This is a genomic window from Microvirga sp. 2YAF29 (genome assembly GCF_052114605.1).
Taxonomy (GTDB): Bacteria; Pseudomonadota; Alphaproteobacteria; order Rhizobiales; family Beijerinckiaceae; genus Microvirga.
On the sequence record NZ_JBFRFB010000002.1, the window covers coordinates 446,440 to 503,724 of the forward strand.

General features: G+C 57.6%; 49 protein-coding genes, 1 pseudogene and 2 riboswitches (2 of these 52 cut by a window edge). Of the genes and pseudogenes, 20 read left to right on the forward strand and 30 right to left on the reverse strand.

The window, feature by feature from the left end; genetic code table 11:
• Both AB4Y85_RS04475 and AB4Y85_RS04480 read right to left on the reverse strand, forming a co-directional pair.
• Window positions 1-338 carry the 5' end (the start) of a UvrD-helicase domain-containing protein gene (locus AB4Y85_RS04475; RefSeq protein ID WP_441983643.1) on the reverse strand. It extends 1,087 nt beyond the left edge of the window, so only the first 338 of its 1,425 coding nucleotides appear in the window; it begins with the start codon at window positions 336-338; the stop codon falls past the left edge of the window.
• Window positions 331-2,049 (reverse strand): ATP-dependent nuclease, encoded by a 1,719-nt coding sequence (locus tag AB4Y85_RS04480; RefSeq protein WP_441983644.1) that lies wholly within the window; start codon window positions 2,047-2,049, stop codon window positions 331-333. The genes AB4Y85_RS04475 and AB4Y85_RS04480 overlap by 8 nt, the downstream gene beginning before the upstream one ends.
• Window positions 2,050-2,599: 550 nt before the next feature.
• Between AB4Y85_RS04480 and AB4Y85_RS04485 the strand changes: the two genes are divergently transcribed.
• From AB4Y85_RS04485 to AB4Y85_RS04510, 6 genes are read left to right on the forward strand one after another with little or no spacing between them, the layout of a single operon-like run.
• The gene (locus AB4Y85_RS04485; RefSeq protein WP_441983645.1) at window positions 2,600-3,175 is read left to right on the forward strand and encodes a hypothetical protein; all 576 of its coding nucleotides are present in this window, start codon (window positions 2,600-2,602) and stop codon (window positions 3,173-3,175) included.
• Window positions 3,172-4,557, forward strand: coding sequence for a 7-cyano-7-deazaguanine synthase (locus AB4Y85_RS04490; protein WP_441983646.1), 1,386 nt, complete (start codon window positions 3,172-3,174; stop codon window positions 4,555-4,557). The genes AB4Y85_RS04485 and AB4Y85_RS04490 overlap by 4 nt, the downstream gene beginning before the upstream one ends.
• Complete coding sequence (locus tag AB4Y85_RS04495) at window positions 4,541-5,731, forward strand: ImmA/IrrE family metallo-endopeptidase (RefSeq protein ID WP_441983647.1); 1,191 nt, start codon at window positions 4,541-4,543, stop codon at window positions 5,729-5,731. The genes AB4Y85_RS04490 and AB4Y85_RS04495 overlap by 17 nt, the downstream gene beginning before the upstream one ends.
• The gene (locus tag AB4Y85_RS04500) at window positions 5,706-6,356 is read left to right on the forward strand and encodes a DNA-binding protein (protein WP_441983648.1); all 651 of its coding nucleotides are present in this window, start codon (window positions 5,706-5,708) and stop codon (window positions 6,354-6,356) included. Before AB4Y85_RS04495 ends, AB4Y85_RS04500 begins: the two co-directional genes overlap by 26 nt.
• 23 nt (window positions 6,357-6,379) lie before the next feature.
• On the forward strand, window positions 6,380-7,285 hold the full coding sequence (locus AB4Y85_RS04505) for a hypothetical protein (RefSeq protein ID WP_441983649.1): 906 nt from the start codon (window positions 6,380-6,382) through the stop codon (window positions 7,283-7,285).
• Window positions 7,286-7,292: 7 nt separating this feature from the next.
• Window positions 7,293-8,114: a DUF2971 domain-containing protein gene (locus AB4Y85_RS04510; protein WP_441983650.1), complete on the forward strand. Its 822-nt coding sequence runs from the start codon at window positions 7,293-7,295 to the stop codon at window positions 8,112-8,114.
• Window positions 8,115-8,206: 92 nt separating this feature from the next.
• Here the strand turns inward: AB4Y85_RS04510 and AB4Y85_RS04515 are convergent, their stop codons facing one another.
• Together AB4Y85_RS04515 and AB4Y85_RS04520 are read right to left on the reverse strand one after the other, a co-directional pair.
• The gene (locus AB4Y85_RS04515) at window positions 8,207-8,788 is read right to left on the reverse strand and encodes a DUF3489 domain-containing protein (RefSeq protein WP_441983651.1); all 582 of its coding nucleotides are present in this window, start codon (window positions 8,786-8,788) and stop codon (window positions 8,207-8,209) included.
• Between the two features lie 459 nt (window positions 8,789-9,247).
• On the reverse strand, window positions 9,248-9,493 hold the full coding sequence (locus AB4Y85_RS04520) for a helix-turn-helix domain-containing protein (RefSeq protein ID WP_441983711.1): 246 nt from the start codon (window positions 9,491-9,493) through the stop codon (window positions 9,248-9,250).
• Window positions 9,494-9,646: 153 nt separating this feature from the next.
• On the opposite strand from AB4Y85_RS04520, the gene AB4Y85_RS04525 reads away from it, so the two are divergent.
• The 6 genes from AB4Y85_RS04525 to AB4Y85_RS04550 all read left to right on the forward strand — a co-directional run bounded on the left by AB4Y85_RS04525 (window position 9,647) and on the right by AB4Y85_RS04550 (window position 15,016).
• A complete protein-coding gene (locus AB4Y85_RS04525) occupies window positions 9,647-10,585 on the forward strand; it encodes a restriction endonuclease (protein WP_441983652.1) in 939 nt (312 codons plus the stop codon).
• A gap of 76 nt (window positions 10,586-10,661) precedes the next feature.
• The gene (locus AB4Y85_RS04530) at window positions 10,662-11,345 is read left to right on the forward strand and encodes a hypothetical protein (protein WP_441983653.1); all 684 of its coding nucleotides are present in this window, start codon (window positions 10,662-10,664) and stop codon (window positions 11,343-11,345) included.
• A 20-nt stretch (window positions 11,346-11,365) separates the two neighbouring features.
• Entirely contained in the window at window positions 11,366-12,760 is a 1,395-nt protein-coding gene (locus AB4Y85_RS04535; RefSeq protein WP_441983654.1) for a site-specific DNA-methyltransferase, read from the forward strand.
• Window positions 12,750-13,154, forward strand: coding sequence for a DUF5681 domain-containing protein (locus AB4Y85_RS04540; protein WP_441983655.1), 405 nt, complete (start codon window positions 12,750-12,752; stop codon window positions 13,152-13,154). Before AB4Y85_RS04535 ends, AB4Y85_RS04540 begins: the two co-directional genes overlap by 11 nt.
• A complete protein-coding gene (gene terL / locus AB4Y85_RS04545; protein ID WP_441983656.1) occupies window positions 13,151-14,560 on the forward strand; it encodes a phage terminase large subunit in 1,410 nt (469 codons plus the stop codon). Before AB4Y85_RS04540 ends, terL (AB4Y85_RS04545) begins: the two co-directional genes overlap by 4 nt.
• A 375-nt stretch (window positions 14,561-14,935) precedes the next feature.
• A complete protein-coding gene (locus tag AB4Y85_RS04550) occupies window positions 14,936-15,016 on the forward strand; it encodes a DUF3768 domain-containing protein (RefSeq protein WP_441983712.1) in 81 nt (26 codons plus the stop codon).
• 99 nt (window positions 15,017-15,115) lie between these two features.
• Here AB4Y85_RS04550 and AB4Y85_RS04555 read toward each other — a convergent pair whose 3' ends face one another.
• From AB4Y85_RS04555 to AB4Y85_RS04580, 6 genes are all read right to left on the reverse strand, one after another.
• Window positions 15,116-16,228: a ribonucleotide-diphosphate reductase subunit beta gene (locus AB4Y85_RS04555; RefSeq protein ID WP_441983657.1), complete on the reverse strand. Its 1,113-nt coding sequence runs from the start codon at window positions 16,226-16,228 to the stop codon at window positions 15,116-15,118.
• A gap of 87 nt (window positions 16,229-16,315) precedes the next feature.
• The gene (locus AB4Y85_RS04560) at window positions 16,316-19,183 is read right to left on the reverse strand and encodes a ribonucleoside-diphosphate reductase subunit alpha (protein WP_441983658.1); all 2,868 of its coding nucleotides are present in this window, start codon (window positions 19,181-19,183) and stop codon (window positions 16,316-16,318) included.
• A gap of 114 nt (window positions 19,184-19,297) precedes the next feature.
• A riboswitch (cobalamin riboswitch) is annotated at window positions 19,298-19,495 on the reverse strand.
• Between the two features lie 235 nt (window positions 19,496-19,730).
• A complete protein-coding gene (locus AB4Y85_RS04565) occupies window positions 19,731-20,099 on the reverse strand; it encodes an acyl-CoA thioesterase (RefSeq protein WP_441983659.1) in 369 nt (122 codons plus the stop codon).
• 7 nt (window positions 20,100-20,106) lie between these two features.
• A complete protein-coding gene (locus AB4Y85_RS04570) occupies window positions 20,107-20,388 on the reverse strand; it encodes an acyl-CoA thioesterase (RefSeq protein WP_441983660.1) in 282 nt (93 codons plus the stop codon).
• Window positions 20,385-22,742, reverse strand: coding sequence for a 5-methyltetrahydropteroyltriglutamate--homocysteine S-methyltransferase (gene metE / locus AB4Y85_RS04575; RefSeq protein WP_441983661.1), 2,358 nt, complete (start codon window positions 22,740-22,742; stop codon window positions 20,385-20,387). The genes AB4Y85_RS04570 and metE overlap by 4 nt, the downstream gene beginning before the upstream one ends.
• A gap of 110 nt (window positions 22,743-22,852) precedes the next feature.
• Window positions 22,853-23,064, reverse strand: a riboswitch (cobalamin riboswitch).
• Between the two features lie 246 nt (window positions 23,065-23,310).
• Window positions 23,311-24,681, reverse strand: coding sequence for a PepSY-associated TM helix domain-containing protein (locus tag AB4Y85_RS04580; protein WP_441983662.1), 1,371 nt, complete (start codon window positions 24,679-24,681; stop codon window positions 23,311-23,313).
• A gap of 729 nt (window positions 24,682-25,410) precedes the next feature.
• On the opposite strand from AB4Y85_RS04580, the gene kdpF reads away from it, so the two are divergent.
• From kdpF to AB4Y85_RS04610, 6 genes are read left to right on the forward strand one after another with little or no spacing between them, the layout of a single operon-like run.
• On the forward strand, window positions 25,411-25,500 hold the full coding sequence (kdpF, locus tag AB4Y85_RS04585; RefSeq protein ID WP_441983663.1) for a K(+)-transporting ATPase subunit F: 90 nt from the start codon (window positions 25,411-25,413) through the stop codon (window positions 25,498-25,500).
• Window positions 25,501-25,512: 12 nt separating this feature from the next.
• The gene (kdpA, locus tag AB4Y85_RS04590; protein WP_441983664.1) at window positions 25,513-27,222 is read left to right on the forward strand and encodes a potassium-transporting ATPase subunit KdpA; all 1,710 of its coding nucleotides are present in this window, start codon (window positions 25,513-25,515) and stop codon (window positions 27,220-27,222) included.
• A 40-nt stretch (window positions 27,223-27,262) separates the two neighbouring features.
• A complete protein-coding gene (gene kdpB, locus AB4Y85_RS04595; protein ID WP_441983713.1) occupies window positions 27,263-29,290 on the forward strand; it encodes a potassium-transporting ATPase subunit KdpB in 2,028 nt (675 codons plus the stop codon).
• 11 nt (window positions 29,291-29,301) lie between these two features.
• Entirely contained in the window at window positions 29,302-29,901 is a 600-nt protein-coding gene (gene kdpC, locus AB4Y85_RS04600; protein WP_441983665.1) for a potassium-transporting ATPase subunit KdpC, read from the forward strand.
• Window positions 29,902-29,949: 48 nt separating this feature from the next.
• Window positions 29,950-32,649 carry an ATP-binding protein gene (locus tag AB4Y85_RS04605; RefSeq protein WP_441983666.1) on the forward strand — a complete coding sequence of 900 codons (2,700 nt, stop codon included), beginning with the start codon at window positions 29,950-29,952 and terminating at the stop codon, window positions 32,647-32,649.
• Window positions 32,646-33,338 carry a winged helix-turn-helix domain-containing protein gene (locus AB4Y85_RS04610; protein WP_441983667.1) on the forward strand — a complete coding sequence of 231 codons (693 nt, stop codon included), beginning with the start codon at window positions 32,646-32,648 and terminating at the stop codon, window positions 33,336-33,338. The genes AB4Y85_RS04605 and AB4Y85_RS04610 overlap by 4 nt, the downstream gene beginning before the upstream one ends.
• A 1,056-nt stretch (window positions 33,339-34,394) precedes the next feature.
• Here AB4Y85_RS04610 and AB4Y85_RS04615 read toward each other — a convergent pair.
• From AB4Y85_RS04615 to AB4Y85_RS04670, 12 genes are all read right to left on the reverse strand, one after another.
• Window positions 34,395-35,171 carry an ABC transporter ATP-binding protein gene (locus tag AB4Y85_RS04615; protein WP_441983668.1) on the reverse strand — a complete coding sequence of 259 codons (777 nt, stop codon included), beginning with the start codon at window positions 35,169-35,171 and terminating at the stop codon, window positions 34,395-34,397.
• On the reverse strand, window positions 35,168-36,229 hold the full coding sequence (locus AB4Y85_RS04620) for a FecCD family ABC transporter permease (RefSeq protein WP_441983669.1): 1,062 nt from the start codon (window positions 36,227-36,229) through the stop codon (window positions 35,168-35,170). The genes AB4Y85_RS04615 and AB4Y85_RS04620 overlap by 4 nt, the downstream gene beginning before the upstream one ends.
• A 57-nt stretch (window positions 36,230-36,286) precedes the next feature.
• Window positions 36,287-37,447 carry an ABC transporter substrate-binding protein gene (locus AB4Y85_RS04625; protein ID WP_441983670.1) on the reverse strand — a complete coding sequence of 387 codons (1,161 nt, stop codon included), beginning with the start codon at window positions 37,445-37,447 and terminating at the stop codon, window positions 36,287-36,289.
• Between the two features lie 68 nt (window positions 37,448-37,515).
• A complete protein-coding gene (locus tag AB4Y85_RS04630) occupies window positions 37,516-38,304 on the reverse strand; it encodes a class I SAM-dependent methyltransferase (protein ID WP_441983671.1) in 789 nt (262 codons plus the stop codon).
• 990 nt (window positions 38,305-39,294) lie between these two features.
• The gene (locus AB4Y85_RS04635; protein ID WP_441983672.1) at window positions 39,295-40,236 is read right to left on the reverse strand and encodes a DUF3800 domain-containing protein; all 942 of its coding nucleotides are present in this window, start codon (window positions 40,234-40,236) and stop codon (window positions 39,295-39,297) included.
• A gap of 2 nt (window positions 40,237-40,238) precedes the next feature.
• Complete coding sequence (locus tag AB4Y85_RS04640; RefSeq protein ID WP_441983673.1) at window positions 40,239-44,567, reverse strand: NACHT domain-containing protein; 4,329 nt, start codon at window positions 44,565-44,567, stop codon at window positions 40,239-40,241.
• A gap of 801 nt (window positions 44,568-45,368) precedes the next feature.
• Window positions 45,369-45,902: a hypothetical protein gene (locus AB4Y85_RS04645; RefSeq protein WP_441983674.1), complete on the reverse strand. Its 534-nt coding sequence runs from the start codon at window positions 45,900-45,902 to the stop codon at window positions 45,369-45,371.
• Between the two features lie 138 nt (window positions 45,903-46,040).
• Window positions 46,041-47,036, reverse strand: a complete 996-nt coding sequence (locus AB4Y85_RS04650) for a recombinase family protein (protein ID WP_441983675.1) — start codon at window positions 47,034-47,036, stop codon at window positions 46,041-46,043.
• Window positions 47,029-47,559: a DUF2924 domain-containing protein gene (locus tag AB4Y85_RS04655; protein WP_441983676.1), complete on the reverse strand. Its 531-nt coding sequence runs from the start codon at window positions 47,557-47,559 to the stop codon at window positions 47,029-47,031. The genes AB4Y85_RS04650 and AB4Y85_RS04655 overlap by 8 nt, the downstream gene beginning before the upstream one ends.
• 2 nt (window positions 47,560-47,561) lie before the next feature.
• Window positions 47,562-48,155, reverse strand: coding sequence for a DUF3489 domain-containing protein (locus AB4Y85_RS04660; RefSeq protein WP_441983677.1), 594 nt, complete (start codon window positions 48,153-48,155; stop codon window positions 47,562-47,564).
• A 105-nt stretch (window positions 48,156-48,260) separates the two neighbouring features.
• Window positions 48,261-48,506: a hypothetical protein gene (locus AB4Y85_RS04665; RefSeq protein ID WP_441983678.1), complete on the reverse strand. Its 246-nt coding sequence runs from the start codon at window positions 48,504-48,506 to the stop codon at window positions 48,261-48,263.
• 129 nt (window positions 48,507-48,635) lie between these two features.
• Window positions 48,636-48,881 (reverse strand): helix-turn-helix domain-containing protein, encoded by a 246-nt coding sequence (locus AB4Y85_RS04670; RefSeq protein WP_441983679.1) that lies wholly within the window; start codon window positions 48,879-48,881, stop codon window positions 48,636-48,638.
• A gap of 123 nt (window positions 48,882-49,004) precedes the next feature.
• On the opposite strand from AB4Y85_RS04670, the gene AB4Y85_RS04675 reads away from it, so the two are divergent.
• Window positions 49,005-49,502 (forward strand): hypothetical protein, encoded by a 498-nt coding sequence (locus AB4Y85_RS04675; protein ID WP_441983680.1) that lies wholly within the window; start codon window positions 49,005-49,007, stop codon window positions 49,500-49,502.
• 30 nt (window positions 49,503-49,532) lie between these two features.
• Here the strand turns inward: AB4Y85_RS04675 and terL (AB4Y85_RS04680) are convergent, their stop codons facing one another.
• From terL (AB4Y85_RS04680) to AB4Y85_RS04710, 7 genes and pseudogenes are all read right to left on the reverse strand, one after another.
• Window positions 49,533-50,966: a phage terminase large subunit gene (gene terL / locus AB4Y85_RS04680; protein ID WP_441983681.1), complete on the reverse strand. Its 1,434-nt coding sequence runs from the start codon at window positions 50,964-50,966 to the stop codon at window positions 49,533-49,535.
• A 3-nt stretch (window positions 50,967-50,969) separates the two neighbouring features.
• Window positions 50,970-51,410, reverse strand: coding sequence for a DUF5681 domain-containing protein (locus AB4Y85_RS04685; RefSeq protein WP_441983682.1), 441 nt, complete (start codon window positions 51,408-51,410; stop codon window positions 50,970-50,972).
• Complete coding sequence (locus tag AB4Y85_RS04690; protein ID WP_441983683.1) at window positions 51,407-52,843, reverse strand: site-specific DNA-methyltransferase; 1,437 nt, start codon at window positions 52,841-52,843, stop codon at window positions 51,407-51,409. Before AB4Y85_RS04690 ends, AB4Y85_RS04685 begins: the two co-directional genes overlap by 4 nt.
• Before the next feature lie 42 nt (window positions 52,844-52,885).
• Window positions 52,886-53,542 carry a hypothetical protein gene (locus AB4Y85_RS04695; protein ID WP_441983684.1) on the reverse strand — a complete coding sequence of 219 codons (657 nt, stop codon included), beginning with the start codon at window positions 53,540-53,542 and terminating at the stop codon, window positions 52,886-52,888.
• A gap of 254 nt (window positions 53,543-53,796) precedes the next feature.
• Window positions 53,797-53,925: pseudogene (locus AB4Y85_RS04700) on the reverse strand (IS5/IS1182 family transposase); the annotation flags it as partial.
• A gap of 25 nt (window positions 53,926-53,950) precedes the next feature.
• Window positions 53,951-54,121, reverse strand: a complete 171-nt coding sequence (locus tag AB4Y85_RS04705) for a hypothetical protein (RefSeq protein ID WP_441983685.1) — start codon at window positions 54,119-54,121, stop codon at window positions 53,951-53,953.
• A gap of 790 nt (window positions 54,122-54,911) precedes the next feature.
• Window positions 54,912-55,541: an FMN-dependent NADH-azoreductase gene (locus AB4Y85_RS04710; RefSeq protein WP_441983686.1), complete on the reverse strand. Its 630-nt coding sequence runs from the start codon at window positions 55,539-55,541 to the stop codon at window positions 54,912-54,914.
• 121 nt (window positions 55,542-55,662) lie between these two features.
• On the opposite strand from AB4Y85_RS04710, the gene AB4Y85_RS04715 reads away from it, so the two are divergent.
• Window positions 55,663-56,838 (forward strand): thiolase C-terminal domain-containing protein, encoded by a 1,176-nt coding sequence (locus tag AB4Y85_RS04715; protein WP_441983687.1) that lies wholly within the window; start codon window positions 55,663-55,665, stop codon window positions 56,836-56,838.
• On the opposite strand, the gene AB4Y85_RS04720 is transcribed toward AB4Y85_RS04715, so the two are convergent.
• Window positions 56,816-57,285 carry the 3' portion of a MarR family winged helix-turn-helix transcriptional regulator gene (locus AB4Y85_RS04720; protein ID WP_441983688.1) on the reverse strand. 91 nt of this gene lie beyond the right edge of the window, so only the last 470 of its 561 coding nucleotides appear in the window; its start codon lies beyond the right edge, outside the window; its stop codon occupies window positions 56,816-56,818. The genes AB4Y85_RS04715 and AB4Y85_RS04720 overlap by 23 nt on opposite strands.

Below are 57,285 nucleotides of genomic sequence, written 5' to 3' on the forward strand. Positions count from 1 at the left end.
AGAAGCCTATAGGCAGCAGTCCTTACACCACGGTAATTTGGTTTATCATCTAATATTATCGCGGGGTCATGCCCTGATCTTTCAGGGAACGCAGAGATCAGTCTGACGGCCCAACCATCGATTGTACTAATTCGATATCCCGTGGGCCTAATTCCTGCTCTATCGAGTCGGATCCTCAACGCAGCGACGCCAGCATTCGTATGAGTAAGCACAAGAATGGGTTTGCGCATATCATGCTTTTGAAGAGCATCAGCAATAAGTTGTGTCTTGCCGCAACCAGCTGGAGCTACAATAAGGCCCTTACTGATACTCAATAGATCAATATCATTCTTAGACATTGGCTGCCCACATAAACACAAGGTCAATCTTAGTCTGGAAGCCCTCATCCGCTTCATCGAGATCAGGTCCTACAATCTCGCAGCCAATTTCCTCCATGGCACTCACAGACTTGAACCAGCTCTTATTTTTTCGCCCCGCAGCCTTTCCGAGGATTAATCTAATTTGATCTGAAACACCTTCGATTAAAATCATTTCCTCAATAGCCTCAAGGTTCATAGTTCCGTTGGAGGCAGACTTGATGTTCTCATCAACGGGTCCACGCTCCTTGAGTTTGATGGCCTCCGATAGCAGCTTCTGGACGCCATCCTCACTGAGACTCGCGAACAGTTCCATTTCCAGAGAACGGCCCTCCTCCCATGAAATTATGGTTCCCCCTGTTGCAATAAATCTAGCCTCGCCGACAACATCGGCCAGAACATCACTATCTCGCAGGATTGCGACGCGATAACCTAGAGACTGAAATGCAAGCGCCCTTTGTAGAAATCCGGTTCCACCTCCATCCACCAGCGCGACACCACAAGCTCCGATAGGAGGATGACCTAGTTTTAGGCGGTAGTAATCGATGCCGCGCAGTAGGCCGACCTCGCTCGCCCCTTCGCATACTACGACAGATGGCGCTAGCAACGCCTCGGGATATCGACGGGTCGTACCTTGTACATCGTCTCCGGTTCCCACGGGCAGCGCGCAGTGATTATCGCCATCGCTTCTGACAACATACAGTTGATTACCCGACAATTCTCGAACAGCGATAGGTGAGTGAGTGGTCATGAAAACCTGAAGAGGTGGTTGCTTTTCCCTAGCACCAAGGGCATCGAGAAGGCGCATAATTCTGTGCGGCTCAAGCCCATGCTCAAGTTCATCGATCAATACTATGGGAGCTTGGCTTGCGGCCTGCCTTTGCAGTCCAGCAATTAAAAGCCTTGTAGACCCCAGACCTAAACCTCCAAGAGGGATGCCCTCGCTATTATGGAGAGAAATAGTACCGCCGGTGAAAGAAACTGGGTTAGCATCGAGCATTGCTCTTGCCTCAGTTCCTATAGGAACACCCAAATTCTTAGCTAGCTCAGTGACAATTTTGAGAGATTCTTCTAGTTGCTCTTTGCCCAGATCTGCAAATGTAGCTCGCGCATCGCGAGCGGCTTTCACAAGTGCAATGGTTGCATCCATACGTTCCTCAGACATCTTGTTGAGGATTGAGCCACGGCGCCAACTCAAGTGATGTTGTGAAGAAGCACCTAACCGAGTCGGGGCGAGACGTAATCTGTCAGCCCAGTTCAGGTTTCGGCTAAGATGTTGCTCAACTGCACGCTCTGAGACGAGCTGCCATTGGGGTTCTAGGTCGCCGTCGATGCGTAGCTCAATAGTGATGACTGTTTCAGCTGCTGCTTCTGGTTCGCTCAGGACTTCGCCGGTCTCTGCTTTAAAGCCTCTTAGGTACAAACCATAGCTATCAATAGCCTTGAGGGCATCATCAAGCTCTCCAAGCGTAATACTTATGACGATCGGATTATCTATATCCAAGCAGTTGAAATCCGCATCGGAAATTTGGAGATTGCGGCGTGCGCCTAAGCATAAATCTATTGCATCCAAGATACTCGACTTGCCGCTATCACCTGGTCCAATGAAGCTATTGACTCCGGGATTTGGATGGAATGTGAAGCTCTTGATGCTCCTAAAATTTTCAATCTCAATTTTTCTGATTACTGACATTTTGTAGGCAGCCCCCCTGAGTCTCCTTATTATAGAGGCTGAGCAGCATCAGAAGTGCTTGGCCGGAAGGTTGTCCACTCAATTAACAGTTGTTTTTGATCGGAGGACGATGTCATAAATATCGACATAAGCTGGAGTACCAATAAAGCTGCTTGTCCCTGTGCCCTATATACGGTGGCATGCGCGAAGAAGTGGTCGAGGGCCTAATACTCCTCAGCCAGCATCAAAATCATGCCGCTGCGCGTAACGCTTGGGTCTGTCGAATCGGGCGAGAGTCGATCTTGAACATGACCAGGTACCCTTACAACCTGCACCGGCCGAAATCATACTCGCCATAAGCATCGTTGTCTCGCGTAAGAGAATTGAAGACCTACCCGGCTTTGGTGGTCTATCCGAAGCGCTATATCACTGCGTTACTCGCGACCAATGCCATCGTAGAACCGAGATGTGGTCTGCGAGATATCGTTCCGCGCCCCTAAGGTCAGAATTAATCCAAAAAATATTGACTTTGTCAGATTTCGCACCCATATTGCCGACATGGGAGGCGATCATGACTGATGGACCGTTCAGAAATGCGGCACTGCCAAGCCGCTGGAAGCGCTACGGTCAGGAACTGGTCAGTGATGCCGCGAGTCCAGAAGAGCGCACGATGCATGCGTGCCACAGCATGATTGGTAGCGTGGACATGAAGGCATTCAATCCTCTTTTCGATGAACTCAAAGCTCACGCCGGGCGTGCCCAAATGGACCTGGACCCTGGCACGATGGTCGAAACGATTTTCGACAATCATGCGCCGTCGCCTTTGGCGGACGCCCTACAACGGCATTTGATCGCCAACCTCCGGGATCAAATGTCTCCCGACAAGGCCCTCGGTGAGGCACTCGAACGCACGGCAAAAGAGTGGATCGGCATCACCAAGAACCGCCTCGACGAAGAATGCATTCGTGCCCGCGAACTCGGCGACATGAGCCGAGAAGAGTACCGAAAGGGAATAGAGCGGAACCGCGAAACGTTTGCTGCCATCAAGCCCAACGAGCTCTGCAATGCCTTAGCCACTGGCAACAAGCGCGCTTTCAAACAGGCAGTTCAGAAGAAAGGCGGCGTAGATGAGGGGCCCGAAGAATGAGCGGCCGTCTGAACAACTCAGCGATACCAGACAAGCGCCTGTTCGTTATCGAGAAGGGACAGAAGCCGGGCCGCACCGTGCCGAAGGACGCGGCGACAGCAGAAGTCGGCCAGCACATTCGCTTCGACGCTGCGGTTCTGGATACTTTCGACGTGAAGGGATGCGAACCGCTGCACTACGATTTACTGGTCCTGTGTGCCGCGGTTGAGTTTGCTGATCGTCGTTGGAAGCGTCCACTGGGCTGGCGCCGAACCCTGGCTGTCACCCTTCCAGTCATTGACCTCAAAAGTTGGCAGAAGCCGGATGTTCTGAAGAGCCTTCATGGCGTCTTGAATCATCTGACCGGCGACTCGTGGCAATTTACCTTCGTTCAAGCGAAAAACCTGTCGCCTATCGGCTCGCGGCAGATGCCGCTGGACTTTGGCAAGACCAAAACCTTCGCCGTCGCCTATAGCGATGGTTTGGATTCCCGTGCCGTCTCGGCTCTCAGCGGGAACAAGGAACAGGCGCTTTGTATTCGCGTCGCCAGCAATCGCCAGCGCCGGAAAAATGGTGACAGCTATTTCACGCGAATTCCGTTCAAGGTTAAGGGGTACCGCGGCAACGAAAGCAGCTTCCGCTCGCGCGGATTCCAGTTTGCGGCGGTGACGGCGATTGCCGCGCAGCTCTCAAGCGTGCCGCGTATCGTAGTTCCGGAGAGCGGCCAGGGTGCACTTGGCCCCGTGCTGCTTCCACTGCACAACATCTATGCCGACTATCGTAACCATCCGACGTTCTTCCGGAAGATGGAGCGGTTCATCAAGGCATTACAGGGCTACCAGGTCCAGTTTGAGCAGCCGCGTCTGTGGTCTACGAAAGGCCAGACGCTATGCGCATTTTTGAGCATAGCCGGAAAGTCCGAAGGGCACCTGACGAGTACCCATTCCTGTTGGCAGACCCGCCGGGTCGTCAATGTAGGTGGCAGGAAGCAGTGTGGCCTGTGCGCTGCCTGCTTGCTGAGACGCCTCAGCATGCGCGCCGCTGGCGTCAACGAGGAACCTCGAACATATGTCGTGTCCGACCTTGCCGCGTCTGACGCTGGCGATGCTCTGTCGATCATACCCCAGAAGGCTGATCGGGACATCATGGTTGAGTACGGAAGCGTCGGTGTGCGCCACCTGCAGCATCTCGCTGACATGAGCGGCTTGCCTGACGACGACCTTCGCGTTCACGCCTGGCAAATCGCGGCTGCACTAGGGGAAAGCTACGAGGAAACTCTGAAGAAACTGAGGACGATGTTGGTAACACATGCCGAGGAATGGCGGGCATTTCTATCCGCACAAGGAGAACAAAGCTTCTTAAAGAGCTGGATGGATGGAGGGCGCTATGGCCGATCTGAATGAGCTGAGTGCACAGGAAATTGGACGTCGGCTACGAATAGCACGGGAGAACGCAGACATCCGGCAGGATGACGCCGCTCAGGTCATCGGCATGTCCCGTCCCACTCTGGTATCCATTGAGAAGGGTGTGCGCCGAGTGCGCATTCAGGAAATCCAGACGCTCGCCCGCCACTACGGCGTATCGGTTAACTCGCTCCTCCGCCGAGAAGCTGTACATACCGATCTGATGCCTCGCTTCCGCAAATTGCGGGAAACCGAGGACGCGCACACCAATGAAGCCGTTCAATTATTTAACGACCTGATCAAAGCCGACGTCGAACTAGAGAACGTACTCGGCATCCAACGGCGGCGAAATTATCCCCCGGAGTGCGGCATCAACGAGGGCGACGTTGTGGCCCTGGCCGAAAAGCATGCGATGGACTTGCGCGACTGGCTAGGTCTTGGCCCGGGATCGATTGCTGACATCTTCTCGCTCATTGATTTGGGTCTCGGCATTCGGTTGTATCAGCGCCGTCTTTCTTCCAATTCGAGGGTTGCCGGTCTTTTCACCTACGATGAAAGCGTCGGCGCTTGCATTCTTCTCAATGCCAACCATCCATTGCCGCGGCGCATCCAGTCCGCAGCGCATGAGCTCGGCCACTTCTATGGTACCCGTCAGACTCCGGAGGTGCTTGAAGACGATGAGAAATTCCTGTCACGCGATGAGCGTTATGCCAACGCTTTTGGCCGTGCATTCGTAACGCCAGCCGAGAGTTTCTCGGAAAGCTTCCGCCAACTGAAGGAAATCACCGGAAAAACGACTCGGCGTCTGATTATTCTCCTTGCCCAACAGTATAATATCTCGCGCCAAGCGTGCGCTCTCCGACTCGAGGAATTAGGCCTTGCCAAGAAGGGTACCTGGGCCTGGTTCGAAAACAACGGCGGCATCACCGATGAGCATGTCCGGGAGGTTCTCGGCGAAATGACGGATCGCCGCGATTTGGCAAAGAGCGACGCCGACCGACCTATCTCCCACCGCCTGAGCCTGATGGCGCATGCCGCCTGGAAGCGCGAGCTCATGTCGGAAGGACAATTGGGTGAGTTGCTGAGGGTGGGCCGAGTAGAGCTTCGTGGCATTATCGACCAGATTGAACTTGAGGAAAGGGAGACTGATGAGTCCCTCAAGCTCCCTGATTGATTTCGCGGATCCGCTGGTTCTCGACACGAGTGTTCTCATCAACCTTCACGCTTGCAAATATGGCGAGCGCATCCTTACGGCCATCCCAAACGATATTGTCGTGCCGGAAATCGTGGTGGGAGAACTGGAGCACGAGACCAGCCGCAGGAACGGTGAAAACAGCTTTCTGCATGGCCTTGTGGCGGATGGAATCGTGACGCTCGCCAACTTGACCGACGCGGAGTACGAGATATTCCATGAACTCACGTCCGCCTCGACTTCGCTGGACGACGGCGAGGCCGCGACGATCGCAGTAGCCGCCTCTAGGTATCTCCTGCCGGTTATTGATGAGCGAAAGGGGCGTACCCGCGCCGGCATCCTAATGAAAGCGCGAGCGCCTGGCTGGTCGTTAGACCTCTTTCGTCATCCGGCGGCCATCGCCGACCTCGGCGATCAACCTGCCATCGAAGCGCTGTATCTCGCCCTTCGCGACGGCCGTATGCGAGTCCCATCCGAGAGAGCGGACGGCGTCATCGCGCTCATTGGCATGGAGCGTTCACGCGATTGTACGTGCCTTCCCGGATATCAAGAACGATTCAATCTGGCACTAGGTGTCCTGGGCATTCTTGAAATGCCGTCGATTTAGAGTTATCCAAATTGAGTAGAAGCGTGCTGTTGTACTCGCCAGGTAGCGCGGTATCGACGCGACTAATTTGGGACACTCATGTCAGCATTGCCGCCGGGGCCGACAACGATGAGATCGCACTTCACCCCAAGACCCGACGCACGATCATCGCCGAACTATATGCGGCGGAGACAGGATCCGCCACGACTGCTGAGGGCGATCGATTCAAAGTTCCTGATGTTTTATGCCCGATCTGCAAGGACGAAGTCTACCTGATCGCTAAATCAAGCCTTCGAGCTGCGCATTTCAGGCATTATGATCGCAGCACTTGCCCAACGAAGGCTCGTGCTGGAGACCCGTATTTGGATCTGGAAACTCAACACCTGGACCTGAAGGCAGGAGAGCGTATAAAGGCATCATTCAGACAGAATTGGGCAAGGAATTTTAAGGCCATCGGCGAAATGGTTCCTTACTTCTCACCGGAGGAGTTCATTATGCTGATCAAACTCGCAGGCAGATATCGTATCTGGGCGCGGATCGGATTACGAGAGATCTATCTCCCCAGCCTTTTCGTTCTTCTGGCCGACTTCCCGCCATGGACCGGCACGAGACGAAATGGTCAGTATGCACGCAAGTTTTGGTTCCGTTTCTGGTTCGATAGCAACATCCGCAACGTCGAGGACCTATGGATCGAGCAGCGTCAGAGGCTGATCCTATACAGAGCATCGTTCGATCCACCTTCGCGGCCCAATGGGCGCCCGGCCTATGAAGATCTCAAGGTCCAGAAACAGATCCCTATTGTTCTTGATTTCCTGACAGCTCAAGAACAACCGCTTCCTGTAAAGCTGAAATTTGCCGTAAGAGGATGGAGTGTCGATGCTTCTATCTCACTATACATCACGATCTGGCTTGGAAGGCATTGCTCGCACAGGGACGCTGTGGGCCACTAATTTCTTAATGGTTAACGACAAGTCTGAGTACTTCTACGCTTGGGGAGAAATTCAAAAGGCTGCATTCAAGTATGCCCTAGAGCGTCTGCCGATGGATCTCATCCGGCCCGACAATGACGTCGACGCGACAACCAAGGTCATCTTAGAGCAGATGCGGGATCAGCTGACGTCAACCGACGGCTATGGTCATCTTTTCGTTACGTCGTTTGCCTTTGCGAAGACTGCGGACCAGGAGAAAAACGGCATTTTGACATTGTGGGACCGGTACACCAAGCTAAAAGGCTACTGCCTCCAATTTGAAAAGGCCGACGTCGAGCACATGGTGCGCCTCGACTCGATGAGTCGTAACTACGCTTGGGTAGCACTTTCGCCAGTGATATACGGTGTTGATCAAGATACATTCACCTTCCGCGAGCTCGCGAGGCAAGTCGGTGAACAGCAGCTTCTCCAGATTGCGCGCCAAACTCGCGATGGTAGGATCCCCGTTCGATATGAAGATCATTGGGCTCCGAGCTATCTCGAACGAAAGCTCATGGACTACTGCGGCATTCACAAGCATCCGGGATTTGAAGACGAACGAGAGTTTCGCATCCAAGTGTATCCCCTTGAGCAGGCGGACGCTCGCGTATTCACGGGGATTGCGACTAGGAAGACCATTCATAAAGGACCTAATGGTAAGAAATATCTTGTTATGGGAGATAGCTGGCGCCCGTGCATCGAACCGAAACGTATCATCATCGGTCCCAAGGCGGATCCGAACATTGAGCTGCTTCTAAACCTGTTCAAGCATCGCCCTGCCGTGAGCGTCTGTGACATTCCCATCATATGATGAGTCTCTTGGCTGGATGTGATAAGCGTCTGGCGATGCGCGCGAGTTCCGACTCGAGCGCATCGCCAGACACAATTGGAGCTTTCACCGTCTTACGCTGCGATGGATGCGGAAGATGTGTTCTCAGACAAATGATAGGCTGTCTTGCCGTCTTGGGTTTTGGCTTTGACGAGCGTATGCCCTTGTTTGCGCAAGCCGGTCAAAGCCGCTCGCGTGCTATGGGGAAGCCAGCCAGTGACGGACATCATATCGGCAATGGTCGCACCTTCCTCCCGTTGGAGAAGCGAAAGGACGATTGCCTTTTTAGAGCTTGCTCGTGGCATAATGTCAGTGGAACTTTCAGACATTGCTGGACGAGTGCTTTGGAGGTTTTCCTCAGACTGCGTTGCAAGTAGAACATCTCCATCAGCCATCTCTGGATCGACTCCGATTGCCTTCAATCCAGCTGACGTAATCTTGAGCCCGATGCGGTTCTCCAATTCATCGATGCGATAGAAAAGCTGATCGAAGCTAATGACGACCTCCTCGACCAATTCATTCTTCAGCAGCTTCTCCGTCACGACCCGCAAAGCATTGCCCTTCAAATGCGTAACGTCGAGCAAACCATCTTGCCGCTGAGAAGCTCCTGAGAGGAGAAGCGTATGAGTACCGGTGAGTTTCAAAGCACGTGTCATAAGGCAGATCCTTCCAATCGACGGCACCAGCGCCGTCACTGCCTCGAGCCCGCGAGCAACAATCCTCACAGGCTATAATTACAAGAATGCTTAGTCGGATTACCGCGTTCTTATCGGTCGCTCCAATGTCAGTCGGCTCATCAGGCATATGCATCTATGGAGAGTTTCGGTCTCGCTCAGCATTTCATCGAGGTCCATAGCGATGCGCACCGCCTCGCCCTCGCTTCCTCCTTCAGCGCACGCAACGGCCGCTTTTGCGACGGCCGCCGCGTCCGTCAGCCGGATGCTGATCTCGCGTAAACAATGAGTAATAGTCAGTTCGGATAATTTCATTTGTGCACCTCACGTTAAATCGTGGGCACCATGAATGCGTGGTGTGAGGCACAAGTCGAATGGAATGAGAGCAAGAAGAGTGCTTTGTCGGCCGCCTTCTTGTCCTGATATGATCGGGAGGCAGAGTTACTTCTTCGGTGTTTTTAAAAGTAAATCGATCAGCTCATGCGGATCGAAGCCCATGATCTCTGCCAGATCAAGCATCTCAACGACGTCAACACGCCGCTGGCCGTTCTCAATGTTTGTCATGAATGGTTGGTGCCGACCAAGCTTTTGGGCGACCTGTGCTTGATGAAGGTCAGCCTTATCCCGGTACTCGGCAAGGAGTTCTGCTAGACGCTGATGGCGGCGGGAGCGGAAGGATGACGGCATAAAGGACCGGAACAAAGAGGGACCGGTCTGTTGGGTATGCGCATCATTGCCGTATACAAAAAATAAATATCCGAAATTTAGATATATAGCTGGACTATCAGCCACCCCGAAGTGATGTGTCCGCCGGCCCCTGGGCTCAAGGAGATCATCACGATGGACACGCCTACCCTAACCCCCATCACCCCGACGACCGCCCGCTATATCAAGCTGGGGAGGAAGGATGCCTGGGCCGAGCATTGCCTGACCCACGGAGAACTCCACTTCGGCCATCCTGATGAACCGCATGAGCTCTGCCTCTCCGGCAATTGGGACGGCGCTGAGCGCTACCTCCGGGAAACCCTTAAGGGACCTCAGGGAGTAGCCACCGGCAGCCTGCGGGAATTGCGGGACTTCTATATGTTGGGCCCGGATTGCCTCTGGATCACCTTTTTCAAGTCGACCCTCTGGTGGACCTTCGCCGAGGAGGAGGTGTTCGACCTGCGCGATGGCGAGGGCCAGTACGGCTGCGTCATGCGTAAAGCGCGAGGCTGGCAGTCCACCAGCATTCTCGGCCAACCTTTACGTGTCGACCGCCTGAGCACCCGTCTGACCAAGGTCGCCGCTTACCAGAAGACGATTTGCAAGATCGAAGATGTCGATTACCTCCTGCGCAAGATCAACGGAACCACGGAACCAACCATCGCCAAGGCTGAGGCGGCTCTGGCCGAGACAATCGCCTTAGCCGGTGCGATGATCGAGCGCCTGCACTGGAGAGATTTTGAAACCCTGATCGGATTGATCTTCCAGCATTCGGGCTGGCGGCCGGTCTCGACGCTTGGCGGGAACATGCCGGATGCGGACCTGATCGTGGAGCAGCGGGCAACCGGCGAGCGGGCCATGGTTCAGGTCAAATCCGAGGCCGATCAGGCAACGCTGGAAGACTACGAGACCCGGGCCACGGGCTACGATAGGCTCTTCTTCGCCTGCCATTCTCTGCGAGGGACCCTGACCGCGGCCGATCCCAGCCGAACCCATCTGTGGATCGGCCCTGATCTCGCTCGTCGGGCCGTCGATGCCGGTCTCCTCAACTGGCTGATGGACGCCTGCGGGTAGCTCATTGCGGAAGGACTTCCGCACTCATATTTGTGACCTAATTGAACGTCCGTTCTTGATAGGCTACAGGGTTCTCATGATGAACCCCAACCCCTTCTACAAGCGCGATCAGGTCGGACGGGCGATCGCTGCCATCACGAGACGCCAGCGGGACGACGGCGCGCCCGATCCGGGTCTTAAAGCGGACATGAAGCGTCTGCTCGATCTCGATCGGGAGCTCGTGCCTGAGGAAGGCAGCGAAAACAATGCCCGTTACGCCTTCTATGATGGCCCGCCCCCAGGTCAGGGCGGCGAGATCGCCTATACGGCCTACAATGCCTTTGCGCTTCTCATCGCCCTTCGTCTTCTCGATAGCGGCCTGAAGCAGAGCGCGGCCTTACGCTTCATGCGCGGCGTTCGCTCGGAATTGGAGGCGGAATTCAACAGGATTTCCAGGATTTCCCCTCAGCATATTCATCCAGGCCTGTCGGATTCAGACCTCAACAATCGTCTTGCCAGCGGCTATCTCACCGGCAGCGCCGACCGGATGAGCTTTCTCGTTCCCATCGCCAGCAACGATCCCCTACCCGCCTATGCACCCTCGGCGCCCGAGAATACCTATTTCGGCAATGTCTGTTCCAGCGTTCCGACCCTGCTTCAACGGCTCGAATATTTCAGCCATAAGGGCCGGGCCGCCGTCGTGATCGAACTTTTGAACGCTGCGCATCAACTGTGCTACCGGCTCGATCGTATCCCTGTCCGCAAGCGCGGACGTTCTTAAAACACCCTTTGGAGATCTTCATGAAACGCCTCATTGAAACCCAACTAGACAACGATGATGGTAAAATCGACCACCGCTTGAGAGGCCGCCATGCCAAGATCGAAGAGCGGTCGTTGGCTGCTCTGCGCACCAATCCCCGCAATGCCCGCACGCACTCGAAGAAGCAGGTCGGTCAGATCGCCGATTCGATCCGACGCTTCGGCTTTACCAACCCGGTCCTGATCGATACGGAGGGCACGATCCTCGCCGGTCATGGCCGGATCGCCGCGGCGAAGCTTTTAGGACTCGAGAGCGTGCCGACCGTCTGCCTCGATCATCTCGATGAGGCCGAGCGGCGCGCCTATGTCATCGCCGACAACAAGCTCGCCGAACTGGCCGGCTGGGACGATGCCCTGCTGGCGATCGAGTTTCAGGAATTGTCGGATCTCGACTTCGATTTGTCGCTCACCGGCTTCAGCACGGGCGAGATCGACTTCATCCTCGATGACCAGGCGGCTCCCGACGGAGAAGCCGAGGACGAGATCCCGGAGCCCGAGCCCGGGTCTGCCGTTTCTCAGGCAGGCGATCTCTGGCTCCTCGGCGAGCATCGTCTCTATTGCGGTTCGTCCTTGGAAGCCTCGTCCTACGAGGCGCTGATGGGCATGGAGCGCGCCCGGATGGTCTTCACCGACCCGCCGTTCAACGTGCCGATCAAGGGCCACGTCTCCGGCCTCGGCAAGGCCCGGCACCGCGAGTTCGCGATGGCCTCGGGTGAGATGAACCGGGCAGGCTTCACTGAGTTCCTGCGCACCGCCTTCACGCACATGGCCGCCTTCTCAGCCGAGGGTTCGATCCATCAGGTCTGTATGGACTGGCGCCACATGCGCGAGATCCTCGATGCGACGGACGGGCTCTTCGAGCTCAAGAACCTGTGCGTCTGGAACAAGGACAATGCCGGCATGGGCTCGTTGTACCGCTCGAAGCACGAGCTCGTCTTCGTCTTCAAGTCCGGCACGGCGTCCCATGTCAACAACGTCGAGCTCGGACGTCACGGCCGCAACCGCTCCAACGTCTGGGACTATCCCGGCCAGAACACTTTTCATCGCGATCGCGACAAGGATCTGGCAGCTCACCCGACGGTCAAGCCGATGGCGCTCGTGGCCGATGCCATTCGGGACGTCACCGAACGAGGAGCCATTGTCCTCGATCCCTTCAACGGCTCGGGCACGACGATCCTTGCCGCCGAGAAGACCGGACGGCGCGCCCACACCATCGAACTCGACCCGGCTTACGTCGACGTCGCCATCCGCCGCTGGGAAGCCATGACCGGCGAGACCGCACGGCATGCCGCCACTGGTCAGAGCCTCATCGAACGGCAAGCTGCACAGACCAACGAACATTCACCCTCAAGCACGGAGATCGATCATGCCGCCTAAAAAACAGCCCACCGGCGATTATGAGGTCGGTTATGCCCGCCCGCCGGAAGCCACACGCTTTCAAACCGGTCTGTCCGGGAACCCCAAGGGCAAACCAAAAGGACGGCGCAACCGCAAGAAAGTGCTCAGCTACTGGCTGGAGCAGCCGATCACCGTCGTCCTCGACGGAAAGCGCGTCAAGCTGTCCAACGACGAGGCTTTGATGATCGCGGACATCAAGCGGGCTTTGAAAGGCGACAACAAAGCCCATGACCGAATTCTCCGCCGCAAGCTTCAGGCGGGCCTGATCGAGCCCGAGATTCAGAAGGTCGAGGAAGACCTGGCCGAACACGATCGCCACGCGCTCGAATTTCTCCTGCAACAACACCTTCGCAAGAATGGACCCACCCCATGAACGACCTCTCTCATGCCGCCCTTCGTGCCGCTTTACGCGAGGATTTCGCGGTGTTTTGCAACAGGGCCTTCTCAACTGTGGATCAGCGAACGCCCTTGGGCTGGAACTGGCATCTCGATACCTTGAGTTATTATTTTCAGGAGGCGGCAGCCGGGCGCATCAAGCGTCTCCTGATCACCATCCCGCCCCGTCACCTCAAGTCGTTCTGCGGCTCCGTCGCCCTCCCGGCCTGGATCCTCGGCCGGGATCCCAGGGTGCGGATCATCTGCGCCAGCTACGGCAGCGATCTCTCGACGACGTTTTCGAACGATTGCCGCAAGATCATGATGGAGCCTTGGTATCGGCAGGCCTTCCCGCACACCCGGCTGAGCAGCACCAAAAATACGCAATCGGAATTCCAGACGACGAAGGGCGGCGGCCGGCTGGCAACCTCCGTCGAGGGCATGCTGACGGGCCGCGGGGCCAACTTCCTCCTCCTCGATGATCTGATGAAGCCGATGGACGCGGCATCGGAAACCAAACGCAAGAACGTCATCGATTTCTATAAGGGAACGGCTTTCTCCCGTCTCGATACCAAGTTGAACGACGTCATCATCATCATCATGCAGCGACTGCATCAGGATGATCTCGCCGGGCATCTCTTGGAACACGGCGGTGGCGAGTGGACGCACGTGGACCTTCCGGCCATCGCAGATACTGACGAGAACATCCTCATCGGCCCGAACAGGTATCATTTCAGAAAGGTCGGCGATCTTCTCCATCCCGAGCGCGAACCTCAGTCCGTCCTCGATGAACTCAAGCGGACGCTCGGCAGCAGCGCCTTTTCCGCGCAATACCTGCAACGCCCGATTCCCCAGGACGGCGAAATCTTTAACTGGGCATGGTTCCGGACTTTTAGAACTCTCCCTGTCCGAGGAGAGTATGATGAGATCGTCCAATCCTGGGACCCAGCCTCGAAGACGGGCGCTGACAACGATTATTCGGTTTGTACGACGTGGCTGGTCCAAGAAGGGCGTTACTATCTCCTCGATATCTATCGCGAGCGCCTCAACTTCCCCAACCTCAGGCGTCGAATCGTAGAACTGGCCGAACTTCATCAAGCCAGTGTCGTTCTGATCGAGGACAAGGGCGCCGGTCAGGAAATGATCGCGATGCTGCAAGAGGAAGGACGCCTACCCATCATTCCCGTCATGCCTTTGAGGGACAAAGTCGAGCGCGCCATCGCCCAGACGCTTCAGATCGAGGCGGGACGGGTGTTCATCCCGGAATCGGCCTCATGGCTTGAAGAGTTCAAGACCGAGGCTCTGACCTTTCCCAATGGCCGTCACGACGATCAGATCGACAGCATGGTGCAGTTTCTCAAATGGATCAAAGAGCGGCGCAATCCGTGGCTGCGAGAGATTTAGATGTAGTGTGAGGGTCGGTTCAGAGCTTTTCTAGGTGCCTATCTCGGAAACTTCTGCGCCGCCATACATGTTATCGTTATTGCAGTAACGTCGGCCGATTAAACACCTCCGGTAACTCGCGGCCTTTCAGACCGCGCTTGGTACCTAGAGCAGACACAATCACCACAACCTCAGTGCTGGAAATTCATCTTGGCTCAGGCAGGAAACTAAACGCGCACTTGTGTTTGAATCAAACGGCTACCCCCGCAAAGATCGCATTGGCGGGCGAGCTGTCACAACGCGCGGCACTGCAACTCTCGATCCTGCGCTCATGTCGGACACAGATAGCGAGGTACAAGCCTTCGATGCCTTCATGCCCGAAAACAATCTTTGCGATTGCATGACTTCGGTTCGTTCACCATCGAAGGCCATGTGGTGATGCTCAAGATCGATTATTACGATCTTGACTTACAGTAAGCCTCGCCCGATCCGACAGACCCCAACGTCACCTACCGCGTCATACCCCTCATGCTTGCTGAATACTGGACTTTCAAAAAGTGATTAACTGCTCAATGGTCAATCCCAGGCCAGTGCCCCGCCGCTTTGATAGTCGATCACGCGGGTCTCGAAGAAATTCTTCTCTTTTTTAAGATCCATGGCTTCCGACATCCAAGGGAATGGATTTTCAGTTTCACCATAGACAGGTGTAAGCCCAAGCTGAGCGCAGCGGCGGTTGGCGATGAAGTGCATATATTGCTCGCACAGAGCTGCGTTCAGCCCCAGGAAACCGCGTGGCATGGTATCGCGTCCATAGGCGGCTTCGAGTTCGGCGGCTTCGCGCAGCATCTGGCGGATTTCTTCCCGGAACTCCTTGGTCCAGATGTGTGGATTCTCTGCCTTGATCTGGTTGATCACGTCGATGCCGAAATTCAGATGGATGCTCTCGTCCCGCAGGATGTACTGATACTGCTCGGCGATGCCGACCATCTTGTTGCGACGGCCGAGCGCCAGGATTTGGGCGAAGCCGGTATAGAACCACATACCCTCGAAGATCACATAGAAGGCCACGAGATCGCGAACGAAAGCTTGGTCCTTTTCAGGAGTTCCCGTCTCGAAGGCTGGATCGTCAAGATGCTGGGTATGCTTGAGCGCCCATGCCGCCTTGTCGGTGATGGAGGGCACTTCCCGGTACATGTTGAACAACTCGCCCTCGTCCAGCCCAAGGCTCTCGACGATGTACTGGAACGTATGCGTATGAACCGCCTCCTCGAAGGCTTGGCGCAGGAGGTATTGACGGCATTCGGGATTGGTGAGGTGACGATAGATCGCCAGCACGATGTTGTTGGCGACGAGGCTCTCGGAGGCCGCGAAGAAACCGAGATTCCGCTTGATGGCGCGCCGTTCATCCTCAGTCAGACCCTCACGTGACTTCCAAAGGGCGATATCGGCTTGCATGGAGATTTCGGTCGGCATCCAATGATTGTTGCAGCCGGACAGATATTTCTCCCACGCCCACTTGTATTTGAGCGGAAGAAGCTGATTCACGTCAGCCCGGCAGTTGATCATCGCTTTATCGTCCACGCTGACACGACCGCCTTTCCGGTCGATATGACCAAGGCCGGTCGCGTCCATGGGCATGAGGGGAGCCGCAGAATTGGTAGCCGTCTTCGTTTCGGTCCAGTCGAGCATGATGGTTCTTTCTCAAAGGGGGCACAGAAGGGACGCAAAGGCTGCGCCCCTTCGATGAAAAGTCGGGTTTTCAATGAGGTGGGTCTTTTACTGGCAGGCTTCGCAATCGGGATTGTCGATAGAGCAAGCCAGACTTTCCGACACGGCGCTCATTGAGGCGGCAATGGAGGAAGCCTGCACGGCATTCAACTTTCCGTCCGTGCCCTTCAGAGTCGATTTCTCCACATGGGTCGCCGATGTCGCCCGCAGATAGTAGGTCGTCTTCAAGCCTCTTTCCCATGCCAGTCTGTACATGGCATCGAGCTTCTTCCCATTCGGGTTGGTGATGTAGAGGTTGAGAGATTGGGCCTGATCGATCCATTTCTGGCGGCGGGCGGCAGCCTCGATCAGCCAGGAGGCATCGATCTCGAAAGCGGTTGCGTAGAGGGACTTGAGATCATCCGGTATTCGATCAATGGGAGCAAGGCTGCCGTCGAAATACTTCAGGTCGGACATCATGACCTCGTCCCAGAGGCCGCGCGCTTTCAGGTCACGGACCAGCGCCGGGTTCACCACGGTGAAATCGCCCGACATGTTCGCTTTGACGAAGAGATTGCGGAAATTGGGCTCGATGGATTGCGTGACGCCGCAGATATTGGAAATCGTGGCGGTTGGCGCAATGGCTAGGACATTGGAGTTGCGCATACCGCTCTGCCTGACCCGATCACGCAAGGACGACCAGTCGAGAGTTGTAGAACGATCAAGATCAAGCCTTCCGCGACTTTCCTCCAGCAGAGAAACGGAATCGATGGGCAAGATCCCCCTCGACCAGAGCGATCCCTCGAAGCTCGGATAACGTCCGCGTTCAATAGCCAGATCGCATGAAGCTTGAATGGCGTGGAAACTGATTGCTTCCATGCTCTCGTCAGCGAAAGCCACAGCACTGTCGGATGCAACAGGAAGCCGGAGCGTATGAAGCGCATCTTGATAGCCCATGATGCCAAGGCCGACAGGACGATGGCGCAGGTTGGAGGCGCGGGCCTCCGGGATCGTGTAGAAGTTGATGTCGATGACGTTATCGAGCATCCGGACAGCCGTCTTGACCGTGCTCCTGAGCTTTTCGTAATCGATCCCATGCGGCGTGATGTGTCGAGCCAGATTGACTGAGCCGAGATTGCACACCGCGACCTCACCCCGCGAAGTGTTCAGGGTAATCTCCGTGCACAGATTGGACGAGTGAATCACACCTACATGACCTTGCGGCGAACGGATGTTGCACGGATCCTTGAAGGTGATCCACGGATGGCCGGTCTCGAACAGCATGGTCAACATGCGCCGCCACAGATCGACAGCCTTGACTTGCCTGAAGACCTTGATGTCGCCGGATGTGGCCTTGGCTTCGTATGCTTCATAGGCCACCTTGAAGGCCGGTCCGTAGAGGTCATGCAGGTCCGGCGTTTCATCCGGTGAGAACAGAGTCCAAACTCCGTCCTCGGCTACTCTCTGCATGAACAGGTCCGGCACCCAGTTCGCCGTATTCATGTCGTGAGTGCGGCGGCGATCATCACCGGTATTCTTCCTCAGATCGAGAAACTCTTCGATATCGATGTGCCAAGTCTCGAGATAAGCGCAGACAGCGCCTTTGCGCTTGCCGCCTTGGTTCACCGCAATGGCGGTATCGTTGGCCACTTTTAGGAACGGCACCACGCCCTGGCTCTCGCCATTCGTTCCCTTGATATGCGCGCCGAGACCGCGAACCGGAGTCCAATCATTGCCGAGGCCGCCGGAATACTTGGCGAGCAAGGCATTATCCTTCACGGCCTTGAAGATGCCGTCGAGATCGTCTGGCACGGTAGTGAGGAAGCAGGACGAAAGCTGAGGGCGTGTCGTTCCGGCGTTGAATAGGGTCGGAGTGGACGCCATGAAGTCGAAGGATGACAGAAGGTCGTAGAATTCTATGGCCTTCTCCTCACGGTCGATCTCCCGCAATGAGAGCCCCATGGCGACGCGCATGAAAAAGGCTTGCGGAAGCTCGAACCGCTTCCCCTTTATATGCAGGAAGTATCGGTCATAGAGGGTCTGAAGGCCAAGATATTGGAAGTTCAGGTCGCGGTCCGGCTTGAGCGCCATTGCCAGCCGTCCGAGATCGAAACGGGCGAGTTCCGAATCGAGCAGTTCCGCTTCCATTCCCTTCTCGATATACGCCGGAAAGTAATCCGCATACAGCTCCACCATCTCGGCTTGCGTGACTTGCCGCCGTTGCCCATGCACGGCGCTCAATGCCTCGCGGCGCAGACTGTCGAGGAGCAACCGGGCGCTGACGAATGTATAATCCGGTTCACGCTCCACGAGAGTGCGGGCCGCAAGGACAGGGGCTTGCGCAAGCTCTTCCTCTCGAATGCCATCGTATAGATTGCGCATCGTCTCGGTGAGAACCGTATCGGCCGAGACGGTTTCAAGCCCGTGGCACGCCTCGTCGATGAGCGATCGCAATCGGATCATATCGAGAGGAATACGCTGTCCGTCAGCCAGGCTGACATGAAGCGTTGCTTCGATATCAGGCATGACGCCTACCGCATGGGTGCGCTCCGTCGCCCGTTGCTCGCGATAGAGGACATAAGCGCGCGCAACCTTGTGGTGTCCGCCTCGCATGAGCGCAAGCTCGACCCGATCCTGAATGTCCTCGATATTGAATGTCCGTCCTACTTCCGCGTGGCGCGTGAGCCCCGATACGATGCCCGCGACGAGGTCTTCCACGATTTCATGGATTCGGCGGGAGGCTGCCGCCGATGCACCTTCCACGGCCAGGAATGCCTTGGTGAGGGCCACCGTGATCTTCGTCTGGTCAAACGGTGTGACCGCGCCGTTTCGGCGGATCACCTGATAGCCTAAAGACGGGGACGTTTGTCTGGTCGAAGACGTGACTGGAGTGAGCGTTGCTGAAGCCTTTTGGGCCTCATTGATGGAAAGAGACATTGTGCAACCCCTTACAGTTCAAGGGGGCATGGGCCGGAAGGAGCGCAGGCCAGGACGGAAAGCACATGAGTGCCCGCCGGTTGGATCGCGATCCAACGGGGCACCCCGCCCGTAATGATCGTTCAAGCGAAGGCAGGTCTCCTGGCTTGCGGGTCGTTGCTTCCGTCAACCTTCCCAGCGCGATCACGCCAGTGGATCTGAGACAGATGCTCGCCGCTTACAGTTGCGGGGGCAGCCTCGGCATTAAACCGAGTTCCCTCTTAGCTTCCCGGATCTCGCGACACGAGAAGAACCTTCTCTAGATATGGTAGCGATATCGAAGGATTCTTCAATATGTGGTGGCGCTCTGTCCACAGGGGTGCAGATCAGGTAACGCCAAGGATATTCTCGATCTCAATGAGAAACTTCGCAGACCGCATCGGTGGTGGGCGATCATGACGAGCGGCATCGCCGTCCTTAAGCCTGCACTCGTGCTTAAGATCGGACAGGCATTACAGATATTCGATCTTCGAGGCATGGTGATTTTGGAAACTTGAATGGTCTGATTTTACCCGTCCAAGCTATTCCCTATGGACAATGCAGCCATTGGACGATGCTGTTCATCAACGGCCACCATAGTGAACTCTCCATGACCGCAGAGACGGCGAAGGCCCGATCGAAGGTTTTCTGCCCAGAGACCGACCTCCACCGTAATGGAGCTCCGCCCGGTGGCCGTGACCCGTGGGGCAAGCTCGATTAGCTCTCCTTTCTGAATTTGGCTCCGAAAATCCGTGCGTCTCGAGCCTGCCAGTACGACCGACTTGCGGCTGTGGCGGGTTGCGGCCACGAAAGCTGCTTTGCCCATCGCCGCGAGCGCGTTGCCGCCATAGAGGCTGCCGTAGTGGCTCGTCTGCTCCGGGAAGACCATTTCCACCATCCGCAGATCATCCTCTTGGCTCGGAGTGCCTAGGTCTGGAAGTGGCGGCATGGCGCCCCGTGATACGGCCCGTCAGTTCCACGATTTCACCCATATGCGCAGGTGCTTCAAAGTCAATTCGCTCGCAAGAGGCGGTAACAAAGTCAACGTGAGCATGACGAGAGGCCGCGATGAACGCCACCTTGTCCATGTGAGCTAGTCCGATCCCGCCAAACAGCGTGCCGTGGTGGTTCGTATCGCCAGGAAAGACGATATCGATCAGACAGGTTGCGGTCGAAACAATGCTCATCTTCCTGTCTCAATCTCAATGGAGCGTACCGCTCGAGCGGCAGCGACCATGTTCTCGAGCGCAGGACGTACCTCCTCCCACTTGCGGGTCTTGAGACCGCAATCGGGATTGACCCAGATTTGCCCATCCTTGAGGCGCTTTCGCGCAAGTGTGAGCAGATCCACCATTTCGCTCACGACGGGGATGCGCGGAGAGTGGATATCATAGACTCCAGGTCCGATCTCGTTTGGATATCGGTATGACCGGAAGGCATCAAGCAGCTCCATTTTCGAGCGCGAGGTCTCGATGGAGATAACGTCCGCATCCATCGCCGCGATAGCGTCGATGATGTCATTGAACTCCGAATAGCACATATGCGTGTGGATCTGTGTCTTATCTCCTACGCCAGAGGACGTCAGGCGGAAGCAATCCACGGCCCAATCGAGATAGGATGCCCACTCGCCTTTGCGCAGCGGCAATCCTTCGCGCAATGCTGCCTCGTCGATCTGGATCATGGCGGCACCTGCCTGCTCAAGATCGAGTACTTCGTCACGGATAGCCAACGCGATCTGTCGGCAAGCCTCGCTGTGGGGGATGTCGTCACGCACGAACGACCAGTTGAGGATCGTGACCGGACCCGTGAGCATACCCTTCATAGGGCGCTTCGTCAGGGATTGCGCATAACTCCACCAGCTGACGGTCATGGGCTTAGGGCGCGACACATCTCCGAACAGGATCGGTGGACGAACGCAGCGAGAGCCATAGCTCTGCACCCAGCCATGCTTGGTAAAGGCAAAGCCCGAAAGCCTCTCGCCGAAGTATTGCACCATGTCGTTGCGCTCGAATTCGCCATGGACAAGGACATCAAGGCCGATTTCCTCTTGCCAATGCACCGTGCGCGCGGTCTCCTCCTTCAGGAAGGCCACGTACTGGTCATCGGTCAGGTTGCCCTTGGCATGCGCGGAGCGTGCCTGACGGACTTCCGAGGTTTGCGGGAAGGAACCGATGGTCGTCGTCGGAAATGCGGGCAAGCTAAAGCGGCTATGCTGCACCTCGGCACGAGCCGGGAAAGCACTGCGGCGGCGGGCCATATCAGGCGTGATTGCGGCCATGCGCTTCGCGACTAAAGCGTCATGCACGCGCGGAGATTCTTTGCGTGAAGCCGCTGCGGCTGCCGAAGTATCGAGCTTACTCTTCACGCTTGTGCGTCCAGCTGCGAGAGCAGCGCCCAATGTTGCAAGCTCATCCATCTTCTGAACAGCAAAAGACAGCCACGACCTGAGTTCGGAATCGAGATCATTCTCCAGGTCGAGGTCTATGGGCGAGTGCAGAAGAGAGCAGGACGACGCGATCTGCACATGATCCGTTCCTCGCCGTGATACCACGGACTCAAGCCGATCAAGGATAGCATACAAATCTGAGCGCCAGATATTGCGCCCATCGATGACACCAAGCGACAGCACCAATCCCTTCGGAGCTTTGTCGATGACGGAATCGAGTTGATCCGGCGCACGCACGAGATCGATGTGGAGTCCGGCGACAGGGAGGGACAAAGTCGTATCGAGATTGTCCCCGATCCCGCCGAAATACGTCGTTAGCATGATGTTCAGGTTCGGCAGGGCGCGAGCGAACATTGCATAGGTTTGTTGGAGGGCTTGGCGTGACGCTTCATCAAGATCGAGGACGAGGCAGGGCTCATCGATTTGCACCCAATCCGCGTCGCTGGCCGATAGACGCCTGAGAACATCCACATAGACCGGAAGCAGTCCGCCGATGAGGGAGAGTGGATCGAGGGATGGATCCTTGGATTTTCCAAGTTTGAGGAACGTCACGGGGCCGAGCAGGACAGGCCTGGTCCGATAGCCGAGTGCCTTTGCCTCGCGAAACTCATCGACCGCCTTGGTCGAGGCTAGCATAAAGCGTTGACCTGCCACGAATTCCGGCACCATGTAGTGATAATTGGTGTCGAACCACTTCGTCATTTCCTGCGCTGGCGCTCCATGATCATGGTCATGATGATGGCCATGGGCACAGGCGTTATCCTGGTCGCCATGGCTGCCACGGGCCATGGAGAAATATGTGTCGAGGGAGACAGGTCCGCCGCTCCAGCCATAGACCTCGGGAATGGCTCCGACCATGACACTGGTGTCGAGAACATGGTCATAGAGCGAGAAGTCATTCGAGGGAATGACACTGACGCCAAGAGCATGCTGGCGTGCCCAATTCGCGGCGCGAAGACCAGCGGCTGTATCAAGCAGCTGCGTCGCAGAGATGCGGCCCGACCAATAAGCCTCAAGGGCTGATTTAAGCTCGCGACGCGGACCGATCCGCGGTGTACCGAGCGTGCAGACAGGAAGAGAATTTAAGGAAGACATCGGCTTGAACCCCAAAATGTGTTGGGGGCAAAGGCCGAGCGGAGGCATGCGGGCCCGGAAAGCATGGCGCTACCCAAACCGCAAGCGCACCACCGGGACACCCCGCCCAGGGACGTTATTTTGCCGAGGCAGGTCTCCTGGCTTGCGGGTCGTCGCCTGTAGCCCGGCCTTCCCGGTGATCGCTCACCAGTGACACGTAATGGGCTTTGGCTCGCCGCTCACAGTTGCGGGGGCAGCTCCGGGATTGCCTTTCGGCTCACCGGATTCCCTCTTAGCTCCGATGCCCAAAAAGCACCGAAGAACCACGACAGCTATACTATGCCGTCAGATTCATAGGCCGTCAACAGAGACATAAAGACATTTTTATATCCTTATGCGAATCGTGTTCACATAATATCTCAAGCGCGCTTTGGACTGGCTTTCTTGGAAGATGACATCGTTTACTCCGCTACGTAGCGGAGTAAAACGATTCGGTCGTTATCATGAGGTGACCAGGATATTGTCATCTCAGCGCACAGGATCACCATTGGCGAGTGCCGCCGAGGGCATCTTCAGCGGCACCGAGTGATCATGCCGTTCGGCTGCGCCAGCTTGAGAAAGCAAAGTCGAGCGCCAGCATTACCAGGAGTGAGATGCCCACGAGAGGAAACCCGATTCCTCCAATGACGAGGATGACAAGCAGCCCTTGGAACGCCCGCCGATCCGAAGGTGCTGGCGGGACGCCCAGCGATCCTGATGGGCGGCGCTTCCACCACATTACTGCCGCCGAGACGGCCAGCATTACGATAGCAAGACACACGATGAGCAGGACAATCTGATTTGCGAGCCCGAACTGCTGGCCCATGTGCACGTTGATGCCGAACTCAAGCCATTTCCCGAGAGGGCCGTAATCTGCGTAGCTCATATCGATGAGAGGCTTACCCGAATACTGATCCAGGTGGATCACACGCTGCTGCGAGAGATCATCGGGGTAGACAGAGGCCGAATAGACTCCTTTGCCCGACGCCGGAATTGCGACCGTGTAGCCTCTGTGCAGGCCCATGCCGTCGAAGATCCTTATGGCCTTGTCCAGCCCAATCGGCTCCGCGCCATGATTGTGTCCGCTGGATTCCGGAACCTGCGCCTGCTCCAGCGACCACGTGGTCGGACTGACGTGGCCCAAATGCTCGTCGGACATGGGCACCGCCACGCGCACTCCGGCCGGATAGCCGAAGTTATGACCGTTGGCCCATTCGTTGACCTTGCCGCCCCAGACATTCGACCAGGGCATCCCGGTGACGGCTAGGAATACGATAAAGAAGCCGACGAAGATGCCCGTGACAGCGTGGGTATCGCGCCAGAACACCCGTTTCTTGGGTGTCCCTCGAACAGACACTACGCCTCCCGCCTGACGCCGTGGCCACCAAAGGTAGATCCCTGTGCCCACGAGAAGGATCGACCATCCTGCCGCGATCTCGATGAAGGCCCGCGCGACGGTTCCGAAATACTTCAGGCTGTGGAGGTAACGGATCGTCCACATGACGGTGCCGCGATCCGGCAGGGAGCCCAGCACTTGGCCGCTATAGGGATCGATATAGACGGCCAATCTCTCGCCGGAGTTGGCTTTGACCGTCACCTCCGCCGATGAGACTGCGGTGGGTGGATCGATGAACTTGACGACTGCGCCAGGATGGGCCGCCAAAGCAGCTGCGACCATAGCCGAGGGTGTAACCTTGGCGGAGGTATTCCGCATTTCAACCTGTTTCAGATCGGCATGGACGATACCATCGATCTCGTCCTTGAAGAGATAGAGGCCCCCGGTGATCGAGAGTGTGATCAGGAAAGGTAAGACGAGAAGCCCTGCGTAAAAATGCCAACGCCATACGGCTCGATAGAGATTTGAGGATTTGGTCTCGGAGCGCGCGACATCGCGGCCCCAGCTGAGGGTTTGTTCAGACATAGATATAGCTCAGGTCAGCATCGACAGATGCAGCACGAAACCTCGCCACTCATGGCGAGTGACGGTCGATTGCAAGCGAGATTAGCTTTGCTGAGGCGGAGCTCTTGCTTCCGCAACGTGAGTTCTTTCACGCTGTCTGATCGGCGGCAGCAATTCAATTATCGCGATGACCTCATGGGAGAGGTCTGGCCGCTGTGGGATCGACGGAGTATCGGAGAGAGAAGCGGTTCTGACACAAGAAAGCTGACATAGCGTCGCGCAGAACTTGTGAAGACGCCCATCATCGGACTGCGATGAAGATCCACCAGCTCCTGACGTTTCAGGAGAGGCGAAACAGATGACGGAGGATTGGCCGTCAACAGGATAACTTATCGCACTTTGGGCGATGGCTCCCACCACGCTTTGGAGCAGGAGGACATACATCATCGCGGCGGCAACGATGCCACCGGATAACGGACGACCCATGATCCTTCGCCAGATCTTCATCCCTACCCTATGACAGCCCTGTCACCAGCTGTCACCCATGGGCTAGCAATCTTTATATCGTCTTTATATCTCCGACCTTCATTCCCAATCGAACCTTGATGCGCTCCCGGCATAGTCTTCAGCATTCCAATCTGTGGGTGCTGTCATGTCCGATCTTGTCTATCTCCTCACCGGCCTCGGGTTCTTCGCGCTGATGGGGCTGTATGCCCGTGCGGCTGAGCGGCTGTGAGAGGAGGCTCTTCGATGTCTCTCGATCTTCTTCTCGGCGGCCTCGTTGCCTTTGGGCTTGCTGTTTATCTGGTCTTGGCGCTGCTCAAGCCGGAACGTTTCTAGGAGACCCGCCCCATGACTCTCAATGGCTGGCTCCAGATCGCCATCATTCTCACAACGGTCCTGCTGACCGCGCCGTTGCTCGGCGCTTTCATGGCGAAGGTCTATGCGGGTAAGCGCACTTTTCTCTCGCCCATCACTGGCCCTGTCGAACGCGGATTTTACGCAGTCGCAGGCGTCGATCCCGCTCGCGAACAAAGCTGGCGTGGCTATGCGCTTGCGATGCTCCTGTTCAATGCGACGGGCTTTGCATTGCTCTATGCCATCCTGAGGCTTCAAGGCTTCCTGCCCTTCAATCCGCAGGGCTTCGGAGGCATCTCACCGGATCTCGCCTTCAACACCGCCGTCTCGTTCGTCACCAACACGAACTGGCAGTCGTATGGCGGCGAAACCACCATGAGCCATTTCTCGCAAATGGCGGGACTGACGGTCCAAAACTTCCTCTCGGCCGCCACGGGCCTTGCGCTGGCCATGGCGTTGGTCCGAGGATTCGCGCGCTCGAAAGCCAATGTCGTGGGGAATTTTTGGGTCGATATGACCCGCTCGACTCTCTACATCCTTCTCCCGCTCGCTCTCATCACGGCCATTCTGCTCGTGGCGCTCGGCCTGCCGCAGACCATGCTGGCATCCGTCGATGCGACGACGCTCGAAGGCGCAAAGCAAGCCATCGCCCTCGGACCTGTCGCCAGTCAGATCGCTATCAAGCAGCTTGGTACGAACGGCGGCGGTTTCTTCAACGTCAATGCAGCCCATCCGTTCGAGAACCCGACGGCTCTCACGAATTATCTCCAGATCTGGCAGATGCTGGTGGTGTCCGTCGCCGCTGTCTTCGCTTTTGGCCGCATGATCGGGGATTCCCGGCAGGCGCGGGCCTTGATCTGGGTCATGGGCCTTCTTCTCCTGTCCGGGATAGCGATCACCTATGTGGCTGAGGCTATCGGAACGCCGATGCTTCATGGGGCCGGGATCAATCCGGCTGACGGCAATATGGAAGGTAAAGAGGTCCGCTTCGGGCTGGCCCTATCCGCCCTCTGGGCTGCCGTGACGACGGGTCTCTCCACCGGCGCGGTCAATGCGATGCACGCCAGTTTCACGCCCATCGGGGGCCTGATTCCCATGTTCCTGATCCAATTGGGAGAGGTTCTGCCGGGTGGGGTCGGATCGGGGCTTTATGGCATCCTGATCATGGCGATCATCGCGGTTTTCGTCGCCGGTCTCATGGTGGGCCGCACGCCGGAATATCTCGGCAAGAAGATCGAGGCGAAGGAGGTCAAGATGGCGATGCTCGCCGTCCTGATTTTGCCCGCCGCGATCCTTGGATTTTCGGCGGTCGCCGCCGTGATTCCGCAAGGGCTTGCTGGGCTGCTCAATGCCGGTCCGCACGGGCTCTCAGAGATTCTCTATGCCTACTCGTCGGCGGCGGGCAACAACGGCTCCGCCTTCGCGGGACTGACCGCCAACTCGCCCTGGTACAACACGACCCTCGGGCTTGCGATGCTGCTGGGCCGCTTCGCCTATATCGTGCCGATGCTGGCCATCGCGGGCTCGCTGGCGGCGAAGACACGGCTTGAAGCCTCGACGGGTACGTTCCCGACTCATGGGCCTCTGTTCATCGGCTTGTTGATCGGCGTGATCCTGATCCTCGGCGGCCTCCAATTCTTCCCGGCTCTCGCCCTCGGCCCCATTGCCGAGCAGGTGTTGATGCTGTCCGGCAAAACCTTCTGACGGGTGCTCCATGAGCAAGCATATTCAACCGACTGTTTCGATGTTCGATGGATTGATCCTGCGTCAAGCCGTGATCGATTCCCTCAAGAAACTCAATCCTGGCGAACTCATCCGCAATCCCGTCATCTTCGTGACGGAAGTCGTGGCGCTTCTGGTCACGGTTCTATTCATAAGGGATCTCGTAACGGGGGCTTCCGCATTCTTCGCGGGGCAGATCGCGGCATGGCTCTGGTTCACTGTCATCTTCGCCAACTTCGCGGAAGCCGTCGCCGAAGGGCGAGGCCGGGCACAGGCCAATACCCTGCGCCAAGCCCGTACGCAAACAATCGCCAAGCGGCTTTACGATCTCGATCGCAAGGAGCTGCACGCGAATGTTTCCGCTCTCGATTTGGAAGTCGGCGATCTCGTGCTGGTCGAGGCCGGAGACCTCATTCCGGGGGATGGCGAGATCGTCGAAGGCATTGCCTCGGTCAATGAAGCCGCCATTACCGGCGAGTCCGCGCCTGTCATCCGTGAATCCGGCGGCGACCGGTCCGCCGTGACGGGCGGAACGACGGTTCTCTCGGACTGGCTCATCGTGCGGATCACGGCGGCTGCCGGTTCCTCATTCCTGGACCGGATGATCGCCCTCGTGGAAGGGGCCGAGCGACAGAAGACACCGAATGAGATCGCCCTCAACGTTCTCCTGGCGGGAATGACCATCGTCTTCCTGATCGCGGTCGTCACCCTGTCGGGCCTGGGCCGCTATTCAGGGGCCGATGTTCCAGTCCCTGTGCTCGTCGCACTACTCGTCACCCTGATCCCGACGACCATCGGCGGGTTGCTGTCGGCCATCGGCATCGCGGGCATGGACCGTCTCATCCGCTTCAATGTGCTGGCCATGTCGGGCCGCGCCGTGGAGGCGGCAGGTGATGTGGATACCCTGCTTCTGGACAAGACCGGGACCATCACCTTCGGCAACCGCATGGCATCGGAGATCATCCCGGTGTCCGGGATCACGGAACGTGAAACGGCGGAAGCGGCTCTGCTCGCAAGTCTCTCGGACGAGACGGCAGAGGGCCGTTCCATCGTCGCCCTGGCTCAAGAGAAGTACGGGCTGAAGGCACCGGAACGATCACCGGCAGATGCCCGTTTCATCGCGTTTTCGGCAACGACGCGCCTTTCCGGCGTCGATCTCGGCGAGAAAAGCCTCCGCAAGGGCGCGGTCGATGCCATCCTGCGCTTCGTTCGCGATGCCAGCGGGCGGAATGTCACGGACCAGGGTTTTGCAGCCGCCGTGGATCGCATCTCTCGCTCTGGTGGAACACCCCTTGGGCTGGCTGACGGCGACCGGCTTCTCGGCGTCATCCACTTGAAGGATGTGGTCAAGCCCGACATCAAGGAACGGTTCTCGGAACTGCGTCGCATCGGCATTCGCACCGTCATGGTCACGGGCGACAATCCGGTGACGGCAGCAGCGATTGCCTCGGAGGCGGGTGTCGACGACTTCATTGCCGAGGCGACACCACAGGACAAGCTCGATTACATCCGTCGGGCTCAAACGGAGGGCCGCCTCGTGGCCATGTGCGGCGATGGCACCAACGACGCTCCGGCGCTGGCTCAGGCCGATGTCGGTGTCGCCATGCAGTCTGGCACACAGGCCGCGCGCGAAGCGGGTAACATGGTGGACCTCGATTCCAATCCGACGAAGCTCATCGAGATCGTCGGCATCGGCAAACAGCTTCTCATGACACGCGGATCGCTGACCACCTTCTCCATCGCCAACGACGTGGCAAAATACTTCGCCATCATTCCCGCCCTGTTCGTGACGGCGATCCCTCAGCTTGGAGCCCTCAACGTCATGGGCTTGTCCTCACCTCAGAGCGCAATTCTCTCAGCTGTCATCTTCAATGCACTGATCATCGTCGCGCTCATTCCGCTGGCCTTGCGAGGCATTCCGTATCGACCGCTTGGGGCCGCGACGCTGCTGCGCCGGAATCTCCTCGTCTATGGTCTTGGCGGACTCGTCGTGCCCTTCATCGGCATCAAGATCATCGATCTCGCCGTAACAATGATTGGTTGGGCCTGAAGGAGGCCGACATGTCCCATTTTCGTCCCGCTCTCGTTCTTCTCCTGCTCTTCACGGCCCTGACAGGACTGGCCTATCCCTTTGCCGTCACAGGGATCGGGCAGGCTCTCTTTCCCGCGCAGGCCAAGGGAAGTCTCATCACCCAAGATGGCCGGGTTGTCGGCTCCAACCTGATCGGGCAGGCATTCACGTCCGACCGGTATCTCTGGCCGCGTCCCTCGGCCACCAGCGCGCCCGATCCGGCCGATTCCACAAAACCCGTGGATTCGCCCTATAATGCGGCGGCCTCGACAGGCTCCAATCTGGGACCGACCTCGCAAAAGCTGGCGGATCGCCTGACGGCTGCCTCTGAGGATTGGCGTGGGTCCGGCCTACTGCTGCCGATTCCAGGCGATGCCCTCACCACCTCGGGCAGCGGCCTCGACCCTCATGTTTCCCGGGCCTATGCACAGGCGCAGGCCTCCCGGATCGCCAAGGCCCGAAACCTCTCCGAGGCTCAGATCCGGCAAGTGATCGAAGCCTCGACCGAGGGGCGGACCTTGGGAATCTTCGGGGAGCCACGGATCAATGTCCTCCACGTCAACCAGGCGCTGGACGGAATACGCTCTTAACCCAAGCGTGCCGAGGTCGTATCCTGGCGCAAAGGAGACCTTGCCTTCATGGCCTTGACCCACTCGCCCCGTGCCTCGCCGGATGCGCTTCTCAGCATCGCCAACAGGGAGGGCCGCGGTCGCCTCAAGATCTTTCTCGGGGCAGCTCCGGGGGTCGGGAAGACCTATGCCATGCTCCAGTCGGGCAAGGCTCTGCGCGAGGAAGGCACGGACGTGGTCATCGGCCTTGCCGAGACCCACGGACGCCGGGAAACAGAAGGGCTTCTGCAAGGCTTCGAGATCCTGCCCCGCCTGTCCATGCCCTATCGTGGCAGGATGGTGCAGGAATTCGATCTCGATGCCGCGTTGAAGCGCCGTCCCGGCTTGATCCTCGTCGATGAGTACGCGCACACGAACGCACCGGGCAGCCGCCATCCCAAGCGATGGCGGGATATCGAGGAATTGCTGGCCGCTGGAATCGATGTCTGGACGACCCTGAACATTCAGCATCTCGAGAGCCTCAACGACGTCGTGCAGCGCATCACGCGCGTGCGTGTGCGGGAGACGGTTCCGGATTCCGTTTTCGACCGGGCCGAAGAGCTTGTCCTCGTGGATCTGCCACCGGATGAACTGCTGAAGAGGCTCGCCGAGGGCAAGGTCTATATTCAGGACACCGCTGCGCGGGCCGTCGATCACTTTTTTCGTCCCAACAATCTCGTGGCCTTGCGCGAATTGGCATTGCGGCGTGCCGCCGAGCGCATCGACAGCGATCTTCTTGAACGGATGCAAGGCGGAGGGGTGGAAGGGCCTTGGGCTGCGGGTGAGCGCATCCTGGTCTGTATCGGACCCGATGAATCCTCTCCCATGGTCGTGCGTCATGCCAAACGGCTAGCGGACTCGATTGGCGCTCCGTGGCTGGCGGTCACCGTCGAGCGTCCGTTCAAGTCGATGAGCGACATGGAGCGGCGGCAGGTCGAGGAAACCATGAAACTGGCCGACAGCCTCGGAGCCGATGAGGCCAAGACCTTGCTCGGGTCTGATCTGGTCGAGGAACTTCTTCGCTATGCGAGGTTCGAGAACGTCACTCAGATCGTTGTCGGACGATCCAGACCCGGCTGGCTCATGGAAGCAATCGGGCGCTCATTGCCCCATCAGCTCGTCAGGTACGCCGACGACATCGCCATTCACGTGGTGACCGTGGCCGGAAAGGCTAAATCTTTATCGCGACTACAAACGATGTTTGATTCCCTCAGCCAAAGAGGAATACGCCCCTTGCAATTCCTGTGGTCGGCGGCAAGCGTCATCTGTGCCATCGCGGCAGGACGCCTCATGACGGCGCTCGTGCCGCTGCCGAACGTCTCCATGATCTTTCTGCTGGCGGTTCTGTTTGCTGCCGTGCGCTTCGGGATATGGCCTGCGATCTTCACATCGGTCCTGGCCTTTGTCAGCTACAATTTTTTCTTCATCGAGCCTTTCTATGCCCTCACCGTGGCGCAGCCGCATGAACTTCTCGCACTCTTCTTTTTTTTAGGATTCGCCGTTCTGTTCTCAGCCATCGCCGGACAGGTCAGGGAGCAAGCGAAAGCTGCGGTCGTGCGTGCCCAGGCAACACGCCGCCTGTTCGAGTTCGCACGCCGCTTGTCGAGCCTCGCGGAGCCGCAGGTCGTGGCCGAGGGAGCCGTGGCGGAAGTCCAAAGGTCTCTCGGTCTTCCAGCCATCATCCTGTTTCCCCATGAGAGCGATTTGGCCCTCGCGGCTGCATGGCCGCCCGAGGACGACCTTGATACGGCTTCCATGACGGCGGCTCGTTGGGCCTATGAGCGGAATGAGGCGGCAGGCTTCGGCACCGGCACCCTCCCGAACGTGCCCTGGCATTTCTTCCCCCTTCGGGCGTCATCCGGACGCATGGGCGTCATCGGCCTCAAACCTGAGAGTCAGGGAAGGCCGCAACTGGATATGGAGGGACGTACGCTCTTCGAGACCTTGGCCGAACTGACCGCAACGGCTTTGGAACGGTCCCGCCTTGCCCGCGAGATTGCGGCTGCAAAGACGGCGACCGAGACGGAGCGAGTGCGCAACACATTCCTGGCCTCGATCAGCCACGATTTCCGCACACCTCTGGCTTCCATTCTTGGCGCGGCGACAAGCCTGCTCTCCTATCGCCGCAAGATGCCCGAGTCCTCTCAGACCGATCTTCTGTCTCAAATCAAGGACGAGACGGAGCGGCTGGACGGCATGGTCCGCAATCTCCTGGCCATGACACGGGTCGAGGCGGGCGCTCTGGAAATCCGCCGTGATTGGATCGATGTCCACGAAGTGCTGGATCGGATTGTGGCCCTCTTCAAAAAGCGCGGAGCAACGCAAACCTTCAAGGTGGAGGTGGAACCGAACCTGCCGTTCCTGTCGGCCGATCCGACCCTCCTGGATCAGGCTGTCACGAACATCGTTGGCAACGCCGTCCGCTACGCCGGATCGACTGCGACGATCCTTCTTGAGGCGCATCGGGACGGCAACGATCTGGTCATCGGCGTGACGGATGACGGGCCGGGTATCCCCGCTGAAGTCCTGCCCCATGTCTTCGAGAAATTCATGCGTGGCAGAGACCAGGGCCTGGCCGACGGCGGGGACGGTTCCGGTCTCGGTCTTGCCATCGCCAAAGGCATCGTTCAAGCCCATGGCGGCACGATCAATGCCGAAAGCCCTTATGCGAATGACCGAGGCGCGCGCGTGACCTTCCGCCTTCCGATCATGGAGGATAGAGCCGAATGAGCCGCGATCCGCGCGTTCTCGTCGTCGATGACGAAGCCGCTATCCACCGCTTTCTCACGCCAGCTCTCATGGCCAACGACTATGACGTCATTCAGGCCATGACGGGCGGCGAGGCTTTGAAGCGCATCGCCACGGACGCGCCCGATATCGTGGTGCTCGATCTCGGCCTTCCTGACATCGACGGCAAGGAGATCATCACTCGCGTGCGCGAGTGGTCCGACGTCCCGATCATCGTTCTCTCCGCCCGTGACAGGGAAATCGAGAAGATCGAAGCTCTCGACCGTGGCGCAGACGACTTCGTCAACAAGCCGTTCGGAATCGGCGAACTCATGGCCCGCCTCCGGGCAACCCTAAGACATCGCCTATACCGAAAAGGAGAGACGCCCGCCGTCAAGATCAAGGATGTGGAGATCGATACGGTGCGGCGGCGGGTGTTGCGGAATGGCGGCGAAATTAAACTGACGCCCAAGGAATTCGATTTGCTGGCTCTCCTGGCTCGTCATGCCGGGAAGGTCGTGACTCATAAACAAATCCTGACCTCCGTCTGGGGGCCAGCTCATGAACATGATACGCAGTACTTGCGGGTTTATGTCGGCCAAGTGAGACAGAAAATCGAGGACGATCCGGCGTCTCCCGCGATCATCCTGACGGAGCCGGGGGTCGGTTATCGCCTTTCTGATGTTGAATGACAGGTCTTAAACGTACCTGATATTCACAGCCGCGGATTTTGATGGAGCGAGGGTCCTCTTAGCATCGGCTCGGTTATTTAACGTACGAGTGAAACTCAAGGATGCGGTAGAGCTCAATGAGCATCGGATCGAGAGCTACGATACAGCAAGAGGGAATGGTACTTCCCCTGAAATCAAGCGTTTGCACGAATGCCAGCGCGCACTTGCCGCCTTCAGTCGCGTCGCCTCCGAAGTTTAGCCAACCGAGCGCTTGTTGAATTAAGTCACGGCTCAGGTCTCACGCGTGACCAGACACGTTAAAGTATGTGTGTGACCGCTCAGACAAAGGCAAAACTTGGGAACCGTTACTTCGAGTGCAGGAATTCGAAGGATGCAGGATAAATTCCCTCTCTTTTACGAGGTAACTTCTGTGCAAAGGTAGCATCCAGAACCAGAAATTTCCCTGCTCTAGTTTCATGGGAAAATGATGCATAAGCCTTTGATATTTAATAGAAGTTAGTTGATTGGGCATCCAGAAACTGTCCGATTTTTCGAAATTTCCCTCTATTTTTCCCAGTAACAAGCAAATAACCGAGGCAGGTTCGCACCTGACTGCCTCCACCGCCACTATCTAAGCCTCTGATATTGTAGACTTTTTGCCCTCAGGACCAGCACTCGCAAGTCGCGATATCCTTTAGACAATTTCCGGATAACTATTCTCTGAGGCGCTCTTATTCGGAGTAGAGCGAGGCCTTCAGGGCTTCAGCTTTGCCTCGTTTCTCCATCCCAAAACGACCCAGTCCGGTTGTGGCATAAGAGGTAGGTGTAGGGGTGATCGATTGGACCAATGACTGCATTGTACTCAATAGCGGGACATTGGCCAAAATCCGAAATGTGCCACGAGCCGACATCTCGCCGACATCTCGGCTTCGCTGCGGGATGGACGTCGTGCGACGGCGGAAGAGGTTCAGCACACGGAGCCAACCGTAAGCGGTCAGCCTTAGGATGGGACCGCAGGAACGCCATCGGACTGGCGATGTGGCTATCCTCTTTGTCCTCCCGGCGGCATCCTATCCTCTAGGATCGGCGCAGATAAGCATCCACCATGAGCGTGCCAGTCGAGACGCGCTCCACATGGATGCCTACTCCGTAGGCCGTCTCGATGGCATCTCCGGACAGTACCTCATGCGGCCGTCCGTCGGCCGCGATCCGGCCGTCGCCCAGCAGCATGAAACGCTTGGCGAAGCGGCTGGCGAGTCCGAGATCGTGCAACGCGACCAAGGTCACGATGCCCCGACTCTCGGTGACCTTCTGCACCAGCTCCATCACTTCGAGCTGACGCCTGAGATCGAGCGCGCTCGTGGGCTCGTCGAGCAGCAGGATCTGCGGATCGCGCACGAGAGCCTGGGCCATCCCGACGAGTTGCTGTTGCCCGCCCGAAAGGTCCGTCACCGGCCGGTCGGAGAGCTTGCCGATGCCGAGCTGGTCGAGGATTTCCTCGACCAGCATGATATCGGAGGCCGAGGCGCGCCCTCCCCGACCACTCTTGCGGACCAGAAGCACCACATCGAAGACGCTGAGAGCCGCACGCATTCCTACATGCTGCGACAGGAAGAACACCGCTTCGTGCCGCTTGGCGCTGCTGAGCGCGCCGAGATCGACGTCGTCCAGCATGATCGCACCCATCTGCGGCTTCAAGAGACCAGCGATGAGGCGGAAGAGAGAAGATTTTCCGACGCCGTTCGGCCCGACCACGGCGGTGATCTCACCGCGCCGAATGTCCTTTGCCTCAATTGCGTCGAACAGCGGCAGATGCCGATAGCCGAAACTCAGGTCTTTGATCGCCAAGCTCATCGCCAGCTCTCCCGGCGCACGGACAGGATCAGGCTCAGGAAGAACGGCACGCCCACGAGGGCCGTGATGATGCCGATCGGATAGATGACGCCGGGCGTGATCCCCTTGGACAAGGTGGATGACACCGAAAGGATGATCGCTCCGGCCGCAGCGGAGACCGGCAGAAAGTACCTCTGGTCCTCACCTACGAGCAGCCGGGCGATGTGTGGGCCAACAAGGCCAATGAAACCGATCGTCCCGACGAAGGCGACGGCCGTCGAGGCCAGGATGGAGATACAGGCCAGCATCTCAAGTCGCAGGCGGGCCACGGGAACACCCAGGCTAGCGGCCCGCTCATCTCCCATGGTGAGCGCCGTGAGCATCCAGCTTCGCCGCATGCAGATCGGAATGACAAGCGTCAGCAGTCCCAAACAAATGGCGATTTTCGTCCAGCTGGCACGAGCAAGGCTTCCCATCATCCAGAAGATGATCTGCTGAAGCTGAGTTTCTGAGGATTGATACTGAATGAAGGCGAGAAGCGCGTTGAAGGTGAAGAACATCGCGATCCCCACCAGCACGAAGGTCTCGATGGTGACGCCGCGCATGCGGGTAAAAAGGAACAGGATCACGGAGGTCGCAAGAGCGAACAGGAAGGCGTTCGCCGTCACGAGAAAGGCCCCCGCGAACGGAACGAGGCTGACGCCGACCGCGATGGCGAGCGCCGCCCCGAAGCTTGCTGCCGACGAGATGCCGAGGGTGAACGGATCTGCGAGAGGGTTGTTCAGGATCGTCTGCATCTGCGCGCCCGCAATGCCCAGCATGGCGCCGACGAGGATCGCCATGATGGCGACCGGAAGGCGCACGTTCCACACGACGACATCGAGCTTTCCGCCATAAGAGCCGGGATTGAGGATCGTTCCCGCCACTTCCTTCAGCGAGAAATTGCCCGGACCGACGGACACATCGATGACCAGGGCCAAGGCCAGGAGAGCCAGTGCTCCCGACACATAGGCCAAGCGTTGCAGCGTGCGGCGATGATAGCGCGCTCCGGCTCCACTGCTCAGGCTCAACTCAGTCATACGGAATGCTCTTTCCAAGGAAATATGGCGCGGGTCCGTGGACCCGCGCCGAGGACGTTACTTGAGTTCTGCCCAGAAGAGCCCATTCAGCGGAACGGCAAGGAATTTGTCATGTAGTTCCTGATAGGTCGCTTGCGGATCGAGATCCTTGAACTTGTCCGGGTGGATCCACTTGGCCAAAGCCTGAATGGCCACGAAGTGATACGGGCTTTGGTAGAACTGGTGATAAATCGCCATCACCTTCTTGTTCTTCACGGTGGAGAGTTGGGCGATGCCCGGACGCTGCACGAGGCCACGGATTTGCTCCTGCACTTTCTCCGGCTGAGCCTCATATCCGAGCCAGACAGCCTTGTTGCCCGGGTTGGACTTCGACCAGTTCGCGCCTGTCATCAACAGATAAGCCGGGTCTTCGACAATGATCTTCTCCGGATTGACCATGCCGCTTGCGCCGGAGAAGAACTTCGAGCCCCAGTTCATCCCGCCCGCTTCGGAGACGAATTCGCCGAAGTTGAAATTACCGAATGACCGGCAGCAGGTATCCGGCTCAAGGCCTGCAGCCTGCTCCGCAAAAATAAGAGGTCGCTCGTTCTGCTTCAGCTGGTTCGTCACGTTGTAGATGCGGCGCATCTGTTGCGTATAAAAATCGACGAATTCCTGCGCTTGATCCTGACGATCGAAGACGCGCCCCAGAAGGAGCATGCTCGGTACGGCGTTCTGCGTCGGACGCTCGCGGAAATCGATGAAGATGGTCGGGATGCCGGCCTTCTCGAGATTATCGAGGATGCCCGTCTCCTTGGCCTTGTCGTAGAAGCCGAGCGACAGAACGATCAGATCCGCATCAAGAGCAATCGCCTTCTCGACGCTGAAGTCTCCCGATGCGAGCGCGCTGACGAGAGGCACATTCTTGGCATCCGGAACATTCGCCAAATACTGATTCCAAGTGTCTGGATCGAACTTCGGCACGTCGTCACCGATAGCCGCCAGTTGCGCGAAGGGCTTCGCCTTGTTCAGCACGACGGTCGCGTAGAACAGACGGCCTTCGCCCAGAATTGCGCGCTGGACACCCTTCTTCACCGTGACCGTGCGACCTGCGAGATCGGTCACCTTGATCATCGTATCGGCGGCGTGACCGGGAGTGATCACCCCCAACGTCAGCAACACGAACGTCATGGCCAAAGCCATGCGCCGCACCAGCCTGGACAGGAATGTATGTGGCATCTGCGTCATATCCTCAAGCGAAGGGTTCAAGGCCCTTGGTTGAAAAAGCCCCGAAGCCGGCGGGAGCTTCAGGGTTTGCGGGCCCGGATCGCGTAACGATCCTGGCTTGCCCGTTCGAGTTGCTGGCGCAGGGGCATATTGCGCCACTGCCCGCGATGGATGGTCGACAGATCCCGGTCGATGGTCACGTCCTGGAATCCTGCCGCCCTCAGAAGATCGGCAATCCGATCCGCGCGGGCACCGTCCGAGAAATACACCTGCTTCAGGATGCGATTGTGGGTTTCCATATCCATGCCAGGCCGAGGCAATGCCGGCGTGAGCTTGGCCAGCAGCCTGGCGGCGGAGCGCAGGACGTGGGCCTTCAAGGTTCTCGGCGCGCCCGTATCGGCATCAACGATGAGGAGGGTTCCACCTGGCTTCAGAACACGAAACCATTCGGCAAAGGCATCAGTCGGATTGACGAGAGTCCAAACCAGGTGACGGGTGACCACCGCATCATAAGTTGCGTCCGCCTCCAATGTCTGCTCGGCATCGCCGGCGATGAAGTGGATTGCTGCCTTCCGCTGACCTGCCTTGGCGCGCGCACGCGCCAGCATGGCATCGGAGAAGTCGAGGCCGGTAACCTGAAAGCCGAGATCGTGGAGAAGATGCGAGATGACGCCGGTCCCACTCGCAAGGTCGAGAACTGGCCTACCCTCTCCCTCACCAAGGTGCCTCCGGAAAAGCGCATGCCAACCCGCTCGCTCCTGATCGTTGAAGATCTCGTGGCCGGGTGAGAGGTCGAACGTTTCCGAGCGCCTGCCCCAATACTCGCGGATGTCATCCTTGAGGGACCAGTTGAAAGAGGTTTCGTCCATCGGATCGTTCCGCATCGCTGTCGTCGGGGAGGGGGCGTAGCAGAAGCTCCCACAGCTGTCATTAGGTAAATTGGCAATTATACTGACACTTGCTCAGTTTAGAATTATTGTAATTCTACTGTAGTCTTAGATTACAACTCTTCTAAGCAACAATATCTATCTATGATAGGATTCAGAGTAGGATTTATGCTTGACTGATCAACTATAGAAGCGGCTGCCTCTGAGGCCTTTCCCTCAGCTGGCTCGAGGGCCTCCCATGAGTCATAAGCGGAATTCCACTACTCACAGTGAAGGTCCGTTCTACACTTCATTGCGGAAGTAGATCAGCCAAATGGGATTCCATCAATCTGCCTGCAGCCAGTCGGCTACGAACCATTCTCTGCCTGTGAGCAGAGAATTTCTTAGCCGATTTATATTAAATATTTCAATGACTTAATAGGTCAGAAACTTAACAACCGTACCAACAGTTTGTGTCTCGGCCGCTCCGCCACTGTCTAACCTTTTGATATTGCTTAGTTTTTAGATTTCGAGCCAGACTCGCAAGTGCCCGAAATGTCGGGGCTTTTCGGCAACCCGCATTCTCTGGCGGCCCGAATTCAAGACTCCAACGCGGCCGCATATGGGTCGAATTTCGCCCTTCTCTCCTGTGCCAGATGTTCGAGTCCGGTTGTGTATTGCGAAGATCCCTGGCTGTCAGTTGCGAGCTCTCCGCGAACGTTCAAATCCGAAAACACGCCTGTTTTTAACCCAAAGGCGATCTTCCTGAGGCGCTGACCGAATAGCGGCTTTGCGCCCTCAACTCGGTCGTTTAGGTCCGGCACTGTCAGTCCTCAAAGCGGTCGTTTAACCCCACGGCGTCTAGGATGTTCCGGCGGCCCATTCCTCTGCGGTTGCAAGGTTGAAGGTGTGAGGCGACAATCGGACCACCTATGTCGAGCTGAGGGGCTGCAACGACGCGAGTGGAGACGGTAACAGCCAGTCAATTCTGGCTCAGGAGCGAGGGCGGCCGCGCTTTCTTAAGTTCCGCCGGGCCAGCGCGGCCAAGAATTGAATGCGCAATCTAAAAAGGAGATGTGAGAGCCGGTTGCCTTTCGGCGGGATTGCTCCCGCCTCGGCAAAGCGCACCAGGTCTCGTCTGAATTCCTGCCATTGTCCTCTGCTCTTTAAGAATTGAACCCCTTCCTGCTTTTCATGATGTTCGGCCCATTTGTGGAGGTGGGTATCATCGACATGGGACACCAAATGTCCGTTCGGATTCCTCAGCAGGTCAGCTATCGGGAGAATGTCGTCAGGAGATGATTTATTCTCATGCTCCCGGCGCAAATGCCAAGCCAGCATATCCGCCGCTTGAAGCGGCGGAAGCAGTTTGTCGTTCTCGAAGCTAGGAACGCCGCTGATTAGATTCCGGGCTCTGCGGGGGATGTTTCGCTTCATCTGGTGGAATAAGAGCGCCATGTCTGCGCTCACGCCGTCTTGTTCGTCAAAGATATATTCGATTCGAGTCCTAGCTTTGATCTCTGCGACGTAGCGCGCAACGCCGGATATCACGCTGAAGCAGCAGATGAAGTGCGGGCTTCCCAGACCGCGAGGGGAAACCGGGGTAAGAACGCGAAAGTGCTCGCCGCGATTGATCGTAAACTGGAAAGACAGGGGCTCGAAATGATTAATGACGCGCGCCAAACCTTTCAGCTTCTGATCGCGTGCCTCCTTCGTCCATCCTTTGAACTCACCGCGCAGGTTGTTCGCTTCCACCATTCGTAAGTACGCGATCGAAGGCAGCGCCTGTAGCTCCTCCCGCCATGCCTCGGAAAAGAGCTGCCATCTATCGGTTCGGTTGAGATAGCCGGCCATGAACAGCCGCTTGTCTCCCTTGTCACTGGCTGAGTCGTCACAGAACGCCTGAAGGAGGATAGGGCTTCGTCTTCCCCACATATCTACGCAGCTCTTTTTAAGAGGTCTATGCCGATGACCGTGATCTCATCTACGCCCGGAAATTCCTGCGCAATCTCTTCCCAACGATTCTGAAGCGCTGCAATCAGACCTTCAAAATCAACCCGGTTGGCTCCACCCGGAATATCCCAACCAGCCTTGCCCATGCGTACCAGAACGAAAACGCCGCGTGCCGACCTGTTGTCGCGCAGATAATCGCCGCAAAGCTGGTTCTCCAACCGCTCGAAAAGTTCGGGCCCAGTCCACTTGTCGGCCAGCTTCAACTCGGCCGGCACGGGTGCATCAAATCCCATCCCGTGGAACCTGATGTCAGGCTTCTTGGCATCTGCTAACTCCTCCTCTTGCGAGACGGAATAGCGAGCGGACGCCTTTTCACGAAGCTCACGCCCGATATATTTCCGCATATCCGTTTCAAGCGTCGCACCTGCTTTGAGTATTGCCGCGATGCTGCTGTCCCCGTTCTCAAGATCATCTTTCAAGTCGAGGAACCGCATCACCGCAAGCTCCGCCAGCTCTCGGTGATTGGCCGGCGTTCGTTCCAGCTTGTCATGGAAGTCTCGGACCTGTGCAGGCATCCACGGCGCGATGTCCGAGTCCTGCTCGGCCTTCACCTTTGCCAAGTGGGCGCACCATGGACGGGATTCCACCTCCGGATGGGATTGCGATATTTCTTGCAGGGCCAGGAAGGCTTCCTTGCCGGGAATCTTGTTCAGCAGATCAAATAGCCCGTTCCTTGAGTCCTGCGCATTGTCGCGCAAGCCTGGTGAATAGACGCCCTTGCCGGCGCGATCGATGTCCTCGCTTCGCCGGATATGACCATGCATCAGCAGGTAGAGAGTCTTCAAATGTCGGGGTGTTTGATATCCGGTCCTGGTGCTGGACGCGCTTCTGCGGCCGCCCCATAGGTTTGTTACAAAGCTCATCGCGAATTCTGTTCGCGCCTCGCCCTGCGGCAATTCTTCAAAATAGGCTACAAGGTCGGGAATTGCGGCTTCAGGATCGACGCCTACCCATACGGCGTACCAGTGAGCCACATGCTGCGGGATTTGTACCGACCGGACTTTTTGCGGCGCGAGCGCGGCTATTTCCTCTTCGGACAGTGCCGATCCCTGCAAAATCTTGAGGAGCTTGCCCAACGTGGCTGCGTTCGCAGGCTCGGATTCCTTCAGCAGATTTGCGATGTGCGGGCCGAGGGTGGCCCAGCTCCATTCACCGGACCAGCTAACGTCACTGAGGACGTAATGATCCTCCTTCTCAGGTGTTGCTTTCGAAAGCTCGAAGCGAATCTCCTGAAGAAGGAAATCTGTGACGGTGCTCGTATGCGCCTCGAAGAGCTTGGGAAACCAGGTTGGGAAACCGTTCAATTCGAACGAGGCATATCGGCAGGCGAGTTCGATGTCTGCTTCGCTGAGGCTTTGCGCCCAATTTGGTGTCTCTTGCGCTTCGATTTCGAGTCCGGCCAAGCCCAGAATTACCGACATTGGTGTCGAGTTTTCTGGTGCGCCTTCCGAACGAATAGTCGGTCTCTCACGCCGCCAATAAGCAACAATTCCGTCACGGAACGCTTGCGCGATATCCTTGCCGAACTCGGCTTCTAAGTTTCTCCAGTTGCCATGGGTCCACCGGCCGGAGCGATCGCTATCGCGGCGCATCCGGTCGTGAAGGTAGGTTAGGCCGTTGAAGACATAGCCAGGTTTGGTCAGACTTGGGTCGTGCAGTTTGTCGAGATTTTCGCTCAAATACTTTTTTGAGTCTGCGAGATTCTTTTCCTCGTTTCGCTTTCTTTCTTCGGAGCGTCTCTTCCACTGCGCTTCCTGGCGTTTCCAGGTGCGGGCGTCTTTTCCTTGTGCCGGCGGATTGAGGAACTTGTCCAACTCATCCGACAACTCCGTGTTGCCGGAGACGAGTCGCTTGAGCTTTTCACGCCACAAACGCGGCCGGTCGTTCGTGATGTAGAGTCTAAAAGCCAACGACAGCGCGACAAGCTTGTCGTCTTGGAAGGGCTGAGTTGCAATTTGCTCGGAGACATAGTCGAAATCCTCCGCGCCAAAGCGCCAGAACGGCCCCATGACAAAAACTGGCCAGAAATCGGTAAGCCGTTCGTTGCGTTTTTCTCGCCGTTCTCTCGCAAGATTAATCCCATACCAAAACAGAGCCCTATTCAGTTCCCGCCACTCTGGCACAAGGGTTGAGAACTTCGTTTTCGCATCGTTGAGTTCGATGTCGAGATAGTGACGTCCCATTCCGAACTTATCGAGGACGGCCAGCACGGCGGCTTGCAGTGACACTGAATGGCGGGCCTCAATGAGACGCTCGGCCGCCTGGGATGCGGGCGTCATCAACCAAGTAAATTTCTGCGATATCTCGCAAAAACGTCTCTCGATCACTGGGGGTGTGTTGAGCAATTGATCAAAGCCGATAAGCAACTCGGGCAGTTGATCGAGGCCGGCGGCCTGAACGAAGGTGCTCACAGCGTCAGAAAGGCGATCGACGCTGTATCGCTCTTTCTCTTCCGTTTTGCCCAAGGACTCAAGCAGCCACTTGATCGTGTCCGGTGTCGGAGCGGTTTCCTTCGTCAATTCGGCAAGCCAGTCGCGATCCAGTTCTGCCGCTTCTACGAGAAAACTGTTGCGGATGTCTTCTTGATCCTGCCCGGACCCAACTGCCCGAACTGCTCTAAACGCGGCAATGCGAGTGTACTGTGAAGTGGAAGGTGAAAGCGCGATCTGCTTTGCCTCGGGCAATGCACCGGAAAGCTGGCCCAGCCAGACCATTCGGAGAAGAAAAGCCTTCAGTTCTTCATCGGTCGCATACTTGGCTAGAAGGCTGCGCACATCCTCGGTCAGATCGGGATCAGAGAAGCGTTGTACAGCCGCATAGTCGGTCATCGAGCGGCCGGATGTTCCGCTCGCCAGTTGTTCGCAGACTTCGTGGAGAATGAGCCTTCGCGTCTCCAACGGTAGCTGGCTCGGATCGCCCCCTTCAAAAACCACCTCAGGGGCAACTTTTTGCAACCTCTCTCGGATCTTGGGATCGAGAATTGCCAGCCAGGGCAAGATTGGGCAGAGCGTGGGGACGATGATGTCCAGCCCGTACTGATTGGTGAAGAAGAGGGCTTCGATCTTTCGTCTCGAGGTTTCTCGGCCCAACAGCTCAGCGAACCATTCGGCCGCGAGATACTCGCGGACGGAGCGATGATGGAAGCGCACTGTTCCATAGATTGCTTCGTCGAATATCGGGCGGGACAGCAGCGTTGAGCGTTCTCTGTCGTCCCAATCAGGAAGCACGTCGTGGAGAGCGATGCCTTTCGAATTTTCGGCCCCATCCGGAACTCGAATAGCCGAGTCTTGCGCCAAGGTGGTCGCTGCGGCTATCAGTCTTGCTCCTTGCAGAGCCTTTTGGGGAGCTAGCGGGTATACATCGACGCGCTCCTGATCTCTCTCCTGGAGACGCCGCGATATGCTGTTGCGCATGATTTCCAGGCGGCTTCCGATGCGGCCCTGATCAAGCCAGAATTCCGTCAGCTCCATCAAATCCTGTGGTCTTGAGGTGAAGGACCATGCATCGGCGCGCTCGATGGCCTCAATGAAGGCTTTGGTGTCATTAATGCCACGGGCATTCGCAAATGCCTCGATTTGAGCACGAGACAGGTCGTCCAACGTGACGATCTTAAAGACGGGCTGGGACTTTTCTGCCGGTCTATCCGAAGTCTCAACAGCGTCTTCGATCGTGTCGTCGATGTCGGAAGCCGCGTCTTCCTTCGCCGTCGTCGTGGCAGGTGTGAAAGGCAGGTGAGTGACGCAAAGCGCAAGATCCGTCTTGGGGCGCCACGCATTGGTGCGCCCGGTGACAACTATGTGCGAGCGATCCTTCGCCGTTGCGATCCGCCTTCCCAGCTTCTTAATTGCGAGCGCGAAGTCTCCCGGATTGCGTAAGCGCGCCTCATCGACGGAGTCCAGCAGAAGCCAGCCCTCATCATTCGATGCCAGCCACGTCTCGAATTCTTCGAAAGTACCGACCTCGAATCCGTCCTCGAAATCATTGGGTACGTGTTCGAGACGGATAAAAAACGCAAACTTGCCTTGGGCACGTAGATCAATGGCGATATTCCGAATTTCAGCAGTTTTACCTGAACCGGCTTCCGACAGGATAATGACGCGGTACCGCTCAACCAAGTCCGACCAAGAAAGCCGATCACCGACACGAAACGCGTGACTTAGGTCGAGCTCATCGTCCTCGTTGGCGTACTTGGATAGCTCGTGAAATGTGCGGTTCAGCTCTATAAACTGATATTCGGAGGCGCTTTCAGTCATCTTATTCCATTTGGGATGCGGGGTGACATCTTACTATCATGCACAGAGGAACAAGAGAAGAACACCCCAACCGCACGATGCTTCTCATGCCGCTGAGCCGGCCTGTCAGCGGAATCCGACAGGTCGCCCCAAAATGTTCATAGGGAAGGTGGCGGCCCTCAACGTAGGCAATCGCCCTCGCGTACGTGCTGTCTCTCGCCAACGTCATGATGAGCGACAGGCCGTAAGGCCATCAGCTACACGCCCCTGAAGAGGCGTCGAAGCTTCACCTTTACGCTCGGAATGTCATATTTGCCTGATCAGAGTATGAAAGCTGTCAGTCCGCTGTCGGCCCCATTTCGGTCGTTCAATGCGACGCATTCCGATGGCCGCTCATGACAAAGCCGCCCTCAAGAAGGGCCCTTCACACAGCGCCCGTGATCGAACTTGACCAAAGCGTGAAGATCAAGGGGGTCACCAAGCAAGTATATGCCGTGGCTACGGCAGGCTGAATCCTCTCGGGCAATGGTTTCGGCGCCTCACGCAGACCGGACCGTGCCGCAGCATAGAACGCTAGCACGAGAGCGGAACAGAGCGGCAGCATCACCATTGGCGTGCCGACGCCCAAAACGGCGAACGCGAAGAGGCCGAGCGTTGTGACACCGACAAATGAGATGAATTTCAGATGGCTCTTTCCGCATCGCATTCCCATCTGAATGATCTTCTTGATTCCAGATATCATTGATCAAACTCCATCTAACGAACAAAAAGCGACGCTATAAATATAACAATACCGAGACATAAAATCCTAGCTTCAGATAGCTAGTGAACTCCAACCCAGGCATCTTTCTCATCGCCCAAGAGTAAGTCATACAGGGTCATCTCCGGTGGCTGGACCCCGGCCAGGATCTGTGCGGTAAGAGGCCTCGGCAGGAAGGCCAGGGTGATCACCCGCGCGATGTAGCGCTCGTCGCTGTCATAGGCCTGCGCGATCTCACGCATGGTGGCATAGCGGCGGTCCAGCAGGTCACGCCACCAGCGATGAGCTTGGCCCAGGGCCTTCAAAAGCGTCGGATCCGGTTCAGGGATCGAGGCGCTCTGCCCTTCCAGGATCAATTTTGTCTCCACCCCGCGACGACGCAACGCGATTGGTCGGGTGAGAACGAGTGTCGCCCCGGTCTGATCTGCTGCGCCTCTCAGCGCATCCGGCTTGAGCGTAAGCTCGGCCTTGCTTGGAGCAACAACAATCCGCTCGACAAGGGTCAGAAGCGTGTCGCGCTTCGTCGCCGGTTCCGGACCGTCGAGCCGGCTCACCATCTGCTCCGCACGTGCCGTCACAGCACGTTGTTCATCCATCGTTGCATCGGCTGGAAGCAATGACCCATTGAGCCAGTCCCTATTTTGCAAGACCTCTAACAGAATGGAGAGAACAACGCCTTCGACCTCCGACGCCGCCAGACGGAGTCCGAGATTTGTGCCTGCCGCCTCTCGTTGTCACCGGGGCCTCAGGCGGGAGGCGCTGATATAGTAGCGATAGCGCACCCCCTGCTTGACGGCATGGGTCGAGAGCAGGGCTTCACCGTTCTGGTCGAACAGAAGCTCAGAGAGAAGGTTCGGGCTTTTGGCACGGGCTCGTAGCCGCTGGCCTTGCAGATTAGCCACTAGTACGCCTTGCACCTGATCCCAGAGGGGCGGCGCGATGATGGCCGGGTGTTGGCCCTCATATACCTGCCTCTTGTGGCGGATACGCCCTGCGTAGAGCGGATTGTTCAGGATCCCGTAGAGATGTCCGCGAGCGAAGGCCTGCCCGCCCGAGGACCCGATCGTGCCGGTTCTAAGCTTCGTACGCAACCCACGGCGATCGAGTTCGGCCTTCAAAGCATCGACCGAACGCAGGTCGAGGTAGAGATTATAGATGATCCGTATGGTCTCAGCTTCAGCCTCGTTGATGACGAGCGTCCGGCCTGCCGCCTCATAACCGATCGGTACAAAGCCACCCATCCAGAGGCCCTTCCTCTTCGAAGCCGCGATCTTGTCCCGAATGCGCTCCCCCGTGACCTCGCGCTCGAATTGAGCAAAGGACAGGAGCACGTTGAGGGTCAGGCGTCCCATGCTGGTGGTGGTGTTGAAGGCCTGCGTCACAGAGACGAAGCTCGCGCCGCTCTTGTCGAAGACCTCGACGATCTTGGCAAAATCGGTGAGCGATCGTGTCAGGCGATCGACCTTGTAGACGACGACCACATCGATCTGCCCTGAGGCGATATCGGCCAGGAGTTTGCTGAGCCCGGGGCGCTCCATACTGCCACCGGAATAGCCGCCGTCATCGTAGCGGGCCGGCACGATCTGCCAGCCCTCGTGTTTCTGGCTCGTAGTGAAGGCTTCGCAAGCCTCTCGCTGAGCATCGAGCGAGTTGAAGTCCTGTTCGAGCCCCTCCTCACTTGATTTGCGCGTGTAGATCGCACAGCGCGTCCGGCGCTTCGGTTCAAACATGGTTGACCTCCGGGGCGTCGGCGTGACCTTTCTTCTTGCGATGCTGTGAGAACTTATCCTTCGTCTTAATGCCGCTTTTCTTCAGGCCGAAGAAGACCCAGCCATTCCAGCGAGTGCCCGTGATCCGATGCGCAATCTCGGACAGAGAACGATAACACACTCCCTGCCAGACATAGCCTTCCTTCACCACGGCGACCTCATGCACCCGGCCCTGCCATTCCCGCACCAACCGCGTGCCTGACCTTAATTTACGATTAGGCTTGGGAGGAGGTGCTTGACCATTTGGGACGATCTGGGCAACCAGCTGATCGAGCTGCTTTCGTGCCGCCCGATCGAGTCCACCGAGGATTTTCTCCTCAGTGGCATGTATCACCGCCTTCCGTGCAAGCGCGAGCCGCATGAACTTCGGCAATGGGACACCTCTCAGCACGAGGAACTTCACCTTGAGCTCATCAAGCTCCATCGTGGCGATGCGCGCGCTTTCAAGAGCGAGCGCATCGCGGGTTTTGTCGGAGACGGCCATCCTTACGCCGCTACCACCTCAACCTGAGGGGCGCTGCCTACCGGATCACTTGCGATTCGATAGACCGTCTTTCCCTCTTGCGTTTGTGACCTACTCAGAACATGGCCCTGCTTGCGCAGACCGGTCAGAGCCGCACGTGTCGTATGCGGCAGCCACCCGGTGGCAGAGATGAGATCATCGAGGGTTGCGCCCTGATCACGCTGGAGCAGCGAGATGACAGTTGCCTTCTTCGAGCCTGCTCGCGGCGCCGTCTCGCCCAACGGCTGGGGTAGTTTATGATCGGCGGCCGGGATCGGGGTGATCGGGGCGCTCAGTGTTGCTTCAGTCTCGGTATCCGGATCGATCCCGATCGCTTGGAGGCCGGTTGCAGTAATCCTGAGCCCGATCCGGTTTTCCATCTCATCGCTACGCCAGGAGGGCTGATCAAGATCGACTGGTGTTTCCTCCGTCAACCCACAGTTCAGCAGCTTCTCAGCCGTGGTCTTGAGGGCGCTTCCTTTCAGGCGAGCGCCGAGATCAAGCAATCCGTCATCGCGCTGAGATGCTGCCGAGAGCAGCAGGATATGCGTATCGGTCAGTTTCAGCATCCGTGTCATGAGGCCATTCTTTCCCTAAAGGCGGCATCAGTGCCGCCACGGCCTCAAGCCCCGTGTATGGGGCACATCACCTCACCTGCTTGTTCCGGCTGATGAAGCGATGGATCAGCTGCCGTCTTTGCCGGCGCCTTCCTGCTTCCAACTCATGCGCTCCAGAAGCGTGACAGCTGAGAGTAGCGTCTGCGCCTCGCTGAGGTACACCTCTAGATCCAACTCCAGCGTCATGCGTACGGCTTCCGTCTCCGCTCCTCCCTCAGCGCAGGTGAGCGCTCCCCTCGCAACGGCCGCTGCCTTGTCAAGCCGATGTCTGGCAGCCCGTAAGCTCTCGGTGATGGTGAGTGTGCTGCCCATATCTGTCTCCGCGTCGTTGACGGCCCCATGAATGCGTGCCGTGCGGACGAAGTCGAGCGGAATGAGAGCAAGAACAGTACGTTGTTCCGGCCTCTTTTGTCCTGTTGTGATCAGGGACCACTAAGGCGGTTATTTCCTCGGCGTCTTCATCAGCTCGTCGAGCACCGCGTGCGGATCAAAGCCGATGATCTCGGCCAATTCCAGCAGCTCCACGACATCGATGCGACGCTGCCCGTTTTCCATGTTCGTGATCAGCGGCTGGTACTTGCCCAATGCCTCCGCGACCTCAACCTGCTTCAAACCGGAATCCAGCCTGTACTGGGCCAGGAGTTCGGCCAGACGCTGATGACGGCGGGAACGATGGTGCGAGGGCATGGGCAGCCGGAACGAGGGAAACCGGCCTGCTGCCTATGCGCATGGTTTTCATATACAAAAATTAAATATTCGATATTTGCATATTACACTGGACTGTATGCCTCGTCGAAGCGACAAGAGCTCATGTCGAACAGTCCCTTCCTCACCCCTACAGGCCCCGGCGCCACCGACAGCGAAGCTCAGGCGAAGCGGCCGGTGTCAGCCGGAGCGCCCGCCATCGGTACCGGTCAAACCGGGCTGTCGGGCGAGCACTTCGCCATGGGCGAACTTCTGCGCCGCGGATGGCTCGCCGCGATGATCAACGGCAACTCTCCGCTGATCGATATCCTGGCCTCGAAGGGCGCACGCACCATCCAGATTCAGGTCAAGACGCGGACGGAGGGTGCCAAGGGCGATACCTCGCTGGCTCAGGCCAAGTTCGCGCCTCATATCTATTACATCATCGTCGATCTGAACGCGGATGGAGCGAGCTACGCCATCGTTCCGGGTTTCGAGCTCGAGCGCTTCTATTACCGCAGCCCGTGCGGGATCCGGGGACGAATCCCGGCAGCCCGACTGAGCGCTTTCAAAGGCCGGTGGGCGCTTTTAGATCGGCATTCGCCGGACACCCCATGTACCTGACCGCTCCCGCTGCCGTTCCTGAACGGAATCTTAGCCGACGGCCGCAAGGGTGTAGCCGCTGCTCCCATGTGCGAGCGCCTGCGATACGGAATCGACCTGATCGTCATGACGGCCGCCCGGGAAGGCGAACAGCTCGGCCTCGAATGCACTCAGCCACGGCGCCTGCTCGGGCAGGTGGATCAGGCCGGCTTCGAACTTGGCCGTCTGGACGGACATGCGGGTCTGCTTGTCGCGCTCCGGCCTCACGGCCACAGCCACTCGGCCCATCCGGCGCAGCTCGGCAATCAGGGCGGTGCCGGTGCCCGCATCCTCGATCACGATCTTGTACGGCCGATGCTGATCCGCCAGCTGCTGCACCCGCTGCTTGAGGTCCGGATAATCGTACCGGCCGCGGTCGACGTCCAGCAGATAGAATTGCCCCTCCTCGATCTGCCACGTCGTACACACGCTCCAGTCATTCTCGGCCCCTCCCTTCATCGCCGTGTCCCAACTCTGCACGATGCGCGAGCGGGCACTCCGAGCCGGAGGAGAATGGTAGCGACGCACCCAGGCGCGCTTGATCATCGCGCCGCCGGGCGGAACCGGCTGCTGCTGGTACTGTGCGCTGAAGGTGTCGGAGCCGAGCTGCGTACGATAGGTCTCCAGCGCCGACAAAGGCTCACGCGCCGCATGCAGCACGTCTCCGGCACGATAAAGGTGAGACGTGCCCAGGCCGGTCACGATCCTCTGGTCATGTTCAGCGATCGCGGGCAACGTCAGGATCGTCCACTCGTCGCTTTGACGTGTGACGAAGCCGACCAGATCGTCCATGTGAACCCGCTGCATGACGATCACGATCGCGCCGTTGATCTTATCGTCCAGGCGCGAGAGCAGCGTGTTGGCGTACCACTGGTTCACGCCCTCGCGCCGGGACTCCGAGAGGGCATCGCCGGGCTTGATCGGATCGTCGATCACGATGAGATTGCCGCCGCGTCCGGTGAGAGTGCCGCCGACCGAGGTCGTCAGGCGCATGCCGTGGCGCGTGGTCATCACCTCCGCCTCGCTGTTCTTCACCGGCGAGGCCCTCGCATCCGGAAAGGTCCGCCGGTACCATGGTGCGGCCATGATCGCGCGAAAGTCGTTTGCGTGCTTGGCGGCCAGATCCGACGCATAGCTCACGCAGATGATGCGCTGGGTCGGGTCGTGCCCGAGAACGAAGGCCGGGAAAGCCACGGAGGCCATGACCGACTTGAGCGACCGGGGCGGCAGATTGATGATCAGACGCCGGATCTTCCCCAACCGCACAAGGTCCAGATGATGGGCAATGGCCTGCAGATGCCAGTTGTCCTGGAAGTCGACCGCCGGCGTGAGCGTGCCCACGCAACTCTGCACGAAGCTCAAGAAATCCCGGCGCGCAATGGCGTCGGCGAACCGAAGCCGGTCTTCCGGACGAGTCGACATTGTGGGAGGAACTGTTCCATCCATCGCTTAGTTCTCCTTTATGATGGCATGACGGGCGAGAAAGTTTGCGATCAAGGCCTCGTCGTCCCGGTCGCTTGTGACCGGTCCGGTAGCCTCGGAAGGCGGCGCGTGGCGCTCATCGAGCGCCAGTACGGCAGCAGCCGCTTTGAGATCTCCTGCCGCCTCCGCCATCCGCAGGACGATCGCCTCCCTGACCGCAACCTGACGGCGGCCGCCTGCTCCGTTGAGGCTGACCTTTCTGGCCAGCACATCTTTGACGATGGTGCCGGTGTTGCGCGACCCTTTCGGGCGGCCGCGCGGATTGCCGCTCTGACCGGGCCGAAAGCGTGTCGCCCGCGGCGGGCGCCCGTAGCCCACACGCTCATCGGTTTCCCCGCTAGCGGCGCCCGTACCAGCCTTCGAAGCCTCGATAGCGGCATCGTCTTCGTGTGTGTCGCGATGGTTCATGCGATCCCCCTGCACAAGGCAACATAGTCAGAGACTGACTCGGAGGGCGCGGCTGCAGGTTGCGGTGCAGCCTCTCTTGCCTCCTCCGTTCGCTCGGCATCCTGCCGGATCTCGCCCGCGCGTCGTCGCTCTACCTCGGCATAGGTCTCGCCGGTCGCCTCTAGGATCGGATCCGCTTTGGTGAAGGCCATCCAGCGCCGGATGCTCACATCGGCGTAGACCGCATCGATCTCGACGCCGTACGCGCGCCGTCCCAGCTTTTCTGCAGCAAGCAGAGTGGTGCCTGATCCCAGGAACGGGTCGAGGATGATATCGCCGCGATGCGAGCAATCTCGGATGGCATCCGCCACAAGCGCCACCGGCTTCACGGTCGGGTGCATGGCCAGTTCGTCCATTCGTCCAGCCCGGAAGCTGTTGACGCCGGGATAGGACCATACGTTCGAGCGCGAGCGTCCGTGCTGGCCGAGTGCGAACGTGTTCACATGCGCCGCCGTTCCCTTCTTGAACACGAAGACGAGCTCATGCTGCGAGCGATAGAAGCTGCCCTGGCCCGCGTTGCTCTTGACCCAAACACAGATATTCTTGAGTTCGTCGTAGACGGCCCCTCCTGCGGCATGCAGCTCACCCACGTGGCGCCAGTCCATGCAAACGTAATGAATCGAGCCGTCGCAGGCGTGCTGCGCGCACAACCGTAATGTCTGTGTAAGGAATTCCGTAAAAGCCTCGGAGGACATCTCGCCGGAGGCATGAGCGAACTCGCGGTGGTGAATGCGCCCTCGCCCCTGCACGTGACCGGCGATCGGCACGTTGTAAGGAGGATCCGTGAAGACCATGCGGGCCGCCTCACTTTGCATGAGGCGCGCCAGCGCTGTTCCATCCCGCGCATCTGCGCAGATGAGGCGATGTTTGCCGAGAAGCCACAGGTCATCCGGTTGCACTACCGCCGGTTTCGGTGAGGGCAGAGCATCGGCGGGGTCAGGCGGCTCCTCGCCGAGGTCGGCAAACAAGGCGTCGAGCTCCGCCGTCTCAAAGCCCGTGATGGTCAGATCAAAGTCCTCCCCGTCAAGGAGCTGAGCGAGTTCGCCGAGCTCCAACGCCAGGAGCTCGCGATCCCAGCCAGCCTTTTCCGCGAGCTTGTTGTCGGCCAGCACGTAGGCTCGCTTCTGGGCCTCGGAGAGATGCGCTAGGCTGAGGGTCGGCACATGCGTCAGCTCGAGGAGCTTTGCGGCGGCAAGCCGGCCGTGACCGGCAAGGATCCGCTGCTTCTCGTCGATGAGAATGGGATTGGTGAAGCCGAACTGCCGGATGCTGTCGGCGATCTGCCGAATCTGCCCTTTGGAGTGAGTGCGCGCATTGCGTGGCAGCGGCTGCAAGACACTGAGTGCCAGCCATTCGAGATGGTCAGGCAATTGAGATGTCGAAACAGGTTTCATATGGACATTCCTCTATGGTTGCAGATCTGGCGTTAAGTACGGTTAGCGGCGGCCGCGGCGCGCGGGGGGCGTTTGCGTCAGCCAGTAGTCGAGCCGATAGGCCGGGTTGGCCAGCTCGACGAGGAGAACGGTATGGCGGGCGAACCCGGCCAGTTCCATGAATCGGAGGAGTTCATCTCCGCCCTGGACGATATTGGTCGGGCGGCCATCTCTAAGCGTGCGCTTCGTCACCATCCGGGAATCGGAATCGGCCTGAACCGCCAGAAAGGTCATGTCGTCGATATGCTCGACGAGACGGCCTTCGCGAACAAGCGTCTCACGATGATCTGTGCCGGCATTCTCAGTCAGAGACTCCGAGCGGGCGAAGAGCACGGCTCGATCCACCGCGGTGATCCGCACATGTTCACGTTCGAGAGCGGCGCGATGATAGCGCATGAGAAAGACCACCCGGCCTTGGGGCAAGCCGCCAGCGAGGAGCTTGAGGCCCACCCATAGCGCGAACACCTCATAGGAGGAAAACAGCACCTCGTGTCCAGTGCCCGGTGCCTCCGTGCTGTAGAAGGCATAGCGCTCGTCGAACAGCCGTTGTCCGGTCGGGCGTTTGCGGTCGAGATCGAGCAGCCGCTTCAAGCGTGCGCGCTCCTCCGGCCCGCCGGCTTCCTGGTCCGGGCCAACAGTCCGCAGGACGGCTGCTTCCATTTGATTGCGCTTGAACATTAAAACCTGCCTTCAGGTCTCTTAATAGCGCAGGTCAATTGAGACTGCAAGTCGGGTTTCTATAGAGACATCAAATCGGGCTGTTATGCTAGTCGCTCCCCCTGATCCACGACCGTCGGCTCTCTGTCCCGGTTGAAGCACATTGGTTTTACCTCAGTGAGGCACATCGGCTCGGCGACTTCCAGCAAGAGACCATAGCTTTCCCTCACGGGCGCTATGACGACTAGACTCAGGCCTCATTGATTGAGCCAGAAGATGACGGTTGCTGCGATGCGGATGGCGGACATAAAGGTGTGAGTGCATCGGTCATAGCGAGTATGGATGCGTTGCCAGTCCTTGAGCCTTCCGAACATGATCTCGATCTTGTGGCGCTGACGGAAGAGCTTGGCGTCATGCGGGGATCAGGGTCTTGCGGTTGGTCTTTGACGGGATGCATGGTGTGATCTGGCGGTCGGCTAGGGCGGCTCGGAACCAGTCGGCATCGTAGCCTCTATCACCGACGAGAGCCTTTGCCTTAGGCAGTGCGCCGATCATGAGGGCGGCACCCTTGTAGTCGCTCATCTAGCCTTCGCTCAACAGCATGACAAGCGGTCGCCCCTTGCTATCGCCAACACCGCAAGCAATTTAATGAGACCTGAACCTAGGTTGCTTCCATGGGACAGTTTCCGGGAGCAATCCAAGACGGCGACATGTTCGGGCTGAACATCAGCGAGCTTTAGAACTGAAGACGATGATAACCAAGGCCTGCACCGTAGATGTCGGTGCAGGCCCATTCGGGTATGAATGATCGCATCATCTTTTGGTTGCTAAAAACCGAACGCCGTCGCCCTATCAGTTGCGAAATTGCCGAGCTTCGGTTTGACTCAGGTTTGGGGATCCAATGTACTTTAAGAATATTTCACTGCGGAATTTCCATACATTTGATGCCAGGAAGATCGAACTTAAGAAGAAAATGACTGTTTTTGTCGGTGAGAAAAGGAACGCAATCGACGCCATCCGACTTCTAACTTCGCCTCTTGGAGGCCGGCATGAGATTTAAAACCACGGAGAGATTTCAGCGCTCCCCAAGTTTGCTCAAGGTAAGTGCTATGGCCTGCCGACGCTGGCGAAGGGCGCGTCCGAGCACTCCCAGATTGGGAGAACCTGCGGTCTATGGAGCATGCGGAGGTATGGGCGCGGCGGTAGACATGCTTTCATTGAGTCTTCGCGTAAGCAGAAGGTGCACCTAAAGCCAGATTTTGTGTCTCCAACCGAAAAATTAGTTACCGTGTTGTGGCTGCCTCTAGAGTTGAAGATCCCGCCTTCTAAATCACCATTCGGCTGGCTTCTCGCCACACCGATGGTTTGGCTTTCAGAAAGTTCGCGCTGCGATCTCAGCTTCCCTAAGACCTGTCATCAGAGCATGCTGGGCGATTTCAGGCTTTGAGATCGTCGGAGAAATGGTGATGACTCGGAAATCAACAATGCCGATGAATTTCAGGATCCATTCCATATATGGGCGCTGAAAATCGGGAAGCGGCGATGCGATTCCGTCTGGAAAAATAGAGCCAGACGAAAAAATGCATAAGGCTGATTTTCCTTTGACAAGTCCTTCGACTACTCCTTCTGGCGACTTTCTGAAGGTGAGGCCTGGCTGCACGATAAGATCAATATAGTGCTTCAGAACGTGAGGAATCGTAAAATTCCACATAGGAACACTGAACACATATTTATCTGCCGCCTTGAATCTCTCAACGATAGACACGATTCCGTCCCATGCACCCTGCTCAGCGGCAGAAAGCTCTACTCGTCGGAGTTTCGCGTATTTGGCATCTGACGCTATTCCATTCAGATTAGGCAGGTCCGTCTGCCACAGAGCGATCTCATCAACATCATCTGCAGGATTCATTTCTCGATAGAGCTTGAGAAAGGCTCGAGCGGCAGTTGTTGAGTACGATGCATCGCCCCGGGGTGAACACTCAATGTAGAGTACGCGCGCCATTGCTTCCTCCGTTGTTCGTTTGCAGCCGATTGATCCTGCATCCCTTTTGATAAAAAATACCAATAATGTTGATTATGTAAAGCATATATGTATAATGTCAGAACCTAAGGAGCAGTGGCGTATGGCTTATGTTCAGGTCGTCGGCGTTGGAATGACAAATTTCACCAAGCCGGGAGATGGTGTGCCCTATCCCCGGATGGCCGCACAGGCAGTGCGAGACGCTCTCCAGGATGCGCGGATCGAATTATCGGAAGTTGGCGCCGTTTTCGCAGGGTATGTCTACGGTGACACTACGAGTGGGCAGCGGGCGCTGTATGACGTCGGAATAGCAGGCGCGCCTGTTGTCAACGTCAACAATGCATGCGCCACCGGTTCAACTGCTTTGTACTTGGCACGCCAAGCGATTCTATCGGGCATGACCGATGTTGCCCTTGCATTTGGTTTTGAGCAGATGCCGCGTGGAGCCATCGACCGAGTGTTTTCTGACTGGGCCAGTCCCTGGGAGGCCAGCTTAGAGGTTGCGGACAATGTGCACGGTCCAGCAGATGCTCCCTTTGCCGCGCGCTTGTTCGGTGGAGCTGGTCGCGAGTACTTAGAAAAAACGGGAGCCGACCGAGCCTTGTTCGCTGCCGTGCAGGTGAAGGCGCGCCGACATGCCTCACACAATCCCCGCGCGCTATTTCGGAAGGAGGTCACCTTAGAGGAAGTTTTGGAATCGCCTGAGATCCATGCCCCTCTAACGCGCCTGATGTGCTGTCCCCCAACTTGCGGTGCTGCAGCGGCCGTACTTGTGTCGGAACGGTATGCCCGGCGCCATGGCCTCTTGGGAGTCGCCATACGAGCGCAGTCCATGGTTAGCGATCAAGCGGATGTATTTACATCGCAAAGCCTCATCAGTGTGGTTGGCTATGATATGGGGCGCCGCTCTTCCACTAAGGTTTATGAAGAATCAGGCATAGAACCAACCGACATTCAGGTCGCCGAAGTTCATGACTGCTTCACCTCCAATGAAGTCCTGGCTTACGAAGCCTTATCATTGACGTCTGAAGGGACATCGGAAGCCTTTGTCCGCGCGGGAGATAACACCTATGGCGGCCGATGCGTTGTCAATCCATCCGGCGGCCTTCTGTCGAAAGGGCATCCGCTCGGCGCAACGGGGCTAGCCCAATGTGCTGAACTGGTTTGGCAACTAAGAGGCTCGGCAGGCCCGCGGCAAGTAGCAAACGCCAGACTGGCACTTCAGCATAATGTCGGCCTGACAGGCGCATGCGTCGTTACGTTGTACGAGAAGATTTGACCTGTCGCCTTTTCACAATCTGAGCAGCCTTCTCGCTGGGAGCCGGCAAATCGGGCACCGGCATACTGTACCATTCCCGATCTTCAGGCATGACTATACGATCTAGCACATTGAAAAAACTGACTGTTGCAGCGTGCGGCAGCGATCCGAATGCATCTGCGAGGAGCTGAAGCTGCCGGTCGCAAAGCTTCTTATCCAGCCCAGCACCTTTTGGAGTGACATAGTGCCGACGCTTGCGCCGGTCTGCAGGATCTAGCCGCTGAACGATGAGATCGTGTTCGATAAGCTGTTGAAAGACCCGGGTTAAAGCTTGGCTTGTCACCCGCAGGATTGAAAGGATCTCGTTGACTGTAATTCCTGGATGCCGTGCAACCAAGTAAAGGACACGGTGATGAGGCCGGCCGAAACTGTAGTTTTTTAAAACTTCATCGGCAGCTGCTACCAGGG

What these genes read in the sequence shown, in the direction of transcription:
- AB4Y85_RS04480 (WP_441983644.1), bottom strand. Translation starts at nt 2,049, where the DNA reads ATGTCAGTAATCAGAAAAATTGAGATTGAAAATTTTAGGAGCATCAAG.
- AB4Y85_RS04485 (WP_441983645.1), top strand. Translation starts at nt 2,600, where the DNA reads ATGACTGATGGACCGTTCAGAAATGCGGCACTGCCAAGCCGCTGGAAG.
- AB4Y85_RS04490 (WP_441983646.1), top strand. Translation starts at nt 3,172, where the DNA reads ATGAGCGGCCGTCTGAACAACTCAGCGATACCAGACAAGCGCCTGTTC.
- AB4Y85_RS04495 (WP_441983647.1), top strand. Translation starts at nt 4,541, where the DNA reads ATGGCCGATCTGAATGAGCTGAGTGCACAGGAAATTGGACGTCGGCTA.
- AB4Y85_RS04500 (WP_441983648.1), top strand. Translation starts at nt 5,706, where the DNA reads ATGAGTCCCTCAAGCTCCCTGATTGATTTCGCGGATCCGCTGGTTCTC.
- AB4Y85_RS04510 (WP_441983650.1), top strand. Translation starts at nt 7,293, where the DNA reads ATGGTTAACGACAAGTCTGAGTACTTCTACGCTTGGGGAGAAATTCAA.
- AB4Y85_RS04515 (WP_441983651.1), bottom strand. Translation starts at nt 8,788, where the DNA reads ATGACACGTGCTTTGAAACTCACCGGTACTCATACGCTTCTCCTCTCA.
- AB4Y85_RS04520 (WP_441983711.1), bottom strand. Translation starts at nt 9,493, where the DNA reads ATGCCGTCATCCTTCCGCTCCCGCCGCCATCAGCGTCTAGCAGAACTC.
- AB4Y85_RS04525 (WP_441983652.1), top strand. Translation starts at nt 9,647, where the DNA reads ATGGACACGCCTACCCTAACCCCCATCACCCCGACGACCGCCCGCTAT.
- AB4Y85_RS04530 (WP_441983653.1), top strand. Translation starts at nt 10,662, where the DNA reads ATGATGAACCCCAACCCCTTCTACAAGCGCGATCAGGTCGGACGGGCG.
- AB4Y85_RS04535 (WP_441983654.1), top strand. Translation starts at nt 11,366, where the DNA reads ATGAAACGCCTCATTGAAACCCAACTAGACAACGATGATGGTAAAATC.
- AB4Y85_RS04540 (WP_441983655.1), top strand. Translation starts at nt 12,750, where the DNA reads ATGCCGCCTAAAAAACAGCCCACCGGCGATTATGAGGTCGGTTATGCC.
- terL (WP_441983656.1), top strand. Translation starts at nt 13,151, where the DNA reads ATGAACGACCTCTCTCATGCCGCCCTTCGTGCCGCTTTACGCGAGGAT.
- AB4Y85_RS04555 (WP_441983657.1), bottom strand. Translation starts at nt 16,228, where the DNA reads ATGCTCGACTGGACCGAAACGAAGACGGCTACCAATTCTGCGGCTCCC.
- AB4Y85_RS04560 (WP_441983658.1), bottom strand. Translation starts at nt 19,183, where the DNA reads ATGTCTCTTTCCATCAATGAGGCCCAAAAGGCTTCAGCAACGCTCACT.
- AB4Y85_RS04565 (WP_441983659.1), bottom strand. Translation starts at nt 20,099, where the DNA reads ATGGTGGAAATGGTCTTCCCGGAGCAGACGAGCCACTACGGCAGCCTC.
- AB4Y85_RS04570 (WP_441983660.1), bottom strand. Translation starts at nt 20,388, where the DNA reads ATGAGCATTGTTTCGACCGCAACCTGTCTGATCGATATCGTCTTTCCT.
- metE (WP_441983661.1), bottom strand. Translation starts at nt 22,742, where the DNA reads ATGTCTTCCTTAAATTCTCTTCCTGTCTGCACGCTCGGTACACCGCGG.
- AB4Y85_RS04580 (WP_441983662.1), bottom strand. Translation starts at nt 24,681, where the DNA reads ATGTCTGAACAAACCCTCAGCTGGGGCCGCGATGTCGCGCGCTCCGAG.
- kdpF (WP_441983663.1), top strand. Translation starts at nt 25,411, where the DNA reads ATGTCTCTCGATCTTCTTCTCGGCGGCCTCGTTGCCTTTGGGCTTGCT.
- kdpA (WP_441983664.1), top strand. Translation starts at nt 25,513, where the DNA reads ATGACTCTCAATGGCTGGCTCCAGATCGCCATCATTCTCACAACGGTC.
- kdpB (WP_441983713.1), top strand. Translation starts at nt 27,263, where the DNA reads ATGTTCGATGGATTGATCCTGCGTCAAGCCGTGATCGATTCCCTCAAG.
- kdpC (WP_441983665.1), top strand. Translation starts at nt 29,302, where the DNA reads ATGTCCCATTTTCGTCCCGCTCTCGTTCTTCTCCTGCTCTTCACGGCC.
- AB4Y85_RS04605 (WP_441983666.1), top strand. Translation starts at nt 29,950, where the DNA reads ATGGCCTTGACCCACTCGCCCCGTGCCTCGCCGGATGCGCTTCTCAGC.
- AB4Y85_RS04610 (WP_441983667.1), top strand. Translation starts at nt 32,646, where the DNA reads ATGAGCCGCGATCCGCGCGTTCTCGTCGTCGATGACGAAGCCGCTATC.
- AB4Y85_RS04615 (WP_441983668.1), bottom strand. Translation starts at nt 35,171, where the DNA reads ATGAGCTTGGCGATCAAAGACCTGAGTTTCGGCTATCGGCATCTGCCG.
- AB4Y85_RS04620 (WP_441983669.1), bottom strand. Translation starts at nt 36,229, where the DNA reads ATGACTGAGTTGAGCCTGAGCAGTGGAGCCGGAGCGCGCTATCATCGC.
- AB4Y85_RS04625 (WP_441983670.1), bottom strand. Translation starts at nt 37,447, where the DNA reads ATGCCACATACATTCCTGTCCAGGCTGGTGCGGCGCATGGCTTTGGCC.
- AB4Y85_RS04630 (WP_441983671.1), bottom strand. Translation starts at nt 38,304, where the DNA reads ATGGACGAAACCTCTTTCAACTGGTCCCTCAAGGATGACATCCGCGAG.
- AB4Y85_RS04635 (WP_441983672.1), bottom strand. Translation starts at nt 40,236, where the DNA reads ATGTGGGGAAGACGAAGCCCTATCCTCCTTCAGGCGTTCTGTGACGAC.
- AB4Y85_RS04640 (WP_441983673.1), bottom strand. Translation starts at nt 44,567, where the DNA reads ATGACTGAAAGCGCCTCCGAATATCAGTTTATAGAGCTGAACCGCACA.
- AB4Y85_RS04645 (WP_441983674.1), bottom strand. Translation starts at nt 45,902, where the DNA reads ATGGATGAACAACGTGCTGTGACGGCACGTGCGGAGCAGATGGTGAGC.
- AB4Y85_RS04650 (WP_441983675.1), bottom strand. Translation starts at nt 47,036, where the DNA reads ATGTTTGAACCGAAGCGCCGGACGCGCTGTGCGATCTACACGCGCAAA.
- AB4Y85_RS04655 (WP_441983676.1), bottom strand. Translation starts at nt 47,559, where the DNA reads ATGGCCGTCTCCGACAAAACCCGCGATGCGCTCGCTCTTGAAAGCGCG.
- AB4Y85_RS04660 (WP_441983677.1), bottom strand. Translation starts at nt 48,155, where the DNA reads ATGACACGGATGCTGAAACTGACCGATACGCATATCCTGCTGCTCTCG.
- AB4Y85_RS04665 (WP_441983678.1), bottom strand. Translation starts at nt 48,506, where the DNA reads ATGGGCAGCACACTCACCATCACCGAGAGCTTACGGGCTGCCAGACAT.
- AB4Y85_RS04670 (WP_441983679.1), bottom strand. Translation starts at nt 48,881, where the DNA reads ATGCCCTCGCACCATCGTTCCCGCCGTCATCAGCGTCTGGCCGAACTC.
- AB4Y85_RS04675 (WP_441983680.1), top strand. Translation starts at nt 49,005, where the DNA reads ATGTCGAACAGTCCCTTCCTCACCCCTACAGGCCCCGGCGCCACCGAC.
- terL (WP_441983681.1), bottom strand. Translation starts at nt 50,966, where the DNA reads ATGGATGGAACAGTTCCTCCCACAATGTCGACTCGTCCGGAAGACCGG.
- AB4Y85_RS04685 (WP_441983682.1), bottom strand. Translation starts at nt 51,410, where the DNA reads ATGAACCATCGCGACACACACGAAGACGATGCCGCTATCGAGGCTTCG.
- AB4Y85_RS04690 (WP_441983683.1), bottom strand. Translation starts at nt 52,843, where the DNA reads ATGAAACCTGTTTCGACATCTCAATTGCCTGACCATCTCGAATGGCTG.
- AB4Y85_RS04695 (WP_441983684.1), bottom strand. Translation starts at nt 53,542, where the DNA reads ATGGAAGCAGCCGTCCTGCGGACTGTTGGCCCGGACCAGGAAGCCGGC.
- AB4Y85_RS04705 (WP_441983685.1), bottom strand. Translation starts at nt 54,121, where the DNA reads ATGAGCGACTACAAGGGTGCCGCCCTCATGATCGGCGCACTGCCTAAG.
- AB4Y85_RS04710 (WP_441983686.1), bottom strand. Translation starts at nt 55,541, where the DNA reads ATGGCGCGCGTACTCTACATTGAGTGTTCACCCCGGGGCGATGCATCG.
- AB4Y85_RS04715 (WP_441983687.1), top strand. Translation starts at nt 55,663, where the DNA reads ATGGCTTATGTTCAGGTCGTCGGCGTTGGAATGACAAATTTCACCAAG.